The sequence below is a fragment of the Archangium sp. genome (genome assembly GCF_057119385.1).
In genome coordinates this window covers 1-57,671 of the sequence record NZ_DBNGVP010000088.1, presented here as the reverse complement: position 1 = coordinate 57,671, position 57,671 = coordinate 1, and the positions used below count along the sequence as shown (strand labels likewise).

22 protein-coding genes are annotated in these 57,671 nt (G+C 71.0%); 8 read left to right on the top strand and 14 right to left on the bottom strand.

The genetic code is table 11. The features are described from left to right. Positions 1-177: 177 nt before the first annotated feature. The 7 genes from AC16DP_RS21000 to AC16DP_RS20970 all read right to left on the bottom strand — a co-directional run bounded on the left by AC16DP_RS21000 (position 178) and on the right by AC16DP_RS20970 (position 8,466). Complete coding sequence (locus tag AC16DP_RS21000) at positions 178-2,067, bottom strand: sigma 54-interacting transcriptional regulator (protein WP_329729569.1); 1,890 nt, start codon at positions 2,065-2,067, stop codon at positions 178-180. An 18-nt stretch (positions 2,068-2,085) separates the two neighbouring features. Continuing rightward, a complete protein-coding gene (locus AC16DP_RS20995) occupies positions 2,086-3,060 on the bottom strand; it encodes a hypothetical protein (protein WP_329729570.1) in 975 nt (324 codons plus the stop codon). Further along, positions 3,057-4,871, bottom strand: coding sequence for a serine/threonine-protein kinase (locus AC16DP_RS20990; protein ID WP_329729571.1), 1,815 nt, complete (start codon positions 4,869-4,871; stop codon positions 3,057-3,059). The genes AC16DP_RS20995 and AC16DP_RS20990 overlap by 4 nt, the downstream gene beginning before the upstream one ends. A 124-nt stretch (positions 4,872-4,995) precedes the next feature. Beyond that, the gene (locus tag AC16DP_RS20985; protein WP_329729572.1) at positions 4,996-5,481 is read right to left on the bottom strand and encodes a hypothetical protein; all 486 of its coding nucleotides are present in this window, start codon (positions 5,479-5,481) and stop codon (positions 4,996-4,998) included. A gap of 512 nt (positions 5,482-5,993) precedes the next feature. After that, the gene (locus AC16DP_RS20980) at positions 5,994-7,775 is read right to left on the bottom strand and encodes a KGGVGR-motif variant AAA ATPase (RefSeq protein ID WP_329729573.1); all 1,782 of its coding nucleotides are present in this window, start codon (positions 7,773-7,775) and stop codon (positions 5,994-5,996) included. Next, positions 7,775-8,146: a hypothetical protein gene (locus AC16DP_RS20975; protein WP_329729574.1), complete on the bottom strand. Its 372-nt coding sequence runs from the start codon at positions 8,144-8,146 to the stop codon at positions 7,775-7,777. Before AC16DP_RS20975 ends, AC16DP_RS20980 begins: the two co-directional genes overlap by 1 nt. Beyond that, positions 8,143-8,466: a hypothetical protein gene (locus AC16DP_RS20970; protein ID WP_329729575.1), complete on the bottom strand. Its 324-nt coding sequence runs from the start codon at positions 8,464-8,466 to the stop codon at positions 8,143-8,145. Before AC16DP_RS20970 ends, AC16DP_RS20975 begins: the two co-directional genes overlap by 4 nt. A 92-nt stretch (positions 8,467-8,558) precedes the next feature. Between AC16DP_RS20970 and AC16DP_RS20965 the strand changes: the two genes are divergently transcribed. Beyond that, entirely contained in the window at positions 8,559-9,890 is a 1,332-nt protein-coding gene (locus tag AC16DP_RS20965; RefSeq protein ID WP_329729576.1) for a serine protease, read from the top strand. After that, positions 9,878-10,849 (top strand): FHA domain-containing protein, encoded by a 972-nt coding sequence (locus AC16DP_RS20960; protein ID WP_329729577.1) that lies wholly within the window; start codon positions 9,878-9,880, stop codon positions 10,847-10,849. Before AC16DP_RS20965 ends, AC16DP_RS20960 begins: the two co-directional genes overlap by 13 nt. Positions 10,850-10,852: 3 nt before the next feature. On the opposite strand, the gene AC16DP_RS20955 is transcribed toward AC16DP_RS20960, so the two are convergent. From AC16DP_RS20955 to AC16DP_RS20945, 3 genes are read right to left on the bottom strand one after another with little or no spacing between them, the layout of a single operon-like run. Further along, entirely contained in the window at positions 10,853-11,833 is a 981-nt protein-coding gene (locus AC16DP_RS20955; protein ID WP_329729578.1) for an aldo/keto reductase, read from the bottom strand. A 27-nt stretch (positions 11,834-11,860) separates the two neighbouring features. Further along, complete coding sequence (locus tag AC16DP_RS20950; RefSeq protein ID WP_329729579.1) at positions 11,861-12,871, bottom strand: M28 family peptidase; 1,011 nt, start codon at positions 12,869-12,871, stop codon at positions 11,861-11,863. After that, positions 12,868-13,407: a hypothetical protein gene (locus AC16DP_RS20945; protein WP_329729580.1), complete on the bottom strand. Its 540-nt coding sequence runs from the start codon at positions 13,405-13,407 to the stop codon at positions 12,868-12,870. The genes AC16DP_RS20950 and AC16DP_RS20945 overlap by 4 nt, the downstream gene beginning before the upstream one ends. Positions 13,408-13,632: 225 nt before the next feature. Between AC16DP_RS20945 and AC16DP_RS20940 the strand changes: the two genes are divergently transcribed. The 3 genes from AC16DP_RS20940 to AC16DP_RS20930 are packed head-to-tail and all read left to right on the top strand — an operon-like array spanning position 13,633 to position 48,609. Further along, positions 13,633-18,945: a non-ribosomal peptide synthetase gene (locus AC16DP_RS20940; RefSeq protein ID WP_329729581.1), complete on the top strand. Its 5,313-nt coding sequence runs from the start codon at positions 13,633-13,635 to the stop codon at positions 18,943-18,945. Continuing rightward, positions 18,938-30,262, top strand: a complete 11,325-nt coding sequence (locus AC16DP_RS20935) for a non-ribosomal peptide synthetase/type I polyketide synthase (protein ID WP_329729582.1) — start codon at positions 18,938-18,940, stop codon at positions 30,260-30,262. The genes AC16DP_RS20940 and AC16DP_RS20935 overlap by 8 nt, the downstream gene beginning before the upstream one ends. Next, entirely contained in the window at positions 30,259-48,609 is an 18,351-nt protein-coding gene (locus tag AC16DP_RS20930) for a non-ribosomal peptide synthase/polyketide synthase (RefSeq protein ID WP_329729583.1), read from the top strand. Before AC16DP_RS20935 ends, AC16DP_RS20930 begins: the two co-directional genes overlap by 4 nt. Here AC16DP_RS20930 and AC16DP_RS20925 read toward each other — a convergent pair. Continuing rightward, positions 48,580-49,515 carry an N-acetylmuramoyl-L-alanine amidase family protein gene (locus tag AC16DP_RS20925; protein ID WP_329729584.1) on the bottom strand — a complete coding sequence of 312 codons (936 nt, stop codon included), beginning with the start codon at positions 49,513-49,515 and terminating at the stop codon, positions 48,580-48,582. The genes AC16DP_RS20930 and AC16DP_RS20925 overlap by 30 nt on opposite strands. A 138-nt stretch (positions 49,516-49,653) precedes the next feature. After that, positions 49,654-52,122 carry an endopeptidase La gene (gene lon / locus AC16DP_RS20920; RefSeq protein ID WP_483956833.1) on the bottom strand — a complete coding sequence of 823 codons (2,469 nt, stop codon included), beginning with the start codon at positions 52,120-52,122 and terminating at the stop codon, positions 49,654-49,656. Positions 52,123-52,383: 261 nt separating this feature from the next. Between lon and AC16DP_RS20915 the strand changes: the two genes are divergently transcribed. The 3 genes from AC16DP_RS20915 to AC16DP_RS20905 all read left to right on the top strand — a co-directional run bounded on the left by AC16DP_RS20915 (position 52,384) and on the right by AC16DP_RS20905 (position 56,300). Next, positions 52,384-53,598: a vWA domain-containing protein gene (locus AC16DP_RS20915; RefSeq protein WP_329732491.1), complete on the top strand. Its 1,215-nt coding sequence runs from the start codon at positions 52,384-52,386 to the stop codon at positions 53,596-53,598. A 320-nt stretch (positions 53,599-53,918) separates the two neighbouring features. Next, complete coding sequence (locus tag AC16DP_RS20910; RefSeq protein ID WP_329732490.1) at positions 53,919-54,767, top strand: ImuA family protein; 849 nt, start codon at positions 53,919-53,921, stop codon at positions 54,765-54,767. Positions 54,768-54,788: 21 nt separating this feature from the next. Next, positions 54,789-56,300, top strand: coding sequence for a Y-family DNA polymerase (locus tag AC16DP_RS20905; RefSeq protein ID WP_329732489.1), 1,512 nt, complete (start codon positions 54,789-54,791; stop codon positions 56,298-56,300). A gap of 84 nt (positions 56,301-56,384) precedes the next feature. On the opposite strand, the gene AC16DP_RS20900 is transcribed toward AC16DP_RS20905, so the two are convergent. After that, the gene (locus AC16DP_RS20900) at positions 56,385-56,786 is read right to left on the bottom strand and encodes a hypothetical protein (RefSeq protein WP_329732488.1); all 402 of its coding nucleotides are present in this window, start codon (positions 56,784-56,786) and stop codon (positions 56,385-56,387) included. 73 nt (positions 56,787-56,859) lie between these two features. Beyond that, positions 56,860-57,441 (bottom strand): hypothetical protein, encoded by a 582-nt coding sequence (locus AC16DP_RS20895; RefSeq protein WP_329732487.1) that lies wholly within the window; start codon positions 57,439-57,441, stop codon positions 56,860-56,862. Between the last annotated feature and the right edge of the window lie 230 nt (positions 57,442-57,671).

Genomic DNA, 57,671 nt, shown 5'->3' with positions numbered 1-57,671 from the left:
GGGCGGTCCGGGCCAGAGGTTGATCGCCGCGCGAGCAGGCAAGCCCTGTCGCGCAGAGACACACGAAAAGGAAACGCAAGGGTTCTCCTCTGGCGATGACCGGCCAGATGCCGGATGCAGGAGGAGGCTAGAAGTCCCGAGGTTCCTTGGCAATAGAACCGCGCCGGCGCCCCGTGACTACAGCAGCTCGTCGCCGTCCTCGCCGGGAGGCAGCGGCCCGCCGTTCTTCTCCGCCTCCAGCTTCTCGAAGTGGCGGAAGATCGTTCGCGGATCCACTCCCAGATCCTTCGCCGTCTTCGTCTTGTTGCGGTTGTTCCGCTCGTAGACCTCCTGGATGTACTGCTTCTGCCAGCGCTCCCGCGCCTCCGACAGCGGCAGCACCGGCTCCAGGCTCTCCGGCCTCAAATCCAGGTCATCCGGCCCCAGCAACGGCTTGTCCGCCAGCACCACCGCCTTCTTGATGCGGTTCTCCAACTCGCGGATGTTGCCCGGCCAGCCGTACTTCTTCATCGCCACCGTCGCCGACGGCGAGAAACCCTTCGCCTTCGAGTTGAACTCCTTCGCGTACTTCTGCAGGAAGTACTTCCCCAGCACGAACAGGTCCTCGCCCCGCTCGCGCAGCGGCGGCAGCTTCAGCGTCACCACGTTCAGCCGGTAGTACAGGTCCTCGCGGAAGGTGCCCTTGCGCACCTCCTCCTCGAGCACCCGGTTCGTCGCCGCCACCACCCGGATGTCCACCGGCTCGCCCCGGTGATCTCCCACCTTGTAGACCACCTTCTCCTGCAACGCCCGCAGCAGCTTCACCTGCAGCTGCAACGGCATCTCGCCAATCTCGTCCAGGAAGAGCGTGCCGCCGATGGCCGCCTGGAACTTGCCCACCCTCGTGTTCACCGCCCCCGTGAAGGCGCCTCGCACGTGGCCGAACAGCTCGCTCTCCAGCAGGTTCTCCGGAATCGCCCCGCAGTTGATGGTGATGAACGGTCCCTTGCTCCGCGGCGAGTGCCGGTGGATCTCCCGGGCGATCAGCTCCTTGCCCGTGCCCGTCTCGCCCGTGATCAGCACCGAGATGTCCGTGGGCGCGATCTTGTCGATGCGCCGGTACACGTCCAGCATCCCCTGGCACGCACCCACGATCTCCCCGTAGTGCGTGTCGTCCAGCCGCTTGCGCAGCTCGGTGTTGTCCAGCTTCAGGTCATTCACCAGCAGCGCGTTCTGGATGAGCAACAGCGCCTGCGCCGCGAAGATGGTGAGCATGTCCAGGCTCTTGGGCTCGAACCGGTTCACCAACCGGTCGTTGCCCACGTACAGCACCCCGAACAGCTCGTCGTTGCGCACCAGCGGCACGCACATCACCGACAGCAGCTTCAGGTTCACCACCGACTTGCTGCTCTTGAACTCGGGATCATCCAGCGCGTCGCTCAAGATGAGCGCCTTGCGCGTACGCACCACCTTCTCGATGATCGAATCCGACACCCGCGCCGTCGCGTCCTCGATGTTCTCCCGCGACAGGTTGCGCGCCACCTTCACGGCCAGCTCGCCGTTCTCCCGCAGGATGAGGAAGCCCTTGTCCGCCCGCGTCACCTCGATGGCCTCGTCCAGCACGCTCTCCAGCAGCTCGTCCCGGCTGGAGCTGCCCAGCAGCCGATCGCTGAACGCCGTGAGCCGGCGCAGCAGCACCAGCTCGCGGCCCACCACCCCCGGCATGTCCCGGGTGTGCGAGTCCGGATCCGACGTCGGCTCGTGCGTCACCGCGAGCGCCGGGGCCGGAGGCGGCTTCGTCACGGCGTCCTCGCGCGCGAAGACGAGCTCCGTGGCGCCCACGCGGATGACGTCGTCCGTGGCCAGCACGTGGTTGTCCCGCTTCTTGCCGTTCACCTGGAACGACGCCCCCAGGCTCCCCAGCTGGTAGCGCGTTCCATCGAAGAGCACGTGCAACGCACTGTCCGGCACCGACGGATCCTCCAGCTGCACGTCATTGTCGGCCGAGCGGCCGATGCTGGTGATGCGCTTGTGGAGGGGGACCGTGCGGACCTTCCCCTCGGGGCTGCGGACGGTGAGGCTGGCCATGTCGAAGCGTTCCTGGTCCTAGAAGGTGAGGGTGAATCCGGCCATCGCGCCGCCGGTGGTGGGGGAGAGGTGCAGGCTCGCCCGGGGTGCCGCCGGGTCGGGCTCGGTGGGCGCGGGCGTGGACGGCAGGGTCTCGATGCTCGTGCGCACCACCTGATCCTGGTGGTGCAGGAGCGCGTCCAGCACCCCCGCCGCGTAGACGGCGTAGAAGCCCCCGGCCGAGCCCCACTTGAGCCACGTCCAGGTCTCGGCCTCCTTCCGGCGCGCGGTGGGAATGAAGCTCACGGTGACCTTGATGGGCCCTCGCACGTCGTCCACCGTGAAGTCCTCCGTCTCGATGAGCGAGTCGTACGCGAAGAAGGAGATGATGCTGGTGATGGCGAGCACTCCCTGCGAGGCCGCGAAGAGCGTCCCCAGGCCGTTGCGCCCCTGCTGGAACTGCCCCGCTCCAAAGGGCACGAAGTTCACCAGGAAGCTGCGTGACTCCACCTGCCGCACCGTCACCTGCCTCGACAGCACCTCCAGGCGCCGCCGCCGCTCCTCGGCCGCCACGCGCTCCCGCTCCCGGCGCTCGGCCTCCGTGCGCTCCCGCTCCACACGCAGCCGCCGCTCCTGCCGCACCAGCTCCAGCTCCGCCGACATCTGCTCGCGGATGCCGTCCAGGTGCTCCACCGCCGGCGGCGGCACCGAGAAGGGATCCAGGTTGAAGTCCGGCTCCAACCGCAACAGCGCGCGGAAGTGGCGCGCCGAGTCCTCCGTCCGGTTGAGGTTGAAGGCGCTCAGCGCGGCCAGCTTGTGCAGCTCCGCCAGATCCTTGTCCGCCAGCCGGCCCCGGTCGATGCGCATGCCCGCACGCTCCAGCACCTCGGCGTAACGGCCGTACTCGTAGGTGGCGCGCAGTGTCACCACCTCCGCGTCCACCGGCTCCTCGGCGAACACGGCGGCGGGGGCCAGCAGTCCCACCAGCAGCAGGAGTCGGAGGCAGCGGCTCATTCGGCGACGAGCGCCCCGCGCAAGGTGGTGGACTTGCCGGGCTCCAGGTTCGCCACGCGCTTCTCGGTGAGGTACCCGTTGTGGCTCACCTCGTACTCCACCCGGTGCTGGAAGCTCGCCGGGCCCCTCGGCGATTGGATCTCGAAGGGGCGCTCCTGGGACTCGCGCACGGTGCGCACCTCGCCGCCCACGCGCACCACCGCGTCCGCTGGCTCATAGACGAAGGACAGCCGCGAGCTCTTCAGCAGGGCCCGCAGGCGGAAGACGTTCTCCACTCCCGGCCGTACCTCGATCGTCTCCCGCGCGTCCTCGCAGTAGTCGCAGGTGATGGTGACCGTGTGCTGGCCGGGCGTCAGCTCCACCATGTGCCGCGCGAGCGGTTGGCCGCTGCGCGCTCCCTCGTCCACCTGGATGTAGCCGTAGGGCCGCACGAGGATGGACACGGATTCCGGCACGGCCCGGACGGGCTCGCGGGGCGTGGGCTCGGCGCGCGGGACGGGCGCCTTCTCGGGGAGGGGCCGCGGGGACTCCGGCGTGACCGAGGCCTGCCGCTGGGGCGGCGCGGGCGGGGCCGGCTTCTTCACGGGGGCGGGGGCCGGCGCCGGGGGAGGCGTCACCCGTGCGGAGGACGTGACCGCGGGCGCGGCCTCCGGAGCGCGCCGCTGGAAGAAGAAGTGGACGCCCACGCCGAGCACCGAGGCCGCCAGCAGGCCCGCGCCCAGCTTCAGCCCCCGGGCCCTCCACTGCTTCACGCGGCGCTCCCGCTCCAACCCCTGCAGCAGCCCGAGCGCCCGCGCGTTGGTGGCGTCCAGCGCGAGCACCTGGTTGAGGCACGCCAGCGCCCGGGGCGTGCGCTTGTCCGCGAGCAGCCGCTCGCCCCGCTCCAGCAGCGTGGCGATGAGCCTCGGCCGCATCAGCTTCTGGTACGAGGGCGGATCCGCGAAGAAGGACGCCAGCTCCTCGCCCACGCGCGCGAAGCCGAGCCCCGCCAGGTAGTCCCCGAGCGCGTCGCGCAGCTTGCCCGCGTTCGGATAGCGCCGCGCTGGATCCCTCGCGAGGCACGTGGCGCAGATCTCCGCCAGCTCGTCCGAGAGCGTGGGCACCCGCTGGCGCGGATCCTCATAGGCCCCGTCCAGAATCCGCTTGAGCGTGGCCGTGGCGTTGGCGGCCGTGAAGGGCAGCCGGCCCACGATGAGCGAGTAGAGGATGGTGCCCATCGAGAAGATGTCCGCCTCGGCACCGGCCTCCTGGCCCTCGATGATCTCCGGTGCCATGTGGGCCGGCGAGCCCACCAGCGCGCCCGTGACCGTCATCCGATCCTCGATGTCGAGCAGCCTGGCGATCCCGAAGTCCATCAGCTTCAGGACGCCGTCCTCGCGGACCATCACGTTCTCGGGCTTCAAGTCCCGGTGGATGACGCCAGCCTCGTGCGCGTGCGCCAGCGCGGCGGCGATCTCGTGGATGATCATCGCCGCCAGCTCGGGCAGCTCCAGCCGGCCCAGCTCGTCCACGCACTCCTTGAGGGTGCGGCCGCGCACGTACTCGGTGACGAGGAAGGCGTCCTGCGCGCCCTCGGCCGAGAAGTCGAACACCTCGAGGATGTTGGGGTGGTGCAGCCGCGCCACCGCCTTGGCCTCGCGCGCCAGACGCCTGCGCGACTCGGACTTGTTGGCCAGGTGCGGGTGCAGCACCTTCACCGCCACCTCGCGATCCAACGCCGTGTCCAACCCCTTGTACACGACGCTCATGCCCCCGGAGCCGAGCTCCTCGAGGATGCGGTACCGCCCGATGTTGCGGCCGATGTGCGTCATGGGTGCCGAGTCTCAGTCTTCCAAGCCGATGCCCATTCGGACGCGAGTGTCAGGGGGGCGGGCGTGGGTATGACAGCGACGTCGGGGTTGGATTCTAGGAGCCGCCCCGCTGGGGTGCAAAGCGTCAATCGCGCTTGAGGCGGCGGCGCGCGGCGAGCCGGTCCAACAGGGCGTGCAGGAGCGGCTCGGCCTGGCGGGGCAGCTGGCGGTCCGTGGGCGAGCTCACCGGGAGGGAGCGGGCGAGCCGGTACAGCTCCACCAGCCGCTCGCGGAACAGCTCGTTCTCCGGGTGCGCCTGGAGGGCGCGGCGGTAGGCGGCCGCGGCACCTACATAGTCCCCGAGGAAGAAGAGCCGCTCGCCCTCGGAGGCGGGGGTGGAGGGGCCCTGGGGGACGGCGTCGGGGCGGGCACTGGCCCGCAGGGCCTGGAGCGCCTGCAGCTCCTCGGGTTGGAGCATCTCGCGCAGGTTGGCCAGCTTGAGCCCGAGCGCCTCGTCCTCGGGGAAGGCCCGACAGAGCGTCTCGTAGAGGCCCACGGCCTCGTTCAGCTCTCCGCGGCGCAGGGCGCGTTCGGCATGTGCGACCATTTCGGCGCGGGCTTCAGGCTTCATCTGAGGTGCAAGGTTACCGTACGGAGCGCGGAAGTCACCCGAGGACTCTGGGGCCTGCTCTGAATGTAGGATGGGTGTTCACCCTGAGTCCAAACTCCGGTTGCTCGCTCGCTCCAAGGGCGGGAACTCCGGGGAGGGGCGCGGTCCGAAGGCCCTCGTAGCCGAAGCGCTGTTATCGCCGGGGCTCTTTATCCCCGGCTTCTACCGTTTGGGACCGCCGATCATCTCGGTAGACCGGACTATCTCATCGTCTTCCTCACTGCCGGGAAGACGTCGGGCGCTCGTGGGGTCATTACCGCTTTCGCTCGGACCCTAGTCTCTGAACCTTGCCGACCCCTTGGGACACGGACACCATTGCCCCGCCATGTCGGCCTTGGCTGCCGGTTGCCCGTCTCCGGGGGTTCCGGCAATTCACCCGATTCTCGTTTGCTGCTCACGCAGCAACGGGCCTGGAAAAGAACAAGCTGGCCTTCGGACCGCGTTCCCAAGTTAGGGGCCGGGCTTCGGGAGTGTCAAGCCGGCTCCTGGGTGGCCACCACCTCACGCTTGATGACATCGAGCACGGGAACGTAGCTGCCGGACCCGGGCTCGAACTGGTGGACGGTGACGCTCTTGTACACCGAGGGAGGCAACAGGCGGCCCAGCTCGATGAGGAGCGCCACCGGTGCGCTCGTCACGACGTGGAGCGGCGCGGAGGGGTGCTGTTCCCGCAGGTGCAGGAGCGCGGCCCTGAGCTCCTCGACGACCGCTGCTCCGGCGCCAGGTGGCAGGGGGCGTCGCTGTATTGGCTGGAGGTGGTAGATGCTCGCATTGACGCGGAGGCCGAGCTGGGAGAGTGACGCTTTTGAAATTGGCGTCATGCCCTCGATGGCCAGCAGCACAGCCTGTCCCGAGTACGCCTGCACTCGCTCCAGCGGATGGAAGTAGGGCCCGGTGGCCTCTGGGGCGGACATTCCCACTCCCGAGAACGGAACCCAGGCGTGGATGCGCGGGTCGAGTTGGTGAAGCTGGATGGGACGGGTCCGGGCGAGGTCGTCCAGGCATCTTCCGAGGAACACGGCTGCGGGATAGGGCATCGTCGCGAAGACGTGCAGCGTCCCCTGGATGGTCTGCGTCGCACGCTCGACCCCCTGCTCCATCTCGCGCAGGGCCCATTCCCAGGCCATCCTGTTGATGGGGATGTCTCGCAGCTCGGTGGGCCCGCGCGCCGGGAGCTGCTCGGGAACCTTCACCACGTGCTCCAAGTCCAGCACGATGGAGAGCGCGGACGGGTTCTCGAAGTTCACCAACAGACCGCCATCCATCCGGATGGGCTTCACCGTGCTCCGGATGCGCTCCTGCCACCCTTCCAGCCGCTCTCCGAGGACGCAGTCGAGAAACCGCTCATATCCCTCTGCGAGGGAGCCCAGTGTCGCCGGCCTTTCCTCCTCGACGGCAATCTTCTCGCCGTAGGCGTAGTACCCCCGATATGGGATTCGGACCGCATCGAAGTAGGCCGAGAAGTCGAGCGTGCCCGGCCCGTAAGCGGCTTCGAACAGCGAGGCGAAGCGTCGGGCGGCCTCCCCGCTCCACTTGCGATTCAATCGCTCTTCACCCTCGTCGACCCGGCTGAGGAGCGGAAACAGGGCCAGGGGCCTGGACGCACCGATGCTTCTCTTCAACTGTACCGCCTGTCGCCCGAGCTCTGTCACTCCGTGCAGGGACTGCTCGTTGAGCGTGAAGGCCAGGACCAGCTTGTCCGCCAGGATGACGGTGGAGACGCTCCCCAGGTCCGAGATGCCCGTGCGCGAATCGAGGAGGACGTAGTCGTAGCGAGCCCTCCACTCCTCCGCGAGTTGCGTGAAGACCTCCTGGGATTCCTCATAGAGCCGGTCCCAGGGATAGTCGTGTACGCGGCTGGCGTAGTCCTTGTCGAAGAGACCTGCGCTCCAGAAGTCCAGACTGGCGGCTCGGGAACGGGTGGGTGACCTGACAGGGATGGAGTATCCGAACCTGCCGGAGTCCAGGAGGGAGGCAATGGCTTTCTGGAGGGAGTCCTTCCGAGTCGAGAAGAGGTCCGAGAGCTCGCAGAAGAAGTCGATGGTCCCGAGTTGCCCCGCGCCAGGCTGCTGACGCAGCCGGCGGGTTCGGGGAAACGAGGACAGGAAGTAGCGATGAAGCCCAGGTGCTTCGAGGTCGAAGTCGACGACCAGGACGCGTCGGCCTCGATGCGCGAGGAGCGTGGCCACGTTGGCGAGCGCCATCGAACGCCCCACGCCTCCCTTGTACGAGTAGAACGAGATGATTTCGCCCATCAGTGGCGTGCCTCGGACTCGACGGCCATGTATCTCGGGAATCCCACCGTTGAAGTCGAGGGACGCTGATTCGTGCGGACGCTGGAGACGTGCTCGCGGAGGAGCGCGACCATGTTCTCCAGCGACAGCGCGTCTCCCAAGCGCTCGCGAATGTCCCCGACTCCCGGCCTGAGGCGCGTGGCGAGAAAGACCCTGTACTGCTTCAAGACTTCGGCGTGGGTCACCCGAGGCGTCGCCAGCTCCGCCCGGAGGAGCAACAGCAGGAGCACCAGCGGCTCCAGTGCGTCGATTCCGCCCCATCCCTCCGGATTGTCGAGGATGGAGTCGAGCTTCTCGTCGAGCCGGCGGAGGATGCGTTCTTGCGAGGTCATAGCGTTGCCCACTCGTCGGGTTCGACCGGCCGGACCGTATGGGCCTCGGAGTGGTGGAAGTACGTCTCCAGATAGGTCTCCTGGGGAAACCCGTCCGGACCCGTCAACACGTCCACGTGGTTTTCCGTCACGGCCACCGTCACGTGGTACATCCAGCGGCGGGAGGGTCCCTTCGGTTGGATGTAGAGGGCGTTCTCCGCCACGATGATGCGTGCGTGCGCGGTGTGATCGATCTCCCGAGCCGTTGGAAGAATGCTCTGCGCAGCTTTGGCGCACTCGGAGGACTCGGCTGGATGGCGCTGGAGGACAGCTTCGACCAAGCCTCGTTGGCGCGTGCTCCAGTAGATCATCGCCGCGAATATAACACCGGGTGCTCCCGGGGCCCTACGTATACGTATAGTGTGTGCCCCGCATGTTGACGATCCTCCTCCTCGCCGCGCTGGCCCAGGCTCCGGTCCCGGCCGCGGATGACCTCCCCGGAGACGAGCCGGACGCGGACACCCCGGCCGTCGTTCCTCCGCTGCCCGTGGCCTCGCTGCCCCCCGCCACCCATGAGCTCTTCGAGCGCCTCAAGGGCCGCGTCGCCCAGGTGCGCATCATCGAGCGGCGCAGTGGCACCCGGTCATCCATCGGCTCGGCGTTCTTCGTGAGCACCGAGGGACACGCCCTCACCAACTACCACGTCATCTCCGACATCGTTCACCACCCGGAGGACTACACCGCCGAGCTCGTGCGCGAGGGCAAGGACTCCGAGGCCATTCCCGTCCGTGTGGTGGACGTGGACGTCGTGCACGACCTCGCCGTCATCCGGCAGGACGCGCCGGTGAAGGAATGGTTCGAGCTGGCCCCCAAGGAGCCTCCCCAGGGCACCCGCCTGTACGCCATGGGCAACCCGCATGACCTGGGCACCACCATCGTCGAGGGCACCTACAACGGCCTCGTGCAGGACGCGCTCTACGACAAGGTGCACTTCAGCGGCGCCATCAATCCCGGCATGAGCGGCGGGCCCACCGTCACTGGCGATGGCCGTGTCGTGGGCGTCAACGTGTCCACCATGGGCAACCAGCTCGGCTTCCTCGTGCCCGTGGCCCATGCCCGTGCCCTCGTGGAGCGCGCCCGCGAGGTGAAGGAGAGCAGCCCCTCGGCGCTCCTGGCCGTGGTCGGCTCGCAGCTCCTGGACAACCAGCAGCGCATCACCGAGCGCCTCCTGGCCGCGCCCCTCCCGACCCAGCAGCTCGGCGAGTACCACGTGCCCGGCCGCTGGCTGCCCTTCCTCAAGTGCTGGGGCGACACCCCCCACGAGCCGGAGAACCCGTACACCGTCACCAACTACCAGTGCTCCTCCGAGGAGGACATCTACCTGAGCGGCGAGCACCGCACCGGTGTGGTGGCCTATGACCATGCCTATGTGTCGAGCGACAAGCTCGGGGCCCTGCGCTTCTCCGCGCTCTACGAGGCCACCTTCAGCAATGACCCGGGCGGCGTGGACGCCACCAAGGACGACGTGACGAACTTCCGCTGCCGCGTGGAGTTCGTGAAGGTCGGCGGCGTCCCCACGCGCACCGCCCTGTGTCTGCGCGCCTACAAGAAGTTCCCCGGCCTGTATGACCTGGCGCTCCGGGCCGCGACGACCAACGCGAGCACCTCGGGTGTGCAGACGAGCCTCACCCTGGCGGGGTTCTCCGCCGACAACGCGCGCGCCCTCGCTCGCCGCTACCTGGAGGCGCTCGCGTGGACGAAGTGATCTTCCTGGAGGTGCTCGAGGCGGACGAGGTCCACGCCCGGCACCGGCTGGACCGCTTCCCCGTCACCGTGGGGCGCGGCTACTCCAACGACGTCATCCTCGATGATCCCAAGGTGTCCGCCTCGCACCTGCGGATCGAACGCACCGAGGACGGACGGCTGGTGCTGCGCGACACGGGCAGCACCAATGGCACGTTCCGCGTGGAGCCCTGGGCGCGGCTGGCGGAGCTGGAGCTCGCGGACGACGCGCGCGTGGCCGTGGGCGACACCGTGCTGCGCTTCCGCGGCCGGGCCCACGTGGTGGAGGACACGCGCGTCACCGCCATCCCCGTGGCGCCCCAGGTCCGTCCCTTCGAGCGGCCCTTCGCCTTCCCCGCGATGCTGGCGGTGACGGTGCTCACCTTCCTCCTGCGCGAGTACCTGACGAACTACCAGAAGACGGACTGGGGCTCGCTGGCCCTGGCCGTCGTCGCGCCCGTGTTCGTGTGCTTCGTCTGGTCGGGCCTCTGGTCCGTCGCCAGCAAGGTGGCGCGGCGCGTGTTCCACTTCGGCGCTCACGGCACCATCGGGAGCTTCGGGCTGCTCGGGCTGCTGGTGATTCCGCTGCTGATGGGCGTCATCACCTACAGCCTGGGGCTGGGCGCGTGGGTCCGGTGGGTGTCCCTGGCCGGGTACCTGGCCTGGGTGGGCTTCATCCTCTTCTGGCACCTGCGCTACGTGACGCGCACGGAGCCCCGGCGGCTCATCCAGGTGCTGGGCGTCATCCTCGTGTGCTTCGGTGCGCTCACCCAGGCGGATTCGCTGCTGGGCGAGGAGGATTTCACCTCCTCGGTCGACTTCGATCGCACGCTGCTGCCACCCGCCTTCCAACTGGTGCCCTCCAAGCCGGTGGACTCCTTCTTCGAGGGCACGCAGAAGCTGCAGGAGGACGTGGACGCGCTCGCGAAGGAGAAGCCCTGAGCGCTACATCCCGCGCACGGCGTGCGGCTGGTAGGGCGCCTCGAGCGCCTTCACCTCGTCCGCGCCGAGCGTCACGTCCACCGAGCGGATGGCCGCCTCCAGGTGCTCCATCTTCGTGGCGCCGATGATGGGCGCCACCACCGCCGGCTTGGAGTGCAGCCACGCCAGGGACACCTCGGCGGGCGTGTTGCCCCGGGCCGCCGCCACCTTCTTCACCGCCTCCACCACGTCCCAGTCGTGCGGATTGTCATACAGCGCCGACGCGAACGCGTCCGAGCCCGCTCGCGTCGTGGACTGCTTGTCATCCAGTGACTTGCGCGTGCCCGCCAGCAGCCCCCGCGCCAGCGGCGACCACGGAATCACCCCGATGCCCTCCGCCTCGCACAGGGGCATCATCTCCCGCTCCTCCTCGCGGTAGACGAGGTTGTAGTGGTTCTGCATCGACACGAAGCGCGCCCAGCCGTTGCGCTCCGACAGGCTCAGCGCCTTCGCGAACCTCCACGCCGCCGACGAGCTCGCGCCGATGTACCGGACCTTTCCCTGCCTCACCAGCTGATCCAACGCCGCCAGCGTCTCCTCCAGCGGTGTCTCCGGATCCATCCGGTGGATCTGGTACAGATCGATCGTCTCCACCCCGAGCCGCTTCAGGCTCGCCTCGCAGGACTGCACCACGTTCTTGCGCGACAGGCCTCCCATGTTGGGCCCGTCCGTCATGGGGAAGTACACCTTGGTGGCGAGCACCACCTCCTCCATCCGCGCGTACTTGCGCAGCGCGCGGCCGGTGACCTCCTCGCTCACCCCGAGCGAGTACATGTTCGCCGTGTCGAAGAAGTTGATGCCGGCTTCCACCGCGCGCTGGAAGAAGGGCTGCGAGGCCGCTTCGTCCAGCACCCACGGGCGCCAGCTGGGAGTGCCATAGCTCATGCACCCCAGACAGATGCGCGACACCTTCAGACCGGTATGACCCAGGTTGGCGTATTTCATGCCCTCACCCTGCCATACCGGCGCGGCTCATGGCAGCGGACCTTCCGCCCAGTAGGCGATTCCCGCCGCGGACAGCCGGGTGACTCCCGCGAGGAACTCGTAGTCCAGCGTCGAGGGCACGTCCGTGTCGCGGTGGTAGTTGTTGTTGCGGAAGTTGGCGGTGTCCGTGAGGAAGAGCGCGCTGTGCCCCGCGAGCCAGAAGGGGGCGTGATCGCTGCGCATGAGGTTGCCCGAGAAGGGACCCGAGCCGTCGATCGGCGACGTCGCGCCCCGGAGCGGCACGAAGTCCAGCCGGCTCCCCAGCGCGTACAGCTCCTCCAGCCGGGGACGCGACTGCTCGTTGGAGATGGCGGCGATGAAGTCCCCCGTGTTGGGAATGGGGAAGCCGGGCAGTGCCTGCTGCGCTCCCGGGCGCGCGTCCTTGTAGCCGATGCAGTCGAAGACGATGGAGGCGACGATCTCCTCTCCCGGCAGCTCGCGCACGAAGCGCGTGCTGCCCACCAGGCCGAGCTCCTCCAGGTCGAAGCCCACGAAGCGGATGGTGCGCGCGAAGCGCTTGCCCGCCGCCAGCCGCGCCATCTCCAGCATGGCCGCCACGCCCGAGCTGTTGTCGTCCGCGCCCGCGTGGAACGAGTCGTAGTGGGCCCCCACCACCACCACCTCGTCGGGGTGCGTGCTGCCCTTCAGCTCGGCGATGACGTTGGACGTCGGCCAGGCCGGGCCTTCCATCTCCTGCTCGATGACCGTGTAGCCGAGGGACTCGAAGCGAGCGCGCACGAACTGGCGGGCCTTCTCGCGGGTGAGGTGGCACACCGGCTGGTGCTCCAGGTTGATCTGCTCCAGGTCGAAGGCACCGCAGTCGAGTGGCGTGTCCTCGAGGTGGGCGGCCGCCAGGGCCTCCACGTCCGATTTCAGCCGGGCCTGTTCCGCACCCGCGCCGAAGTCTCCCGCCCGGAGGAGGGCGGGCTCCTCGACGGGGGCGCGCGAGGCACAGGCATTCACGGCGAGCAGCAGCAGGACGGCGCGCAAGGCTCTCATAGCATCACCCCCACCTGGAGCAGACCGAGTTGCAGGCGCAGCATGGAGCCGGGCTGGCGTGAGAGCAGGGTGCCCCACTGGAGCTCCAGGGCGCTGGCGGTGAAGCGGCCGAAGGCGAAGCGCAGCGGCGCGGCGTGGATGGCCGCGTAGGCGGGCCCGAAGAGCCCGGTCCGGGTGTCGGGGTAGTCCGGGGGGAAACCCGTGTTGGCCGGGGCCACGACGCGCATCCAGCTCAGGCCCAGCTCCGGGCCCACCGCCGGCCGCCACACCCCCATGTTCGCGGTGAACTGGGCGCGAGCGTAGACCTCGAGCGGCGGATTGCTCCCGTTCGCACTGAAGCTCCAGCGTACGCCGCCTCCCAGCCGCCAGTTGTCCGTCTCGTAGGCATAGGCGGCCTCGAGACCCGGGCGGTAGGGCAGGGCGAGGGACATCCCACTCGAGGAGAACAGGTTCCCCCCGAGCGACAGCTCATGTCCGGCGGCCGAGGCCATTCCCGGAAGGAGCGCGGTGGCAAGCATCATCATCCAATGGCGCATGGGCGCCGCACTCTAGCTCCTCTCCCAGTCAATAAGCGCGTGCCCGCAGTCCCAGCGGGCTGGCGGCCCACACCAGGAGTCTTGGAGCCCCGAGGGTCGAACGCTTAAGGTGGCGGCCGAGAAACAGGGGGCAGGAAGAGCTCGTCGGAACCGCTCGGCCCCTGACGGCCGTGTTGTCTCCGCGCCGGGTTCCTCATGCCCTCCGAGCCCCGCTCGTGAGGTCCCATGCCGCTGTTGTCGCGAGAGAATCCCGCGCGCGCCGTGTCCCTGCCCGATGGCACCACCTTCGTGGATGTGCTCCGCGAGCGGGCCCTCCTCCAGCCCGACGCCCGGGTCTTCACCTTCCTCGACGAGGCGGGGGAGTCCTCCGTCACCTACCGCGAGCTGGACGAGGGCGCCCGCGCCGTCGCCGCCACCCTGCACCAGCACCTCGCTCCCGGTGATCGGGCGCTCCTGCTCTACCCGCCGGGCCGTGAGTACGTGCTGGGCTTCCTCGGGTGCCTCTACGCCGGGGTGATCGCCGTCCCCGCGTATCCGCCCGATCCCTCCCGTCTCGCCCGCACCCTGCCCAGGCTCCAGTCCCTCGTGGCCGACTGCCAGGCCACCGCCGCGCTCACCACCTCCGGGCTGCTCGACATGGCCGGCGTCGTCACCGAGGACGCTCCCGGACTCCGCGCGCTGCGCTGGCTCGCCACCGATGCGCTCGCGCCCGGCGCCTCCCACGCGTGGTCCGCTCCCGCGCTGTCCTCCGATGACCTGGCCTTCCTCCAGTACACCTCCGGCTCCACCGGCACGCCCAAGGGCGTGATGCTCAGCCACCGCAACCTGCTGCACAACTCGGGGTTGATCGCGCTCGGCTTCGACGCCTCGCCCCAGCCCGTGGGCGTCATCTGGCTGCCGCCGTACCACGACATGGGGCTCATCGGCGGCATCCTCCAGCCCCTCTACCGCGATATCCCCACCGTGCTGATGTCGCCGCTCTTCTTCCTCCAGCGCCCCCTGAACTGGCTGGAGGCCATCTCCCGGCACGGCGGCACCGTCAGCGGCGGCCCCAACTTCGCCTACGAGCTGTGCGTCCGGAAGACGACCCCCGAGCAGCGCGCCGCGTTGGATCTGCGCGGTTGGGAAGTGGCCTTCTGCGGCGCCGAGCCCATCCGCCCGGAGACGCTGGACCGGTTCGCCGAGGCGTTCGCTCCCGCCGGCTTCCGGCGCGAGGCCTTCCATCCCTGCTACGGGCTCGCCGAGGGCACGCTCATCGTCAGCGGTGGGCGCAAGGCCACGCCGCCCGTGGTGCGCCGTCTGGAGCACTCCGGACGCCAGGGCGCGTCCATGGTCGGCTGTGGCGCCTCCCTGGGAGATCAGACGGTGCGCATCGTGGATCCCGAGACGTGCGAGCCGTGCGCCCCCGGCCACGTGGGGGAGATCTGGGTCCGCGGTGCCAGCGTGGCCCGTGGCTACTGGGAGCGCTCCGATGACACCGCCCGCGTCTTCCAGGCGCGTCTCGCGGGCTCCGGTGAGGGGCCGTACCTGCGCACCGGGGACCTCGGCGTGCTTGAGGGTGATGAGCTGTTCGTCACCGGCCGGCGCAAGGATCTCCTCATCATCCGCGGGCGCAACCACTACCCGCAGGACCTCGAGCTCACCGTGGAGCGGTGCGACCCGGGGCTGCGTCCAGGTTGTGGGGCCGCCTTCTCCGTGGACTCCGGGGGCGAGGAGCGGCTGGTCATCGTCCAGGAGTTCGCCGACCGCTCCGGCGGCGACCTGGAGATCCGCACCCGCGACGTCATCGCCCGCATCCGCCAGGCCGTGGCCGAGGAGCATGAGCTCGGCGTGCATGCCGTGGTGCTGCTCGTGCCCGGGAGCATCCCCAAGACGTCGAGCGGGAAGATCCAGCGGCATGCCTGCCGCACCGCGTTCCTCCGGGGCTCCCTGGAGGCCGTGGGCTCCTGGCGCGAGGGCTCCGCTGGGGCTCACGTGGCGGCGGCGCTCGTGGATGGGGCGGAGGAGTCCGCGCCCCCCTTGTCCGCGGGCGTGGAGGCGCTGCTGCCCTGGCTCTCCGCCCGCCTGTCGCGGGAGCTGCGGATTCCGGCCGGCGAGCTGCGGCTGGATGAGCCCCTCACGCGCTATGGGCTCGACTCGCTGCGCGCCATGGAGGTGCGCGGCTCGCTCGAGCTGACGTTCGGCGTGTCCCTGCCCGTCACCAGCCTGCTGCGCGGGCCCAGCGTGCGGGAGCTGGCCGAGAGCCTCATGGCCCGTCCCACGCCCGAGGCCGAGGCACCGCTCGCGCCCCAGGCCCTCGACGCGGCTCCGCCCCTCTCCGACGGTCAGCGCGCGCTGTGGTTCCTGCAGCGCATGTCTCCGGAGAGCACCGCGTACCACGTGGTCCGCGCGGCGCGGATCCGCTCGCGCCTCGATGTGGCCGCGTTGGAGCGGGCCTTCCTGTGTCTCGTGGCGCGCCATCCGTCGCTGCGCGCCGTGTTCCCCGAGGAGAATGGTGCCCCCGTTCCGCGCTTCCTGGAGCCCTCGGGCCCCATCCTCCACGTGGAGGACGCCACCGGCTGGAGCGAGGCCCGGTTGCGAACGCGGCTCGACGCCGAGGCCCACCGGCCCTTCGAGCTGGAGCACGGTCCCCTCATGCGCGTCCTGCTCTTCACCCGGGGCCCGGACGAGCACGTGCTGCTGCTCTCGCTCCACCACCTCATCACCGACTTCTGGTCCCTGGGCGTCATGGTGGAGGAGCTGGGCGCGCTCTACACGGCGGAGACGGGGGGCCTCGCGGGCGTGCTGCCGGCCCTGTCTCCGAGCCCCGTGGAAGCCACCCGCGCGCTCTCGGCCCGGATCGCGGGCCCTCGGGGCGAGGTGCTTCGCTCCTTCTGGAAGCAGCGGCTCGGCGGGGAGCTGCCCCTGCTCGCGCTGCCCACGGATCGTTCCCGGCCCCGGCTCCAGTCCTTCCGCGGTGACACGCTCCCGTTCCACGTGGGGCCCGAGCTCACCCGGCGCGTGAATGCGCTCGCGCGCGAGAGCGGGGCCACGCCGTACATGGTGCTGCTCGCCGCCTTCTTCACCTTCCTGCGCCGCTACACCGGCCAGGAGGACCTCGTCGTGGGCTCGCCCACCGCGGGCCGCACCCGGCCGGAGCTGAGCCGGCTCGTGGGCTACCTCGTCAACCCCGTGGCCCTGCGCGCCAGCATTCCCCCGGGCACCACCTTCCGCGAGCTGCTCGCCCAGACCCGGAGCACGGTGCTCGAGGCGCTGGAGCACCAGGACATGCCCTTCCCCCGCCTGGTGGAGGAGCTCCATCTCTCGCGCGAGCCGGGGCACTCGCCCGTCTTCCAGGCCATGTTCGTCCTGCAACGCGGCCACCTGCCTGGAGAGGGCACCTCGCTGACCTCCTTCGCGCTGGGCGATCCGGGCGCGCGCATGAGCCTGGGGGCCCTGGAGATCGAGTCCCTGCCGCTCACTCGCCGGGGATCGGCGTTCGATCTCACCCTGATGATGGCCGAGACGGAGAGCGGGTTGGGTGGCTCGCTGGAGTACTGCACGGACCTCTTCGAGGCCGCCACGGCCGGGCGCATGGCGCGGCACTTCGTGTCGCTGCTGGCGGAACTGGTGGAAGCGCCCGGGCGCCGGGTGGAGGAGGTGGAACTGCTGAATGGGGAGGAGCGGGCCCGGGTGATGGAGGCGTGGAGCCGGGGGCCGCGCGTGGACGTGCCCGTGGAGGGGCTGGCGCAGCTGCTGGAGACACAGGCGGCGCGCGCGCCCGAGGCGGTGGCGGTGGAGGGAGACGGGCAGCGGCTGAGCTACCGGGAGCTGGAGGCGCGGGCGAGGCGGCTCGGCGCCCGGCTGCGGCGCGAGGGCGTGGGGCCGGAGGTGCGCGTGGGCGTGCTGCTGGAGAAGAGCGTGGAGGCGGTGGTGGCCTTCTGGGGCGTGCAGAAGGCGGGAGGCGTGTACGTGCCGCTGGAGGCGGTGCAACCCCGGGAGCGGCTGGAGTGGATGGCGCGGGACGCGGGCGTGCGCGTGGTGGTGACGCGGCGCGAGCTGGAGGAGCGGTGCGCTCCGCCCGAGGGCGCGCGGGTGGTGCGGCTGGAGGAGACGGGCGAGGAGGCGTTGCTTCCGCTGGAGAGCGGCGTGCGGGCCGGCAACGTGGCGTACATCCTCTACACCTCGGGCAGCACGGGGCGGCCCAAGGGCGTCGAGGTGACGCACGCGGGGCTGTGTGACCTGGCGTACGCGCGGGCGCTGTCGTTGGGGCTCGGGACGGACACCCGGGTGTTGCAGCTCGCGTCGCTGGGCTTCGATTCCTCCGTCTGGGAGTACCTGCTGACGCTGTCGGTGGGCGGGACGCTGTACGTGCCCGAGGGAGGACGGGTGCCCCTGGGCGAGGAGCTGCGGCGGGTGCTGGTGGAGGGCGCGGCGACGATGGTGACGCTGCCTCCGTCCGTGCTGGCGCTGCTGCCGGACGAGGGCCTGGAGCACCTGCGGGTGGTGATGTCCGTGGGCGAGGCCTGCCCGCCCGCGTTGGTGGAGAAGTGGGGGAGGGGACGGCGCTTCCTCAACGGGTACGGGCCCACGGAGGTGTCGGTGGCCGTCTCGTGGGCGGAGTGCGTGCCCGGAGAGGGCCGGCCTTCCATCGGCGCGCCGCTGGGCAACGTGGAGGCGTACGTGCTGGATGGAGCGCTGCGGCCCGTTCCTCCCGGCGTGGCGGGAGAGCTGTACCTGGGCGGCCCCGGCGTGGCGCGAGGCTACGTGGGGCGGCCGGACCTGACCGCCGAGCGCTTCGTGCCCCACCCCTTCGGCCGCGAGGGCGGTGAGCGGCTGTTCCGCACGGGAGACGTGGTCCGGTGGAGGGTGGATGGGCGGCTCGACTACGTGGGCCGCGTGGATGCGCAGGTGAAGGTGAACGGCGTCCGCGTGGAGCCGGGCGAGGTGGAGGCCGCGCTGCGCGAGCTGGGAGGCGCGAAGCAGGCCCACGTGAAGGCGTGGAAGAGTCCCTCGGGCGAGGCCCGGCTGGTGGGCTACGTGGTGCCCGGGGAGTCCACCCTCCGCGAGACCCGTGAGCTGCGCGCGCTGCTGCGCCAGCGTCTGCCCGAGTCCCTGGTGCCCTCGGCCTTCGTCTTCCTGGAGGCCCTGCCCCTGTCCCCCAGCGGCAAGGTGGACGGCCGGGCCCTTCCTCCTCCCGAGCCCCCCGCGCGCTCCGCCTCCTTCGTTCCTCCCCGCGGCCCGCTCGAGGTGTCCATCGCGCGCTGCTGGGCCCAGGCGCTCGGGCGCGAGGCCGTGGGCCTGCATGATCATTTCTTCGATGAGCTCGGCGGCAGCTCGCTCACCGTCGTCAGGGCCTGCGCCCTGCTGCGCGAGGAGCTGCGGCGCGATGTGCCCATCGTCCACCTCTTCGAGCACCCCACGGTCCACGGGCTCGCCAGACGGCTGGAGCAGGCCGTGAGCACCGAGACTCGCAACACCAATCATCAGGATCGCGCGGAGGCGCGCCGGCAGGTCCTCCAGCGCCGCAACCCCCGAGGAAATCGTGGCAATGGCTGAGAACGACATCGCGATCATCGGCATGGCGGGGCGCTTCCCCGGCGCCGCCGACATCCACGCCTTCTGGCGGAACCTGCGCGAGGGCGTCGAGTCCATCTCCCGCTTCCAGGCGGAGGAGCTGGAGTCCTCTCCGCTCGTCCCCGAGGCGCTGCGCGCGCACCCGGACTTCGTGCGCGCCGGTGGCGTGCTCGAGGGCGCGGACCTGTTCGATCACGGCTTCTTCGACATCGCCCCCCGCGAGGCGCTGTGGATGGATCCCCAGCAGCGCGTGTTCCTGGAGTGCGCCTGGGCCGCGCTCGAGGACGCGGCGTATGATCCGGAGCGCTTCCCCGGGAAGATCTCCCTCTACGCGGGCGCCGGCCAGTCCGGCCACGTGCTCTCCCTGCTGGGCCACGTGAAGAAGGAGCCGGCCTCGCTCTTCGAGGCGCTCGGCACCACCAACGCGGAGAACGTTGCCACCAAGGCGTCCTTCAAGCTCCGGCTGCGCGGCGAGAGTCTGGCGCTCTACACCGCGTGCTCCACGGGCCTCGTCGCCGTCCACATGGCCTGCCAGAGCCTCCTGCTGCGCCAGTCCGACATCGCCCTGGCCGGCGCGGTCCGCATCTCGCTCCCGCAGCGCACCGGCTACCTCTACCAGGACGGGATGATCTTCTCGCCCGACGGGCACTGCCGCGCCTTCGACGCGCGCGCCCGGGGCACCGTGAGTGGCAATGGCGTGGGAGTGGTCGTCCTCAAGCCGCTCGCCGACGCGCTGCGGGACGGCGATCACGTCTATGCCGTCATCAAGGGCTCGGCCATCAACAACGACGGCCACCAGAAGGTGGGCTACACCGCGCCCAGCGTCGAGGGTCAGGCGGAGGCCATCTCCGAGGCCCTCGCCTACGCGGGCGTCGGGGCGAACGACATCGGCTACGTGGAGGCCCACGGTACCGGCACGCCCCTCGGGGATCCGATCGAGGTGTCCGCGCTCACGCGCGCCTTCCGCCGCGACACGGACGAACGCGGCTTCTGCGCGCTCGGCTCGGTGAAGACCAACATCGGCCACCTGGACACCGCCGCGGGCATCGCCGGCCTGCTCAAGGCCACCCTGGCGCTGCACCACGAGGAGATTCCCCCCAGCCTCCACTTCGAGCGCCCCAACCCGGCCATCGACTTCGCCGGCAGCCCCTTCTTCGTCGCCTCCGAGCGCCGGCCCTGGGCTCGCGGCGAGACGCCCCGGCTCGCGGGTGTCAGCTCCTTCGGCATCGGCGGCACCAACGCGCACGCCATCCTCGGCGAGGCCCCCATCACCGCGAGCCGTCCCAGTGCCCGGCCCCGCCAGCTCGTCACGCTCTCCGCGCGCACCCCGACCGCACTGGAGGCCATGACGCAGGAGCTCGCCTCCTGGTTGGAGGCCCGCCCGGGCGTGGACCTGGCCGACCTCGCCTTCACCCGGAACGTGGGACGCAAGGCCTTCGAGCACCGGCGCACGCTCGTCGCGGCGGATGTCCCTTCGCTGCTCGCCCGGTTGAAGACGCCTCCCGCGGCCCAGGCGATCGCCAGCCTGGAGGCGGCCCGTGAGCAGCGCGTGGCCTTCCTCTTCCCAGGCCAGGGCGCGCAGTCCGTGGGCATGGCCCGCGAGCTGTACGACGCCGAGCCCGGTTTCCGCGAGCACGTGGACGCCTGCCTCGCGCTGCTCACCCCGCGCCTGGGCCGGCCCCCGCGCCCGCTGCTGTACCCGGCCCCCGCGCAGGAGGCCGAGGCCCGTGAGGCGCTCGCGGATCCCCGCTACGCGCTGCCCCTCCTCTTCACCGTGGAGTACGCGCTCGCCCGGCTGTGGATGGACTGGGGCGTGGAGCCGCATGCCCTGTTCGGCCACAGCTACGGCGAGTACGTGGCCGCGTGCCTCGCGGGCGTGCTGACGCTGGAGGACGCGCTGGCGCTCGCGGTGGTGCGGGGCCAGTTGATGGCGCGCATGCCTGCTGGAGCCATGACCGCCGCGGGCTGCTCCGAGGCCGAGCTCCAACCCCTGCTCACCGGGGCGCTGTCGCTCGCGTCGATCAACGGCGCCAGCCGCTGTGTCGTCTCCGGCCCCGTGGACGAGGTGGAGCGGCTCGAGCAGGAGCTCGCGCGCCGTGGCGTGGGCTCGCTGCGGCTGCCCGCGCGGCAGGCCTTCCACTCGGCGGACGTGGAGCCCCTGCGCGAGGAGCTCCAGCGCACCGTCGCGGGACTGCGGCTGTCCGCGCCCCAGCGGCCCTATGTCTCCAGCCTCACCGGTACGTGGATCCGCCCCGAGGAGGCCACGGATCCGTCCTACTGGGCCCGGCAGATGCGTCAGCCCGTGCGCTTCGCCGCGGGCCTGGACACCCTCCAGCGGGACGGGTGCGCCGTCTTCCTGGAGGTGGGGCCCGATCAGGCGCTCACCACGCTGGCCCGCATGCACCTGCGCGGCTCGGAGCCGGTGCGCGTGGTGCCTTCGCTGCCTCGCGCGGGCGTCTCCGCGTCCGATCACGCCGCACTGCTGGAGGCGGTGGGCGCGCTGTGGCGGGCCGGGCTGGAGGTGAGCTGGGAGCGCTTCTATGCCCATGAGCAGCGCCAGCGTTTGTCCCTGCCCTCGTATCCCTTCGAGCGCCAGCCCTTCCGGCTCGAGCCCCGCTGGATGGAAATGGACGCGGCTCCGGCTCCGGCTCCTGTCGCAGCCAGGGCGCCCGTGGTGGTTGCGGCTCCCGTGGCGGCTCCGACTGGCAAGGAAGGCCCCCGCAGCGACGTCGAGCGGCAGGTGATGGCCATCTGGCGCGAGCGGCTCGGTGTCGAGGACTTCGGCATCCACGACAACTTCCTGGAGCTGGGCGGCAACTCGCTGATGGCGGCGCAGATGCTCACGCGCCTGCGCGAGTCCTTCCCCGTGCAGATTCCCCTGAGCGACCTCTTCGAGGCCCCCACCGTGGCGGGCGTCGCCGGGCGCATCGAGGCCCGCCTGAAGGAGGTGGAGGGCTCGGGGACCGGTGTTCCGCTGCCCAGGCTCGTGCCCGTGGCGCGCGATGGCGAGCTGCCACTGTCCTTCGTGCAGGAGCGCGTGTGCGCGCTCGAGCGCTTCACGCCCGGCAACCCGGCGCTCCACATGTCCGTGGCCCTCCGGTTGACGGGCTCGCTGGACGTGGGCGTGCTGGAGCGGAGCGTCGCGGAGATCGTCCGCCGCCACGAGGTCCTCCGCGTCACCTACGCTTCCGTGGACGGCCGGTTCGTTCCCCGTGTGCACTCCGAGATGAAGACGCCGCTCCAGGTGCTCGTCCTGGAGGGCTCCCGCGAGGAGCGTGAGGCAGAGGCCTTGAGGCTCGCCCAGGCGGACATCGAGCGGCCCTTCTCCCTGGAGCAGGGTCCCGTCCTCCGCGCCTCCCTGGCTCGTATCGCCGAGGACTCGCACCTGCTGTTCGTCACCGTGCACCACGTCATCTCGGACACGCTGTCCATGGTGGCGATCGCCCGCGAGCTGGCGGTGAACTACGAGGCCTTCCTCCAGGGCCGCCCCTCTCCGCTCCCCGCGCTCTCCGTGCAGTACATGGACTTCGCGGCCTGGCAGCGGCGCGCGCTGGAGTCCGGCGCCTTCTCGTCCCAGGTGGCCTATTGGCGCGAGCGCATGGCCGCTCCTCCCGGCCCGCTGGTGCTTCCCACGGATCGTCCGCGTGGGGCCTCGCGCTCGCTCCGCAGCGCCCGCTGCTTCTTCAGCCTGTCCCGCCGGCTCTCCGATGCCATCCTGGCGCTCGGCCAGCGCGAGGGCGTCACCTCCTTCATGATCCTCCTCGCCGGTTACAAGGCGCTGCTGGCCCGCTACGCCGGCCAGGAGGACATCGTCGTGGGCACGCCCATCGGCAACCGCTCCCGTGGCGAGCTGGAGCCGCTGATCGGCTACGTGGCCCACGCCGTCCCGCTGCGCACCGACCTCTCGGGCGATCCCACCTTCCGCGAGCTGCTCGGCCGCGTGCGCGACACGACGCTCGGCGCCAACGCGAACCCGGACGTCCCCTATGAGCACCTCATGCGCGAGCTCGAGCCCAAGAAGGATCCGGGCACCGCGCGGCTGTTCGACGCGCTCCTCGTGGTGCACCACGCGGGTTTCGGCTCTCACCTGGAGCTGCCCGGCCTCCGGATGGAGCACGTGCCGGTGGAGGCGCCCACGCAGTTCGGCTCGCTGCTCTCCAGCCACAGCATCGCCCTGGGAGAGACGGCGCACGGTTTCTCCGGTGACATGGAGTACGCCACCGAGCTCTTCGACGCGGCCACCATCGAGCGGATGATCGGCCACTTCGAGGCGCTCCTCGAGTCGGCCGTGGCGGACCCCGGCCTGCGCCTCTCCGAGCTGCCCCTGGAGACCCGCGAGGAGCGGAGTCAGCGCGAGGCCCTCGCGGCCCCGGCTCCGCGTAGGGAGATCGTCTCGATTGCGCCGCTGCTGGAGGCCCAGGCCTCGCGGGCTCCGGATGCACCGGCCGTGGTCGCCGGAGCGCGGAGCCTCTCCTGGGGTGAGCTGCGCGAGCGGGCGCGGCGTCTGGCCTCGGTGCTGGTGCACAGGGGCGTGGGGCCGGAGCAGCTCGTGGCCGTGTGCCTGGAGCCGTCTCCCGAGCGCCTCGTGGCGCAGTGGGCCGTGCTGGAGGCCGGTGGAGCCTGGGTGCTCGTGCCGCCGTCGCGGCTGCGGGAACTGGCCTCGCTCGCTCTCGAGGGTTCACCGGTGCCGCTGCTGCTCACGGACTCACGGCTGCGCACCAGCGTCCCGTTGGATGCTTCGCGGGTGTTGCACGTGGACGCGCCCCTGGAGGAGGTGCCCGCGCTGGAGCACCGCGCCACTCCGGCCGGTGCGGAGGCCATGGTCTGTCTCGAGGCGCTGGGAGCCTCCGAGGCCACGCCGCGGCGGGCCATCCACACGCCCCGGACGGTGGCGCACCTGTTCCACGCGCTCGACCAGGGCATCGGAGGAACTTCCGGAGGCGCATGGCTGTGGGCCGAGGAAGCCGCGGGGCAGGGGAGCGGACTGGAAGTGCTGTGGGCCCTGTGCCGGGGCCTGCGCGTCGTCCTGCCGCGTGAGCCCGCGAGCGCCCGGTTCGTGGTGGGCCGCGACTCCTCGCCCCGCCGCCCGCTGGCCTTCAGCCTCTCGTACTTCGCCAATGACGAGGACGCGCTCGGCCGGCGCAAGTACCAGCTCCTGCTGGAGGGCGCGCGCTTCGCCGACTCGCACGGCTTCTCCGCCATCTGGACGCCCGAGCGCCACTTCCACTCGTTCGGTGGCCTCTACCCGAGCCCCGCCATCACCGGCGCGGGCATCGCCACCCTCACCGAGCACGTGGGCATCCGCGCCGGCAGCGTGGTGCTCCCCCTGCACGATCCCCTCCAGGTGGCCGAGGAGTGGTCGATGATCGACAACCTCTCCGGTGGCCGGGTGGGGGTGTCGTTCGCCTCGGGGTGGCACGCGAATGACTTCGTCTTCGCCCCGGACCACTACGCGCGCCGCAAGGAGATCATGCACCGTGGCATCGAGACGGTGCGGCACCTGTGGCGGGGCGGGACGGTGCGCCGCCGCAACGGGGATGGCAAGGAGGTGGAGATCGCCATCCGCCCGAAGCCGGTGCAGGCCGAGCTGCCCTTCTGGCTCACGGCCGCCGGCAGCCCGGAGACCTTCCGGCTCGCGGGCGAGCTGGGCGCCCACGTGCTCACCAACCTGATGGGCCAGCAGCTCGACTCGCTGGCCGAGAAGGTGGCGCTCTACCGCGAGACGTGGCGGCGGCATGGCCATCCGGGCCGGGGCCACGTGAGCCTGATGATGCACGCCTTCCTCGGCACGGATGTCTCCGCGGTGCGCCGCACCGTGCGCGAGCCGTTGATGCGCTACTTCCGCGGCTCGGTGGACATCTCCAGTGGCTTCATCGCCAGCCAGGGCCTCAACGTGGACCCGCGGAGCCTCTCGCCCCGCGACATGGAGGCGATGCTGGAGCACGGCTTCGAGCGCCACCTGGAGGACGGCGGGCTCTTCGGGACGCCCGAGTCCTGTGAGGCCATGGTCGAGCGCGTGCGGCGGCTGGACGTGGACGAGGTGGCCTGTCTGGTGGACTTCGGCACCAGCCTGGAGGAGACGATGACCAGCCTCCAGCACCTGGACACCCTGCGGCGGCGCTCGCAGCCGGAAGGGACCGGGGCCGTGCCGTCCGTGTTGGAGGAGAGCAGCTCGGAGGTGGAGTCGGTGCTCGCGCTGGTGCGCGAGACGGGCGCCACGCACCTGCACTGCACGCCCTCGCTGGCCCGCGCGCTCGCCGCGCTCCCGCGAGTCTCCGAGGAGCTCCGCTCCGTGCGGCGGCTGTTCGTCGAGGGCGCGGCTCCGGAGCTGGCCGCCTCGCTCGCTCGCGCGGCCGGCGTGGAGGTGCTGCGCCGCGAGGAGTCCTTCGGGCCCGCGGCGTGGGTGCCCGTGCGCGCGGAGGAGAAGGGGACCCCTGTCTTCCTGCCTCCCGCTCATCTGCACGTTCAGGTGCTGGACTCCCGGGGCATGCCCGTTCCCGTGGGCGTCCCCGGCGTGCTCGCCATCGCGGGCGAGGGCGTCCCGCGCGGCTTCTGGAAGGAGCCTCCGCTGGAGCCGGGAGCACGGCTGCTCCCCACGGGCCACCGCGCCCGGCGCAGGGCCGATGGCTCCGTGGAACTGCTCGCGGGGAGTGCTCCGGCGGTCCGCCGTCCGGCGCCTTCGCCCGTCCAGGCTCCGCGCCCGAAGGTGGCTCGTCCCGAGGGCCCGCCCGCCATCGCCCGCGTGCCGCGCGATCGGCCGCTGCCCCTCAGCTTCTCCCAGCAGCGGCTGTGGTACCTGGATCAGCTCGAGCCGGGGAACGTGGCCTACAACAACCCGTCCGCGCTGCGCCTCAGTGGGCCCTTGAACGCCGCCGCACTGGAGCGCGCCCTCAACGAGGTGGTTCGCCGTCACGAGGCGCTCCGGACCACCTTCGCCCTGGAGGACTCCGGCCCCGTGCAGCGCATCGCTGGGTCCCTGTCCGTGCCCCTGCCGGTGGCGCGGCTGGGGGCCCAGGGAGACCGTGACGCGGCGATCCTCGAGTGGGCCCGTGAAGAGGCCCGGCGGCCTTTTGATCTCGCGGCCGGTCCGCTGATTCGCGCGGCGCTGCTGCGCGTCGAGGACACGGAGCACGTGCTGCTCGTCACCCCGCACCACATCGTCTCCGATGGCTGGTCCGCGGGCGTGATGTTGAAGGAGCTGGCGGTCCTGTACGCTGCCTTCGTCTCGGGGGCCGCCTCGCCGCTGCCGGAGCTGCCCGTGCAGTACGTGGATTACGCCGCGTGGCAGCATGCGTGGCTGCGCGGCCCCACGCTGCAGAAGGAGCTGTCCTGGTGGAAGCAGACCCTGGCCGACGTGCCGGTGCTGCGGCTCTCCACCGACAAGCCCCGGCCGGCGGTGCAGTCCTACCGGGGCGCGCAGCACCGCTTCACCGTGCCCCGGAGCGTGGCCGATGCGCTGGGGACGATCGCGAAGCGCGAGGGCGCCACGCCCTTCATGGTGCTCATGGCCGCCTACCAGTTGCTCCTGTCCCGCTACAGCGGCCAGGACGACTTCGCGGTGGGCACCGCCGTGGCGGGCCGCAGCCGCCCCGAGCTCGAGCCGCTCGTGGGCTGCTTCATCAACTCGCTGCCCCTGCGCGCCGATCTCTCCGGGGATCCGTCCTTCGTGGAGCTGCTCGGCCGCGTCCGCCGCACCGCCCTGGATGGCTTCGCCCACCAGGAGGTCCCCTTCGAGAAGCTGGTCGACGCGCTGCACGTCTCGCGTGACCTGGGCCACTCGCCCATCTTCCAGACGCTGCTGGTGCTCCACAACGTCCCCATGCCCACCGTGCGGCTCGCGGGCCTCACCCTGAGCGGCATGGACCTCCACGTGGGCGCCGCCAAGTTGGATCTCGCGCTGGAGCTGCGCGAGACGCCGGACGGCCTGTGGGGCGGCCTCGAGTACAACACCGATCTCTTCGACGCGGAGACCATCGCCCGCCTGGGCGGCCACTTCGTGCGCCTGCTCGAGGGCATCGCCGCGGCTCCGGAGCAGCGGCTCTCCGCGCTGACGCTCCTGTCCGAAGCGGAGCGCCGTCAGCTCCTGGTGGAGTGGAATCCGCCTCACGTGCCCGCGTCTTCCGCCACCGTGCTCGAGCTCTTCGAGGCCCAGGTGGCTCGGACTCCGGACGCGCCCGCCGTGGCCGATGCCGGAGAGGTGCTCTCGTACCGCGAGCTGGCCGCGCGGGCCTGGCGCATCGCCTCACTGCTGCGGCGGCAGGGCGTGGGCCCCGAGCGCGTGGTGGCCCTCGGCCTGGAGCGCCCCACGGACGTCGTGTCCTCCATCCTGGGCACGCTCGCGGCCGGAGGCGCCTGGCTCCCGTTGGACCTGTCGAGCCCGCCGGAGCGGTTGCGGCTCGTGCTCGAGGACGCCGGGGCGCGCGTGGTGCTCACCCGGGAGGCCATGAGCGGCCGATTCGCGGGAGAGGGAAGGACCGTGCTCGCCGTGGAGTCCGCGGCGTCCGAGCCTTCCGTGCCTCCCACGTCGCGCCCCGAGCCCCATCACGCGGCCTACGTGCTCTTCACCTCCGGCTCCACGGGCAAGCCCAAGGGCGTGGTGGTGGAGCACCGCCAGCTCGCGCATGCCACCCGGGCCCGCTTCGAGGTGTATGGGACTCCGGGCGTCTGCGTCCCGCTGTCGCCGTTCACCTTCGATGCCTCGCTCGCCGGCCTGTTCTGGACGCTGCTCCACGGCGGCACGCTGCGCTTCCCGGACTCCGGCGTGATGGATGATCCGCGCGAGCTGGCCGCCTCGCTCGCGCGGCACGGTGTCACGCACCTCATCGGCGTGCCGGTGCTGTACGCGCAGATCCTCGCGGCGGCTCCGGCCGGTGGGCTCTCCAGCCTGCGGGCCGTGACCGTTGGCGGCGAGGCGTGCCCGCGTGAGCTGGTCCGCGCTCATCATGAGGCGCTGCCCGATACGGCCCTCTTCAACGAGTACGGCCCCACCGAGGCCACCATCTGGAGCACCGTGCACAAGGTGGTGCCCGCGGACCTGGGACCCGTGCCCATCGGCCGGGCCATCCCAGGTGCCCGGGCGTACGTGCTCGACGAGCGCCTCCAGCCCGTCCCCGTGGGCGTGCCGGGCGAGCTGTACGTGGGCGGCGCGGGCGTGGCGCGTGGCTATCTCCACCGGCCCGAGCTCACCTCCGAGCGTTTCGTCGCGGATCCGTTCGACACCACCCCCGGCGCGCGGCTGTACCGCACGGGCGATCGCGTGCGCTGGCGGAAGGACGGGGTGCTCGAGTTCCTCGGCCGACAGGATGGACAGGTGAAGGTGCGGGGCTTCCGCATCGAGACGGGCGAGGTGGAAGCGGCGCTCGCCGCCCACGCCGGACTGCGCGAGGTAGCGGTGGCCGCTCGCGAGGACGGGCGGGGGGGCCGGCGGCTCGTGGGCTACGTCGTGCCGCACCAGCGCCCAGGCCCGACACCGGACGCCCTGCGCGCCTTCCTGCGCGAGCGGCTCCCCGAGTACATGGTGCCCTCCGCCTTCGTGGAGCGCGAGGCCCTGCCGCGCACGCGCAATGGCAAGGTGGACATCGGTGCCCTGCCAGCTCCGGAGCTCCAGACGGCCGTGCGGAGCGCCGCGTACGTGGCACCGCGCAACGAGCTGGAGACGCAGCTCGCGCGCATCTGGTGCGAGGTGCTCGGCGTGGAGCGGGTGGGCGTGGACGACAACTTCTTCGAGCTGGGCGGGGACTCCATCCTCAGCATCCAGATCGTCACCCGGGCGGGCCGGGCCGGCATCGAGCTGTCGCCGCGCCAGGTGTTCCAGAACCCCACGGTGGCCCGGCTCGCGGCGGTGGCGAACACGCGGCTCGCCGTGCAGGCCGAGCAGGGACCCGTCACCGGACCGGTGGCGCTGAGCCCCATCCAGCGCTGGTTCTTCGCGCAGTCTCCGGCGGAGCCCCACCACTGGAACATGTCGCTCTTCCTGGAGGTGCGCACGGCCCTGGACGCGGCGTTGCTGGAGCGCACGCTGGGAATCGTGGCCGAGCACCACGATGCGCTGCGGCTGCGCTTCGCTCGCACGGAGACGGGCTGGCGGCAGGTGTGCGCGCCCCCGGGCGAGCCCGTGCGAGTGGAGCGCGTGGACCTGTCCGGCGTGGCTCCCGAGGCGCGGACCGCGGAGCTGGAGCGGCGGGCCACGGAGGCGCAGGGCTCGCTCCGGTTGGAGGAGGGGCCGCTGCTCCGGGCCGTGCTGTTCGACCTCGGAGCGGGACAGCCCGGGCGGCTGTTGCTCGTGCTGCACCACCTGGTGGTGGATGGTGTCTCCTGGCGCATCCTCCTGGAGGACCTGCTGGGCACGTACCAGCGGCTCGCGGCGGGCGCTCCGGTGGCCCTGCCTCCGAAGACCACTTCCTTCCAGGCGTGGGCCAACGGCCTCTCCGAGCACGCGCGCTCGGGCAAGCTGGACGCCGAGCGATCCTGGTGGCTGGCGCGTCCCTGGACTCGCGTGACGCGGCTGCCGGTGGACTCGCCAGGAGGGGAGAACCTGGAGGGCTCGGCCCGGAGCGTGAACCTGTCCCTCACCGCCGAGGAGACCCGCGCGCTGCTGCAGGACGTGCCGAAGGCGTACCACACGCAGATCAACGACGCGCTCCTCACGGCGCTGGCGAGGACGGTGGGCCGCTGGTCCGGCAACCCGCTGGTGCTGGTGGACGTGGAGGGCCACGGGCGCGAGGAGCTGCTCGCGGGCCTGGATGTCTCGCGCACGGTGGGCTGGTTCACCACGTTCTTCCCGGCGCTGCTGGAGGCCCGGGAGGCCGCGGGCCCCGGTGAAGTGCTGCGGGACGTGAAGGAGTCGCTGCGCGCCGTGCCTTCCAAGGGCATGGGCTACGGGCTGCTGCGCCACCTGAACGAGGACGCCGGGCTGGCGGGGCTCCCGTCCGCCGAACTGAGCTTCAACTACCTCGGACAGGTGGATGGGGCGCTGAACGGCAACGGGATGCTCGCGCTCGCGCCCGAGGGCATGGGCCCGCAGCGAGGGCCTCGCACCCGCAGGCCGTACCTGCTCGACGTGGTGGGCGCCGTGGTGGGCGGCCGCCTCCAGATGACGTGGACGTATGGGGAGTCGATTCACCGCCGGGAGACCGTCGAGAAGCTCGCGGCGGACTTCCTGGAGCGGCTGCGCGAGCTGATCGCGCACTGCCAGTCCCCCGAGGCCGGAGGCCACACGCCCTCCGACTTCCCGATGGCCAAGGTGAAGCAGTCCCAGCTCGACAAGCTTTCCGCACGGTTCGGCAAGAAGACCCCATGAGCGACAACATCGAGAACCTGTACCCGCTCTCCCCGTTGCAGCAGGGGATGCTCTTCCACGTCCTGCAGGAGCAGGGCTCGGGCCTGTACTTCAACCAGCTCTCCTGCGAGCTGCGTGGCGCGCTGAATCTCCCGGCCTTCACCGAGGCCTGGCGGCGGGCGGTGGCGGCGTTCTCCATCCTCCGCACGGCCATCGTCTGGGAGGACGTCGACGAGCCCCTCCAGGTGGTGCTCAACGAGGTGGAGCTGCCGCTCGAGCAGGAGGACTGGCGAGGGACTCCGGCGGCGGCGCAGGAGGCGCGCTTCACCGCGTGGCTGGAGGCGGATCGCCGCCGGGGCGTGGACCTCGGCACGCCGCCGCTGCTGCGCCTGTCGCTGCTGCGCACCGGGGACGCGGCGTACCGCTTCGTCTTCAGCCACCACCACATCCTGCTGGACGGGTGGTCCGTTCCGCTCCTCATCAAGCAGGTCTTCGTCCTCTACGAGAGCCTCGTCCGGGGCTTCACGCCGCGCGTGGAGCAGTCGCGGCCCTACGGCGATTACATCGAGTGGATTCAGGAGCGCGGGCTGGAGGAGTCCGAGCGCTTCTGGCGCCGCTCGCTCGCGGGCTTCTCCGAGCCCACCGCACTGGGGCGGGGCTTCCCGGGCCTGGACGGCTCGCCGGTGTCCGGCCGCGCCTCCCGGAGGATCCACCTCTCCGCCGCCACCACCGAGGCGCTGAATGCGCTGGCGCGCCAGCAGGGGCTCACGCTCAACACCGTGGTGCAGGGCGCGTGGGCGTTGCTGCTCGGCCACCATGCGGGGACCAAGGACGTCGTCTTCGGCACCACCGTCTCGGGCCGCCCGCCGGAGCTGTCCGGCGTGGAGGGCATGGTGGGCCTCTTCATCAACACGCTTCCGGTGCGCGTGCGCCTGCCCGCGGACGAGCCGGTCGTCACCTGGTTGAAGAATCTCCAGGCGTGGCTGCTGGAGATGCGGCAGCACGAGCACTCGCCGCTGGTGAAGGTGCAGCGCTGGAGTGACGTCCCACCGGGCACACCGCTCTTCGAGAGCCTGCTCGTCTTCGAGAACTACCCGGTGGACGCGGCGCTCACCGCGTCGTTGCCCTCGCTGGAGGTGCGGGACGTGCGCGCCGTCGAGGCGGACCACCATCCGCTGACGCTCACCGCCGTGCCGGGGCGTGAGCTGCGGCTGGAGCTCGCTCACGAGTGCGCGCGCTTCGACGCGGCCCACATCGAGCGGATGCTGGGGCAGCTCCGTCACCTGCTCGAGTCCATGGCCACCTGGCCCGAGCGGCCCCTGGCCGGGCTCCCGCTGCTCTCCGAGCGGGAGCGGCACCAGCTCCTGGTGGAGTGGAACGACACGCGGGCCGACTACCCTCGCGGGCGCTGCATCCACCAACTCGTCGAGGCCCAGGTCGAGCGGACGCCGGACGCGGTGGCGGTGGAGTTCGAGGGACAGCGGCTCACGTACCGGGAGCTGGACCGGCGCGCCAACCAGCTCGCCCATGCGCTGCGCGAGCGCGGCGTGGGCCCCGAGACGCGGGTGGGCCTGTGCGTGGAGCGCTCGCTGGAGATGGCGGTGGGGCTGCTCGGCATCCTCAAGGCCGGCGGTGCCTACGTGCCGTTGGATCCCGGCTATCCCCCCGCGCGGCTGGCCTTCATGCTGGAGGACTCCGCGCCCGCGGTGCTGCTCACCCAGCGGTACCTGGTGGAGCGGCTCGAGCCGAAGGGCACGCCGGTGCTCTGTCTGGACTCGGAGGGGCCGCAGCTCTCGCGCCTGAGCGCGGACGCGCCGGACGCGGGCGTGCACCCCGGCAACGCGGCCTACGTCATCTACACCTCCGGCTCCACCGGCCAGCCCAAGGGTGCCGTCATCACGCACCGCGCGCTGGGCAACCACATGGCGTGGATCCTCTCCGCGTTCGGTCTCGGGCCGGCGGATCGGGTGCTGCAGAAGACGCCGCTCAGCTTCGATGCCTCCGTCTGGGAGTGCTGGGCCCCGCTCATGTCCGGCGGACGGCTGGTCATCGCCGCTCCCGACGCACACCGGGACGGCGTCGCGCTCCTGGAGGCGGTGACGCGCGGGCAGGTGACGGTGCTCCAGCTCGTTCCGTCGCTGCTGCGGGTGCTGCTGGAGGCGGAGGGGCTGTCGCGGGCCACGAGCCTGCGCTGGCTCTTCTGCGGCGGCGAGGCGCTGCCCGTCGAGCTGGAGCACCGGCTGCGCGCGCAACTGCCCTCGGCCACCCTGGTCAACCTGTACGGCCCCACCGAGGCCACCATCGACGCCACCTTCGCGCGTTGCCCGTCCCCCGGCTCGGGGCCGACGGTCCCTATCGGCCGCCCCATCGCCAACACGCAGCTGTACCTGCTGGACGCATCGCTCCAGCCGGTGCCGGTGGGCGTGCCGGGCGAGCTGTTCCTCGGCGGCGAGGGGCTGGCGCGCGGCTATCTGCGCCGGCCGGAGCTGACGGCGGAGCGCTTCATTCCCCATCCCTTCAGTGGCTCGCCCGGCGCGCGGCTGTACCGGACGGGGGACCTGGCCCGCTACCTGCCGGACGGGAGCGTGGAGTTCCTGGGGCGGCGGGACGCGCAGGTGAAGGTGCGCGGCTTCCGTGTGGAGCTGGGCGAGGTGGAAGCGGCGCTGGCGAAGCACCCGGCGGTGCGCGAGGCGGTGGTGGTGGTCCGCGAGGACAACCCCGGCGTCCGGCGGCTGGTGGCGTACGTGACGGGCGAGCCTCGAGCGCCAGGCGCGGACGCGCTGCGTGCCTTCCTCGAGCGGGAGCTGCCCGCGCACATGGTCCCCGCGGCCTTCGTGGCGCTGGAGGCCCTGCCGCTCTCGCCCAACGGCAAGGTGGATCGCAAGGCGCTGCCGGCCCCGGACGCCACGCCCGCGGAGCAGGCCCGGGCCTTCGTCGCCCCTCGCGGCGAGGTGGAGCGGAAGCTGGCGGAGCTCTGGGCGCAGGTGCTCGGGCACGAGCGGGTGGGCATCCACGATGACTTCTTCGAGCTGGGCGGTGACTCCATCCTCGCCATCCAGATCATCTCCCGGGCCGCGCAGGCGGGAGTCCACATCACCGCGAAGCAGCTCTTCTCGCACAAGACGATCGCCCGGCTCGCGGCGGTGGCCGGCTCGGCGCCCGGAGTCACCGCCGAGCAGTCGCTGGTGACGGGGCCGGTGGTGTCCACGCCCATCCAGCGCTGGTTCTTCGAGCAGGAGCGGGTGAATCCGCACCACTACAACCAGGCACTGCTCTTCGCGTTGCGCGAGCCGTGGGACGTGGCGCTGCTCGAGCAGGCGCTCCAGCACCTGAGCCAGCACCACGACGTGCTGCGCCTGCGCTTCTCCCGGAATGGCGAGGGGTGGAGCCAGGAGCACGTGGGCTCCGTAGGGCGCTTCCCGCTGGAGCGCGTGGACCTCTCCGGCGTGGCGCCAGGCGGACGCCGGGAAGCCCTGGAGGCCCATGCCGCGAGGACGCAGGCCGCTCTGAATCTCCAGGAGGGGACGCTCGCGCGCGCGGTGCTGTACGACCTCGGCGCGGGGGAGCCGAGGCGGTTGTTGCTCGTCATCCACCACCTCGTGGTGGACGGCGTCTCGTGGCGGGTGCTGCTGACGGACCTCGTCACGGCGGGTGCCCAGCTCCAGGCGGGCGGGCCGGTGCGGCTGCCGCCGAAGACCACGTCCTTCCAGCAATGGGCGGAGCGGCTGGAGGCGTATGCCCAGACGCCGGCCATGCGCGAGGAGGCGGAGTACTGGTTGGGCCTGCCCTGGGAGCGTGTCTCGCGCCTGCCGATGGAGTTTCCCGGAGCGCTGCCCGGCGGTGAGGACACCGAGGGCTCCGCGCGCATGGTGCGGGTGGAGCTGGAGGCGGAGGAGACGCGGTTGCTCCTCCAGGAAGTGCCGCGGGCGTCGCGTGCGCGCGTGGAGGAGGTGCTGCTGGCGGCGCTGGTGGAGTCCTTCCGGCGCTGGACGGGCGTGCCGTGCCTGCAGGTGGACCTGGAGGGACACGGGCGCGAGGACGTGCTCGAGGGCGTGGACCTGTCACGCACGGTGGGCTGGTTCACCAGCCTGTACCCGGTGCTGCTCGAGGCGGGGGAGGGCCAGACGCTCGAGTCGGGGCTGCGAGCCGTCAAGGAGACCCTCCGCCGCATTCCGCGCCGGGGCCTGGGCTTCGGCGTGCTGCGCTACCTGTCGAAGGACGAGGCGCTGGCCGCCCGCCTGCGTGCGCTCCCGGCCGCGGAGGTGTCCTTCAACTACCTGGGGCAGCTCGACCACGTGCTGCCGCCGGAGTCGCCGCTCGCGCTGACCTCCGAGTCCGTGGGACCCACGCAGGACCCGAGGGACCGCCGCTCGCACCGGATCGGCGTGAATGCCCTCGTGTCCGGAGGCCGCCTCCAGGTGTCCTGGGCCTACGGCGAGCACCTCTACCGGAAGGAGACACTGGAGTCCCTGGCGCGTGGTTTCCTGGACGCCCTGCGCACCCTCCTCGCGCGCTGCACCACCGGGGACGAGGCGAGCCTCCTCACGCCGGCCGACTTCCCGCTGGCGCGGCTCGGGCAGACGCAGCTGGATGGGCTGGTGGAGCGTGTGGCCCGGGGCGGCGCGCGTGGCCGGAATCTCGAGGACCTGTACCCGCTCTCCCCGTTGCAGCAGGGCATGCTCTTCCACGTCCTGCGCGAGCAGGGTGGTGGCCTGTACTTCAACCAGCTCGTCTGCGAGCTGCGCGGCGTGTTGGACCTCTCCGCCTTCACGCGAGCCTGGCGGCAGGTGGGGGAGGCGCACTCCATCCTCCGGACGGCCATCGTCTGGGAGGGAGTCGACGAGCCCCTGCAGGTGGTGCTCCGCGAGGCGGAACTGCCGCTCGTCCAGGAGGACTGGCGTGAGGTGCCGGTCTCCGAGCAGGAGTCACGCTTCGCCACGTGGCTGGAGGCGGATCGCCGCCGGAGCTTCGAGCTGTCCTCGCCGCCCTTGAGCCGCCTGGCCCTGCTGCGCACCGGGGACGCGGTGTACCGTTTCGTCTTCAGTCACCACCACCTGTTGCTGGATGGGTGGTCCGTTCCCCTGCTGATCAAGCAGGTCTTCGGCCTCTACGAGCAGCTCTCCCGGGGGCAGGCGCCGAGGCTGGAGCAGACGCGGCCCTACGGCGATTACATCGCCTGGATCCAGTCGCGGAACCTGGAGGAGTCCGAGCGCTTCTGGCGCCGCTCGCTCGCGGGCTTCTCCGAGCCCACCGAGCCAGGCCGGGGCACCGCGAGCCAGGAAGTGCCCGGAGCCGTCCGGGCCACGCGGCAGCTCCACCTGTCCGCCGCCACCACCGAGGCGCTGAACGCATTCGCGCGCCAGCAGGGCCTCACGCTCAACACCGTGGTGCAGGGCGCGTGGGCGCTGCTGCTCGGCCACCATGCGGGGACGAAGGACGTCGTCTTCGGCACCACCGTGTCCGGCCGCCCGCCGGAGCTGCCCGGAGTGGAGGGCATGGTGGGCCTCTTCATCAACACGCTGCCGGTGCGCGTGCGCCTGACGCGGGACGAGCCGCTCATCCCTTGGCTCCAGCGGCTCCAGGCGTGGCTGCTGGAGATGCGGCAGCACGAGCACTCGCCGCTGGTGAAGGTGCAGCGCTGGAGCGAGGTGCCCGCGGGGACGCCGCTCTTCGAGAGCCTGGTGATCTTCGAGAACTATCCGGTGGACGCGGCGCTCACGGCGTCGCTGCCCTCGCTGGAGGTGCGCGATGTCCGCTCGCTGGAGTCGGATCACCACCCGTTGACGCTCATCGCATCGCCCGCGCGGGAGATGCCGCTTCACCTGGCCTACGACGCGGCGCGATTCGACGCGGCGCATGCCGGACGGATCCTGGAGCAGCTGCGCCACCTGTTGGAGTCCATGGTGGCCCGGCCCGGTCAGCGGCTGGGCGAGTTGTCTCCAGTGGACGCGTCCGAGCGGCACCGGCTGCTGCGGGAGTGGAGTGGGGTGGGCGTGCCCGCGGCGGAGACCGGCCTGCTGCACCGGCGCTTCGAGGAGCGGGCGGCGGCGGCCCCGGAGGCGGAGGCGATCGTCTTCGGGAAGGAGCGGCTCACCTACGGAGAGCTGGACGCGCGGGCCAACCAACTCGCGCACCACCTGCGTGGGCTCGGCGTGAGGGCGGAGTTCCGGGTGGTGCTGTGCCTGGAGCGCTCTCCGGAGCTGATCATCGCCATGCTGGGCGTGCTCAAGGCGGGCGGGGCGTACGTGCCGGTGGATCCGGCGTGGCCGGCGGCGCGGCTCCGCTCCCTGCTGGAGGACAGTGGCGCATCCGGGGTGATTGCCCAGGAGCGCACGGCCTCGTGGCTGGAGGGGCAGGGCGCGTGGCGGGTGCTGCTGGACGCGGAGGCGGAGCGTGAGACGCTCGCACGCGCGCCGAGGACGTCTCCCGGGGTGGAGGTGCGTCCGGAGCAGCTCGCCTATGTCATCTATACGTCGGGCTCGACGGGCAGGCCGAAGGGCGTGCTGGTGGAGCATCGGGGCGCGAGCAACACCGTGAGGGCCTCGCGAGAGGCGTGGGCCATCGGGCCGGGCAAGCGGGTATTGCAGTTCGCCTCGGCGAGCTTCGACGTGTCCGTGTTCGAGATCTTCGGCGCGCTGAGCGATGGCGCGGCGCTGGTCATGGCTTCGCGCGAGGCGTTGATGCCGGGCGCGGAGCTGTTGCGCGTGTTGCGCGAGGAGCGGGTGACCACGGCCGTGCTCACGCCCTCGGTGCTGGAGGCCACGCCCGTCGAGGCGCTGCCCGCCCTGGAGTCGGTGATGGTGGCGGGCGAGGCCTGTGGCCCGAGGTTGCCGAGGCGCTGGGGCGCGGGGCGGCTCTTCGTCAACGCGTACGGCCCCACGGAGGTCTCCATCTACGCGACGCTGGCGAAGTGCTCGCCGGACGCGGCGGTGGTGCCGATTGGAGGGCCGCTCGCGGGGGCGAGTGCCTACGTGCTCGACGCGGAGCTGCACCCGGTGGCGGTGGGCGTGCGGGGAGAGCTGTACGTGGGCGGGGAGGGCGTGACGCGGGGTTACCTCGGGCGCCCGGAGCTGACGGCCGAGCGCTTCATTCCGGACCCGTTCCATGGCGCTCCCGGTGCGCGCATGTACCGGACGGGAGACGTCGTCCGGTGGCTGCCGGACGGGCAGCTCGAGTTCCTCGGGCGTGCCGACGAGCAGGTGAAGCTGCGAGGGTTCCGCATCGAACTGGGAGAAATCGAAGCCGCTCTGGGCGAGGAGCCCTCGGTGAGCGAGGCAGTGGTGGTCCTCCGCAAGCGAGCCGGGGGAGATCCGTGGCTCGTGGCCTACGTCGTGCCAAATACCCCTCGCCCTCCGGGAGAGGGACGGGGTGAGGGTGCCACGGATCCCGGGTTGGATCCCTCCCATCTGCGAGCCCAACTCCGTCAACGCCTGCCCGAGTACATGGTGCCCGCGGTCTTCGTGCCACTCCATGCACTGCCGCGCACCACGAGCGGCAAGGTGGACCGCAAGGCACTCCCCGCGCCGGAGGCGCGAGAGAATCCCACCACCCACGAACCGCCGCGCACGCCGGAGGAGCGCGTGTTGGCGGAGGCCTGGGCGCAGGTGCTCGGGCACGAGCGGGTGGGCATCCACGATGACTTCTTCGAGCTGGGGGGCGACTCCGTCCTCGCCATCCGGATCATCTCCCGGGCGGCGCAGGCGGGAGTCCACATCACCGCGAAGCAGCTCTTCTCCCACCCGACGATCGCCCGACTCGCCGCACTGTCGGGCCCGGCGTCCAGCCAGTCCCCGGAGCCGGTGGCGCGAGCGCGTGCCCCGGAGGGCAGGGACCATTTCACTCCGTCCGACTTCCCGCTCGTGAAGCTCGGCGAGCAGGAGCTGGATGCGCTGGTGGAGCGGGTGTCGCGGGGCGATGCGTCGCGCCGCCGGAACATCGAGGATCTGTACCCCCTCTCTCCGCTGCAGAAGGGGTTGCTCTTCCACGTGCTGCACGCGTCCAGCGCGGACATGTACCTCAACCAGCTCTCCTGGGAGCTGGAGGGCCCGCTGGATGTCAAAGCGGTGGCTCGCGCATGGCAGGAGACGGTGGACCGCCATGCCAGCCTGCGCACGGGTTTCCTCTGGGAGGGCCTGGAGGAGCCGCTACAGGTGGTGATGCGGCATGCGCAACTGCCCCTCCGCACGGAGGACTGGTGTGAGGTGCCGCCCTCGGAGTTCGAGGCGCGGTTCACGGCGTGGATCGCCGAGGATCGGCGTCAGGGCTTCGAGCTGGAGCGGGCCCCGCTGCTGAGGCTCGCGCTGCTGCGAGTTGGCGAGCGGGCCTGGAGGATCGTCTTCAGCTACTCGCATCTGGTGCTGGATGGCTGGTCCATGCCGCTGCTGCTGGGCGAGGTCTTCACCCGCTACGGGGCGCTGGCGCTCGGCGGCACGCGGAGCTGGCCCGAGGCGCCCGCGTATCGCGACTTCATCGCCTGGTTGCAGCGTCAGGAGCTGGATGCCGCCCGGGAGTTCTGGCGTGAGTCACTCGCGGGCTTCACATCGCCCACGCAGGTGGGAGTGGATCGCGGCCCCGTGCCGGGCGGAGTCCCCGTGCGCCGGGAGCGGAGGGTCCGCCTGACGTCCGAGCAGGTCGCCGCGCTCCAGGAACTCTCGCGCCGCCAGAAGGTGACCCTGAGCACGTGCCTCATGGGGGCCTGGGCGCTGCTGCTGCGCCACCACGCGGGCGAGGACGACGTGGTGTTCGGCAACACGGTCTCGGGCCGTCCGGCGACGCTGCCGGGTGTGGAGGAGACGATCGGGATGTTCATCAACACGCTGCCGGTGCGCGCGCGTGTTGTCCGAGGCAAGCCCGTGGGCGAGTGGCTGCGGGAGCTGCAGGGCTGGCTGCTGGAGATGCGTCAGCACGACTACAGCCCGCTGGTGGAGGTGCGGCGCTGGAGCGAGGTGCCGTCCGGGACGCCGCTCTTCGAGTCGCTGGTGGTGGTGGAGAACCTGCGGGTGGACGAGGCGCTGGAGGGCGGGTTCGGGAAGGGGACGGGGCTGGAGGTCCGTGAGGTGCGCAGCTTCGAGCTCGACAGCTTCCCGCTGGTGCTGATCGCGAATCCCCACCAGGGGCTGGAGCTGCACCTCTACCACGACGAGAGCCGCATCGACGGGGCGGACGCGCAGCGGTTGTTGGAGCATTTCCAGCGTCTGCTGGGCCAGCTGGTGGAGTCGGCGGAGCGCCCGGTGGAGGAACTGTCGCCGCTGGGCGAGGAGGAGCGCCAGCGGGTGCTCCGCGAGTGGAACGCCACGGCGGTGGCGCGCGAGGGCACGACCGGGCTGGCGGCGCTGCTGGAGGCGCAGGTTGCGCGCACGCCGGAGGCACCGGCGGTGGTGATGGGGCCAGTGGGGCTCACCTTCCGCGAGCTGGACGCGCGGGCCAACCAGGTGGCGCACCGGCTGCGGCGGATGGGCGTGGGCCCGGACGTGCGGGTGGGGCTGTGCGTGGAGCGCTCGGTGGAGCTGGTGGTGGGGCTGTGGGGCATCCTGAAGGCCGGTGGTGCGTACGTGCCGTTGGATCCGGGGTACCCGGCCGAGCGGCTGCGCTACATGCTGGAGGACTCGGGAGCGGGCGTGGTGGTGACGGCGGGAGCGGCGGTGGATGGGCTGACGGGACCCGGGCAGCGGCTGCTGCGGCTGGACGCCGAGGCGGAGTCCCTGCACGGGGAGCCGGAGACCCCGGTGCCGGGAGGCGCGGGGCCGGAGCATCTGGCGTACGCCATCTACACCTCGGGCAGCACGGGCCGGCCGAAGGCGGTGATGGTGCGGCAGGGGGCGGTGGCGAACCTCGTCGAGGCACTGCACGGTGCGGTGTACGCGGGGCTGGAGCCGGGGCGGCGGGTGAGTGTCAACGGCTCGGTGTCCTTCGACACCTCGGTGAAGCAGCTCTTCCAGGTGCTGCGCGGGCACACGCTGGTCGTGACACCGGAGTCCGTGCGCTTCGACGGTGAGGCGCTGCGCGCCTGGCTGGAGCGGCAGGAGGTGGACGTTTTCGACTGCACGCCCTCGCAGCTCCAGGTGTTGCTGGAGACGGGCTGGTTGGAGGAGACCCCGCGTCCCATCACGCTGCTGGTGGGTGGCGAGGCCATCCCCGAGACGCTGTGGCGGCGGTTGGCGGCCTCGCGCACGGTGCGGACGTTCAACGTGTACGGCCCCACCGAGTGCACGGTGGACGCGACGGTGTGCCCCGTGACGGCGGAGTACGGACGCCCCGTGCTCGGCCGGCCCATCGAGAACGTGCGGCTGTACGTGCTGGATCGCGACGGACAACCGGTGGGCGTGGGAGTCCCGGGCGAGCTGTACATCGGCGGAGCGGGACTGGCGCGCGGGTACCTCGGGCGGCCGGACGCGACGGCCGAGCGCTTCGTGCCAGATGCTTTCAGCGAGGAGCCCGGCGCGAGGCTGTACCGGACGGGAGATCGAGCGCGCTGGCTGTCGAACGGAACGGTGGAGTTCCTCGGGCGGGTGGACTTCCAGGTGAAGCTGCGAGGCCACCGGATCGAGCTGGGCGAGGTGGAAGCGGCGCTGCGCGAGCAGCCCGAGGTACGCGAAGCCGTGGCCGCCGTGCGCGAGTACGCACCCGGAGACCAGCGCCTCGTGGCCTACGTCGTGCCCATTTCCCCTCTCCCGCCGGGAGAGGGACGGGGTGAGGGTGTCACGGCTCCCGGGTTGGCTCCCTCCGAGCTGCGCGCCCGTCTGCGCCAGCGCCTGCCGGAGCCAATGATCCCCGCGGCCATCGTCGAGCTGTCCGCCATCCCGCTCACGCCGAGCGGCAAGGTGGATCGCAAGGCGCTGCCGATGCCAGGAGCCACACAGGCGGCGGGCTTCATCGAGCCGCGTACGGACACGGAGCGGAAGCTGGCGGAGCTGTGGTCGCGCACGTTGGGCGTGGAGCGCGTGGGGGTCACGGACTCCTTCTTCGAGCTGGGTGGGCACTCGCTGCTGGCCACGCAGCTGGTGTCGCGGGTGCGAGGCACCTTCGGGGTGGAGCTGCCGCTGCGAGCCGTCTTCGAGGCGCCCACGCTGGAGGGGCTCGCCCGCCGGGTGGAGGAGACGCCGCGGATTCGCACGCCGCTGGTCCGGGGGGTGGACACGGACGAGCCGCCGCCGCTCAGCTTCGCCCAGCAGCGGCTGTGGTTCATGGATCAGCTCCAGTCGGAGAGCACGGCGTACAACGTGCCCTATGCGCTGCGGCTGGAGGGCCGGTTGGAGCGGGAGGCGCTGGAGCGCGCGCTGGAGGAGGTGGTGCGCCGGCACGAGGTGCTCCGGGCCTCCTTCAAGAGCCGGGAGGGCGAGCCGGTGATGCACATCGCGGGGCTTACGCGGCCCTCGTTGTCGCCGGTGGATCTGTCGGAGATGGACGCGGGGCAGCAGCGCGGGGCGGTGGAGTGGCTCGTCTCCGAGGAATCGTCCCGGCCCTTCGAGCTGTCGCGGGCCCCCCTGCTGCGTGCGACGCTGCTGCGGCTGGGCGAGCGGGAGCACGTGCTGCTGCTGACGGTGCATCACATCGTCTTCGACGGCTGGTCTGCGGGCATCCTCTTCCGGGAGCTGGCGGCGCTGTACGACGCCTTCAGCCGTGGGACGCCGAGCCCGTTGCCGGAGCTGCCGCTGCGGTACGCGGACTACGCGAGGTGGCAGCGGGGGTGGTTGAAGGGCGAGGTGCTGGAGAAGCAGCTCGCGTACTGGAGGCAGCGGCTGACGGGCAGTCCGCCGGTGTTGGAGCTGCCGCTGGACAAGCCGCGTCCGGCCCAGAGGTCCCCGCGAGCGGGCCGGGTGCCGGTGGTGCTGGCGCGCGAGCCGAGCGAGGCGCTGGAGGCGCTGGCACAGCGCGAGGGGAGCAGCCTGTTCATGGTGCTGCTGGCGGGCTTCCAGGCGCTGTTGGCGCGCTGGACGGGCCAGGAGGACGTGGTGGTGGGCTCGCCGGTGGCGGGGCGCACGCGAGCGGAGGTGGAGGGGCTGATCGGCCTGTTCGTCAACACGCTGGTGTTGCGCACGGACGTGAGTGGAGCGCCGACGTTCCGGGAGCTGCTGGCACGGGTGCGCGAGGTGGCGCTGGGGGCATACGCGCACCAGGACGTGCCCTTCGAGAAGCTGGTGGAGGAGCTGAAGCCGGAGCGGGAGTCGGGGCACTCGCCCCTCTTCCAGGTGCTGCTCGTCCTGGAGAACCTCCCGGCGCGCGAGGTGGTGCTGCCGGAGCTGAAGCTGTCGCCGGTGGATCAGGAGGCCCTGGAGGCGAAGCTCGATCTGACGTTGGGTTTCACGCGCACGCCGGAGGGGCTGCGGGGCCTCTTCCTGTACGACGAGGCGCTCTTCGAGCCGGAGACGATCCAGCGTCTGGCGAGGTACCTGGAGACACTGCTGGTGGCGGTGGCGAGGGCGCCGGACCGGCGGGTGGTGGACGTGGAACTGCTGGTGGGGGAGGAGCGGGCCCGGGTGCTGGAGCAGTGGAGCCGGGGGCCGCGCGTGGAGGGGGCGATGGAGGGCCTGTCACGGGTGCTGGAGCTCCAGGCGGCGAGCACGCCCGATGCGCTGGCGGTGGAAGGAAACGGGCAGAGGCTGAGCTACCGGGAGCTGGAGGCGAGGGCCCGGAGTCTGGCGCACCGGCTGCGGCGCGAGGGCGTGGGGCCAGAAGTGCGCGTGGGCGTGTTGTTGGAGAAGAGCGTGGAGGCGGTGGTGGCCTTCTGGGGCATCCAGAAGGCGGGGGGCGTGTACGTGCCGCTGGAGGCGGTGCTGCCGGCGGAGCGGCTGGAGTGGATGGCGAGGGACGCGGGCGTGCGCGCGGTGGTGACGCTGCGAGGCCTGGAGGCGCGGTGCCGGTTGCCCGAGGCCGTGTCCGTGGTGCGGCTGGAAGAGCTGCAAGTGCGGGAGGAGGCGGCGGGCGCGCTGGAGTCGGGAGTCGAGCCGGGAAATGCCTGCTACATCCTCTACACCTCGGGAAGCACGGGGCGGCCCAAGGGCGTGGTGGTGACGCACGAGGGCGCGTGCGATCTGGTGCGTGGCAAGGCGGGGGCGTTCGGGGTGGGAGCGGAGAGCCGGGTGATGCAGCTCGCGTCGCTGGGCTTCGATGCCTCCATCTGGGAGTACCTGCTGACGGTGTCGGTGGGCGGGACGCTGTACGTGCCGGCGGGTGGGAGGGTGCCGCTGGGCGAGGAGCTGCGGCGCGAGCTGGTGGAGGGGAAGGTGACGGTGGTGACGTTGCCGCCGTCGGTGCTGGCGCTGTTGCCGGACGAGGAGCTGGAGCACCTGCGGGTGGTGAAGTCCGTGGGCGAGGCCTGTCCGGCCGAGCTGGTGGAGCGGTGGGCTCCGGGGCGGCGCTTCGTCAACGGGTACGGGCCCACGGAGGTGACGGTGTGCGCCACGTGGGAGGAGTGCGAGGTGGGCGGGGGTCGGCCGGGCATTGGCGGGCCGCTGGGCAACGTGCGCGCCTACGTGCTGGATGGAGGGATGCGGCCGGTGCCTCCAGGAGTGGCGGGGGAGCTGTTCCTGGGAGGCCCGGGGCTGGCGCGGGGCTACGTGGGGAGGCCGGAGCTGACGGCGGAGCGCTTCGTTCCGGATGCACTCAGTGGTGATCCGGGAGCGCGGCTGTACCGCACGGGGGACGTGGTGCGGTGGAGGGCGGACGGGCGGCTGGACTTCCTGGGACGTGTGGACGCGCAGGTGAAGGTGAACGGCGTCCGGATCGAGCCGGGCGAGGTGGAGGCGGCGCTGCGGGAGCTGGCGGGCGCGAAGCAGGCGCACGTGAAGGTGTGGAAGGGCCCCTCGGGCCAGTCGCGGCTGGTGGCATACGTAGTGCCCACCTCCCCTCGCCCTCCGGGAGAGGGACGGGGTGAGGGTACCGGGTCCCCCGGGTTGAGCCTCGAGGCTGTGCGTACCCGGCTGAAGCAGCGGCTGCCGGAGTACATGGTGCCCTCGGCGCTCGTGGTGCTGGAGGCGCTGCCACTCACGTCCAGCGGCAAGGTGGATGGGCGAGCGCTGCCCGCTCCGGAGGAGGTCCGCCCGGAGGGCAGGCGTTCCATCGCGCCGAGGAATGAGCTGGAGCGCGCGCTGGCGCACCTCTGGGAGGAGTTGCTCGGGGTGGAGCCGGTGGGAGTGACGGACAGCTTCTTCGATCTGGGCGGGCACTCGCTGCTGGCGACGCAGCTGGTGTCGCGGGTGCGCAAGGAGCTCGGGGTGGAGGTGCCGCTGCAGGCCGTCTTCGATGCACCGACACTCGAGGCCCTGGCCGCGCACATCACCTCGGTGGGTGGGGCGGCGGCCGAGGCGGCGCCCCTGGTCCGGGCCGTGGACACGGATGGACCGCCGCCGCTCAGCTTCGCCCAGCAGCGGCTGTGGTTCCTGGAGCAGCTCCAGCCGGGGAACACGGCGTACAACATCCCCGTCGCGCTGCGGCTGGAGGGCCCGCTCGACACGGCGGCGCTGGAGCGCGCGCTGGAGGAGGTGGTGCGCCGGCACGAAGTGCTCCAGGCCTCGATCGAGAGCCGGGGAGGCGAGCCGGTGCTGCACCTCACCGGGCCCGTGCGGCTGCCGCTGGCGCCGGTGGACCTGTCGGCGCTGGAGAAGGACGCGCGGAGCGAAGCGGTGGAGCGGCTCGCCTCGGAGGAGTCGGGGCGGCCCTTCGAGCTCTCCCGGGGCCCGCTGTTGCGCGCGACGCTGCTGCGGCTGGGGGAGCGGGAGCACGTGCTGCTGCTGACGGTGCACCACATCGTCTTCGACGGCTGGTCGGCGGGAATCCTCTTCCGGGAGCTGGCGGCGCTGTACGACGCCTTCTGCCGTGGGGCGCCGAGCCCGTTGCCGGAGCTACCGCTGCGGTACTCGGACCATGCGCGCTGGCAGAGGGAGTGGCTGAAGGGCGAGGTGCTGGAGGAGCAGCTCGCGTATTGGAGGAGGCGGCTGGCGGGCAGTCCGCCGGTGTTGGAGCTGCCGTTGGACAGGCCGCGTCCGGCGCGGAGGTCCAGGCGTGCGGGCCAGGTGCCGGTGGTGCTGTCGCGCGGACTGAGTGAGGCGCTGGAGGCGCTGGCGCAGCGCGAGGGGTGCAGCCTGTTCATGGTGCTGCTGGCGGGCTTCCAGGCGCTGCTGGCGCGCTGGAGTGGCCAGGAGGACGTGGTGGTGGGCACGCCGGTAGCGGGGCGCACGCGGGTGGAGGTGGAGGGGTTGATCGGCCTCTTCGTCAACACGCTGGTGCTGCGCACGGACGTGAGCGGGGCGCCCTCGTTCCGGGAGCTGCTGGCACGGGTGCGCGAGGTGGCGCTGGGGGCATACGCGCACCAGGACGTGCCCTTCGAGAAGCTGGTGGAGGAGCTGAAGCCGGAGCGGGAGCTGCGGCATTCGCCCCTCTTCCAGGTGATGTTCGTGCTCCAGAACACGCCGGGCCACGAGGTCTCGCTGCGGGAGCTGAAGCTGTCGCCGGTGGAGCGGGAGGGCCCCGCGGCGAAGCTCGACTTGACGTTGGGCTTCACACCGGCGCCGGAGGGGCTGAGGGGCGCGTTCTCCTATGACACCTCGCTCTTCGAGCCGGAGACGATCCAACGGCTGGCGAGGCACCTGGAGACGTTGCTGTCGGTGGTGGCGAGGGCGCCGGAGCAGCGGGTGGTGGACGTGGAGCTGCTGGTGGGGGAGGAGCGGGCCCGGGTGCTGGAGGAGTGGAGCAGGGGGCCGCGGGTGGAGGGGGCGGTGGAGGGACTGGGCCGGGTGCTGGAGCTGCGGGCGGCGAGCACGCCCGAGGCGCTGGCGTTGGAGGGCCGCGGGCAGAGGCTGAGCTACCGGGAGCTGGAGGCGAGGGCCCGGAGTCTGGCGCACCGGCTGAGGCGCGAGGGCGTGGGGCCGGAGGTGAGGGTGGGCGTGCTGATGGAGAAGAGCGTGGAGGCGGTGGTGGCCTTCTGGGGCGTGCAGTTGGCGGGGGGCGTGTACGTGCCACTGGAGGCGGTGCTGCCGGCGGAGCGGCTGGAGTGGATGGCGCGGGACGCGGGCGTGCGCGCGGTGGTGACGAAGCGTGGGTGGGAGGACAGGAGCCGGCTGCCGGAAGGAGTCCCGGTGGTGGTGCTGGAGGAGGTGGGAGGGGAGACGGGCCCGCTGGAGAGCGGCGTGCGGGCCGGCAACGCGGCCTATGTCCTCTACACCTCGGGGAGCACGGGACGGCCCAAGGGCGTGGTGGTGACGCACGAGGGCGCATGCGATCTCGTCCTGGGGAAGGCGCGGGCCTATGGGGTGGGAGCGGAGAGCCGGGTGATGCAGCTGGCGTCGCTGGGCTTCGATGCCTCCATCTGGGAGTACCTGCTGACGGTGACGGCGGGAGGGGCGCTGTACGTGCCGGCGGGCGGGAGGGTACCGCTGGGGGAGGAGCTGCGGCGCGAGCTGGTGGAGGGGAAGGTGACGGTGCTGACGCTGCCGCCGTCGGTGCTGGCGCTGTTGCCGGACGAGGGGCTGGAGCACCTGCGGGTGGTGATGGTGGCGGGCGAGGCCTGTCCGGCGGAGCTGGTGGAGCGGTGGGGCAGGAGCCGGCGCCTCGTCAACGGCTATGGCCCCACGGAGGTGTCGGTGCTCGCCACGTGGGAGGAGTGCGAGCCGGGAGAGGCGCGTCCGCCCATCGGAGGGCCGCTGGCCAACACGCAGGCGTACGTGCTGGACAGGGCGATGAGGCCAGTGCCCCCGGGAGTGGCGGGAGAGCTGTACCTGGGAGGCCCGGGGCTGGCGCGGGGCTACGTGGGGAGGCCGGAGCTGACGGCGGAGCGCTTCGTGCCCAACCCCTTTGGCCGCGAGCCGGGCGAGCGCCTGTACCGCACGGGGGACGTGGTGAGGTGGAGGGCGGACGGGCGCTTGGACTTCCTGGGCCGGGTGGACGCGCAGGTGAAGGTGAACGGCGTGCGGGTGGAGCCGGGAGAAGTGGAGGCGGTGCTGAGGGAGCGGGCGGACGTGAAGCAGGCGCACGTGAGGGCGTGGAAGAGCCCCTCGGGCGAATCACGGCTGGTGGCGTACGTGGTGCCCACGGTGGTGCCCGAGTCCCCCACCGTGCCCACATCCCCTCGCCCTCCGGGAGAGGGACGGGGTGAGGGTGCCGGGCGCCTCGGGTTGAACCTCGAGGCTGTGCGTACCTGGCTGAAGCGGCGGTTGCCGGAGTACATGGTGCCCTCGGCGTTCGTGGTGCTGGAGGCGCTGCCGCTGACGTCGAGTGGCAAGGTGGATGGGCGAGCCCTGCCGGCGCCCGGGGAAGCGCGCCAGGGGAGCCGGGCCTCCGTGCCGCCGAGGGACGATCTCGAGCGGGAGCTGGCGAGCGTCTGGGAAGAGGTGCTCGGCGTAGCGCCCGTGGGAGTGACGGACAGCTTCTTCGAGCTGGGCGGCCAGTCGCTGCTGGCGGTGCGGCTGGTAGCGAAGCTCCGCGAGCGGCTGGGACGCACGGTGCCGCTGGCGGCGCTCTTCGAGGGGCCCACGATCGAGGAGCTCGCGGTCCGGCTGCGAGCGGGGACGCTGGCCTCGGTCCAGGGCAACCGGGTGACGCTGCAACCCGAGGGTACGGGCACGCCGGTCTTCTGGGTGCACCCGGTGGGAGGCAACGTGCTGTGCTACGCGGAGCTCGCAAGACGCCTGGGCACGGGACGTCCCTTCCATGCGTTGCAGGCCACGGGGCTGGAGGGGAGCGAGGCGCCCCTGACGCGCGTGGAGGACATGGCTCGCCGGTACGTGGAGCAGGTGCGCGCGGTCCAGGCCGAGGGGCCGTACCTGCTCGGAGGCTGGTCGCTGGGCGGGACGGTGGCCTACGAGATGGCGAGGGAGCTGCGGCGCCAGGGGCAGGAGGTGGTGCTGCTGGTGCTGCTCGACAGCTTCGCCCCCGCGGGGCAGCCGACGCCGGAGCCGGACCCGGCCACGCTGCTGGTGGGCTTCGCGGCGGACCTGGCAAGGAGCGCCGGGCGCGACCTGTCCCTCTCCCCCGAGTCCCTCGCGGGCCTGCCCCCCGAGGATCAACTCCGCACCCTCTGGACACATGCGCGCGAGGCGGGGCTGTTGCCACCCGGAACGGGCCTGGAGGAGCTGCGGGTGCTGTTGGAGGTGGCCCGGGCGAACCTGCGCGCCGTGGCCCACTACAGCCCCGAGCCCTACGAGGGTCGCACGCTGCTGCTCCGGGCGCGTGACGCGCGGAAGGGCGTCGAGGTGGACGCCACGCATGGCTGGGGCCGGCTCGCGGCCTCCAGTCTCACGGTGGAGGACATCCCGGGCGACCACTACGGCATCCTCCGGGCGCCGCACGTGCGCGAGCTGGCGGAGCGGCTCACGCGTTGGCTGGCGGAGGCGGAGCGGGCGGAGTCAGGGCACGGGGAGCGTGGCACGGGTTGAGACCTGGGGCGCGGGCGGGGCACCCGGGGGTGGGGCGAAGGCATCCACCAGCCCCTGGGTCACCGCCGCGGCGAAGGCCTCCAGGGTGCGCACCTCGCGCCAGCGGGCCACCTCCTCGAGGTCCAGCGCGTGGTGCGTCTCGATGATGACCGAGGGCATGGGCGGCTTGCGCAGCACGAAGATGCGCTGTCCCGGCAGGTGCCGGCTCACGAAGGTCCCTGGCTGCTCGGAGTCGGGGGCGTAGAGGCCCACGTAGTCCTCGCCGCCGTAGGGCAGGAAGCCCGCGTCGCCCATGCGCCGGGCCAGTGCCCGGGCCAGCGCGAGCCGCTGGGAGAGCAGGGGCTCGGCGATGTCGTCGGCGTAGAGCACGCTGTACCCGGGGGCCGTGTCGTTCCTCAGGCACACCTGCTCCAGGGAGCTCTGCCACCAGTGCGCCTCCCCGCGGGCGTCCGAGTGGATGCTCACGAAGAGCTGTGCCCGCCAGCGCTCGGCCTCCTCGAGCCGGGTCGGGTACGTGGGCCGCTGCCCGGCCTTCCGGCTCACCTTCACCAGGAAGTGCCCGGTGGCCTCCAGCCGCTTCGCGAGATCCTCGGCCACCCGGAGCGTGTGGACCTCCTCCGGCTCGCAGACGACGGAGGTGTTGCCCTCGTTCCCGGGCGCGCCGTGCCCCGCGTCCAGGTAGATGCGCTTCTTCCCGAAGCCCCTGGGGAATTCCACCTGAGCCACCGTGAGCGGGGCGCTCGCGGCGGGCCAGCGGGGTGGGGCCTCCGGCACCGGGACGGGCGCGGCGCTCGCGGCGGGGGCGGGGGTGATCTCGGGCGGAGGGGGCGCGGCTCGGGCCTGCTCCTCGCATCCGGCGGACAGGCCCAGGAGCAGCAGCAGCGGCCAGGTGGGGCTCTTCGACATGTCTCCTCGGACCCCGGCCGACTGTCCGGCGTTCCAGGGAGCATACACGGGGGCCGGAGACCCCCACGAACGACAACGGGCAGGCCCCCTGTCCGGAGACCTGCCCGCCATCGACTTCAAGAGTGGCTCAGGGCCGCGTCAAGCGCGGACCTCGGGAGCCGGCTCCGCCTGGGGCGGCACCGACTTCTCACCCTCGGTGACCCCCTTCTTGAAAGGGGAGGTCTCCAGCGCGGCCTCCAGGACCTCGTCCATGCGGGTGGCGAAGATGAACTCGATGTCGTTCCTCGCCTGATCCGGCACGTCCTGCAGATCCTTGCGGCAGCGCTCCGGGAGGATGACGCGCTTGATGCCGGCGCGGTGAGCCGCGAGCACCTTCTCCTTGATGCCGCCCACCGGCAGCACCAGGCCACGCAGCGTGGCCTCGCCCGTCATCGCCGTGTCGCCGCGCACCCGGATGCCCGTGAGCAGGCTGGTGAGCGCGGTGAGGATCGTCACGCCGGCCGAGGGACCATCCTTGGGGATGGAGCCCGCGGGGAAGTGCAGGTGCAGGTCCGTCTTCTCGAGGAAGTTCGGGTTGATGCCCAGCACCTCCGCCTTGCTGCGCAGGTAGCTCAGCGCGGCCGTGGCGCTCTCCTTCATCACGTCGCCCAGCTGGCCGGTGAGCGTCATGCCGCCCTTGCCCGCCATCTTGGTGGCCTCGATGAAGAGCAGGTCTCCACCGGCCGCCGTCCAGGCCAGACCCGTGGACACGCCCGGCACCTCGGTGCGCTCGGCGACCTCGGAGTAGAACATCTCGGGCCCCAGGATCTCCTTCACCCGGTTTCCATCGATGTTCTGCTTGTCCATCTTCCCGCCGGCCACCTCCACCGCCACGGCGCGGCAGATGTCCGCGATGCGCCGCTCGAGGTTACGCACACCGGCCTCCCGCGTGTACGCGGTCGTCAGCGTGAGCAGGGCCTCATCGGTGATGGAGATGTGGTCCGAGTTGAGCCCGTGCTCCTTGAGCTGCTTGGGCACCAGGTGGATGCGCGCGATGCTCTGCTTCTCCTCGAACGTGTAGCCGGACAGCTCGATGATCTCCATGCGGTCACGGAGCGGGCCAGGGATCGGATCCAGCTGGTTCGCCGTGGCGATGAAGAGCACCTTGGACAGGTCGAACGCCACGTCCAGGTAGTGGTCGCTGAACGTGTTGTTCTGCTCCGGGTCCAGCACCTCGAGAAGGGCCGCGCTCGGGTCGCCGCGGAAGTCCGCGCCGAGCTTGTCGATCTCATCGAGCATCATCACCGGGTTCTTGGTCCCGGCCTTCTTCATGCTCTGGATGAACCGGCCCGGCAGCGCGCCGACGTAGGTACGCCGGTGGCCACGGATCTCCGCCTCGTCACGCACGCCGCCGAGCGACAGGCGCACGAACTTGCGGCCCACCGCCTTGGCGATGCTCTGACCCAGCGACGTCTTACCGACACCCGGCGGCCCCACCAGGCAGAGGATGGGCCCACGCATGTCGTTCTTGAGCTTGCGCACCGCGAGGTACTCCAAGATGCGCTTCTTCACCTTCTTGATGCCGTAGTGGTCCTTGTCCAGCGTCTGCCGGGCGTTCTCGATGTCGAGGTTGTCCTCGCTGAGCTTGGCCCAGGGCAGGTCGGCGATCCAATCCAGGTAGGTACGCGCGACGGTGTACTCGCTGGAGGCCGCCGGAATCGTCTTCAGGCGGTTGAGCTCCTTGTTGGCCACCTTCTCCACCTCGGGCGGCAGGCCGGCCTTCTTCAGGCGCTCCTGCAGCTCGTCGAGCTCCTCCTCCTCCTCGCCCATCTCGCCGAGCTCTTCCTTGATCGCCTTGAGCTGCTGGCGCAGGTAGTACTCGCGCTGGGTCTTCGACATCTCGCCCTTCACGGCGGAGTCGATCTTGTTGGAGAGCTTGAGGATCTCGCGCTTGCGGTTGAGCAGCTCGAGCACGAGCTTCATCCGGGCCTTGAGGTCCACCGTCTCGAGGACGGCCTGCTTCTCCTCGATGGGCACGTCCACGTTGGCGGCGATGAGGTCCGCCAGGTGGCCGGGGTGGGTGATGGACTCGACCAGCTCGGTGGCCGCGGCGGGCAGCTCGGGCATCAGCTCGATGACCTCGCGCGCCAGCTTCTTGAGGTTGATGCCCAGGGCCTCCACCTCGACGTTCTCGGCCGAGGTGCGATCCTCCACGGCCTCCACGCGGGCCTTGAGGTAGGGGGCCTCCTGGACCAGGTCCATGACGCGGAAGCGCGCCAGACCCTGGACGACGAGCGAGTAGTTGTCCTCGCCCATCTTGAGGAGCTTCACGATGCGGGCCACGGTGCCCATCGTGTAGAGGTCGGACGCGCCCGGGTCCTCCTCCTCGGCGCGGCGCTGGGTGACGACGCCGATCACCTGGTCGTCACGCACCGCGTCCTTGATGAGGGCGATCGTCTTCTGCCGCCCCACCGCGAGCGGCAGCACGCCGCCCGGAAAGAACACCGAATTGCGCAGGGGGAGGATCGGCAGGACCTGGGGAATGTCCTCCTTGTTGATCATCCCTGGAGGCGCCATCGCAGCCGGCATGGCCGCAGCGCCGGAACCCTTCTTCTTGTCGTCGGACATGTAGTCGATGCCTCGGTTTCCAGCCCGGCCGGACAGCTTCCGAGCCGGTAGAACAGCTGGGTTGTCGATCTTCTGTGAGAGTTGACTCAACGTAGCAACCAAAACGCACATGGCAAACGTGGCCTGCGTTTTTCGTGTAGGTCGTCGGATCCCGGACGGTTGCTCGCACATCCCCCCGGATGTGGGGCATGTTCGGGGACCCCCCTTTGTCCATGGCCCGGGCGCGCGCTACACCCGGCCGCGTTCCCAGGAGATCCCCCCATGATGCAGTCCATCCGAACGAGCGCGCTGTTGGCCACCGCCCTGTGGGGTGTGGCGTGTACGTCCCCCGTGGAGGAGCCCGGCTCCACGTTGCCGGGCCGGTGCCAGGCGGACGCCCCGCTGATCTCGGCCCAGAAGACGGATCTGCTCTTCGTCATCGACAACTCGGGATCGATGGACGAGGAGCAGAAGGCCATTGCCTCCGAGCTGCCCGCGTTCCTGGCGGAGCTCCAGCGGGGGAGCGGCGTGGAGCAGGACTTCCGCGTGGGCGTCATCACGACGTCGGTCTACCTGCACGCGTTCTATGATAACCGCGAGCAGTTGGCGGATTTTCCCGATCAGGCGGGGCGGCTGAGGCCGGTCCCTGACGAGCGGGAGCAGCCCACGGCCGAGCGCTACCTGGACGAGGGGGATCCGGACCTCCTGGCGAAGTTCAGCCGCCTGGTGAAGGTGGGGACGAGGGGCAGCGGGCAGGAGACGCCCTTCGAGGCGGTGCGGTTGGCGGTGACGCCGCCCCTGTCGACGATGCCGGTGGGCGAGGGAGGTAACGGAGGCTTCCTGCGGGACGGGGCGCGGCTGCTGGTGGTGGTGGTGTCGGACGAGGAGGACTGCAGCTCGACGGAGCGGCCGCCGCCGGTGATTCTGACGGAGGAAACGACGCGGGATCTGTGCAGCGAGCAGTCGGATCGGCTGACGCCGGTGCGGGAGTACGCGCGGATCTTCCGGAACCTGGAGGATGGGCTGGGGTCCACGCGCGAGGTGCTGTGGGCGACGATTGGCCCGGTGGGGCTGACGGACAAGGCGGTGGGGACGGTGTTGGATCGGACGCCGACGGGGACGTTCGTGCGCAACGTGGATTGCCCGACGTCGTACGGGCCGGGATTCCGGCAGCGGGAGATGGCGGCGCAGTTCGATACAGGGCTGAAGAACCTGGACTCCATCTGCCGGGCGGACTTCCGGGAGACGCTGGTGTCGATCGCGACGTTGGCGAGGACGTCGCAGAGCATCGAGGTGGTGAACCTGCCGGACGCGAGGCTGGCGCAGGTGAGGGTGACGAGGGAGGACGGGACGGTGCAGACGTGCAGCGTGGCGGGGGGAGACCTGACGTACGAGCCATCTGCGGGGGGGAGGGCGGCGCGGCTGTACTTCCAGTCCTCGTGCCCGAGGAAGCCGACGGATCAGAAGCTGGAAGTCAAACTGCTCTGCGCGAACTGAGCCCCTCCAACTGAGCCGCTCCACCAGAGCCCCACCACCAGAGCCCCACCACCAGAGCCTCTCCACCCAGAGAAACCACCCCTCTCCCCTCGGGAGAGGGACGGGGTGAGGGTACCTGGACCGCGAGTTGAGCCCGTGTAAACCCCCTCTCCCTCTGGGAGAGGGTTGGGGTGAGGGTCTGTCGCCTCGCCTGCGCACCCACCCCGAAAACCGTGAAAAAGAACGCGCCTGGCTGATCACCAGGCGACATTTCCTGGCGCATGTCAGCCCGGACGGCATACTGAACCCAATTTCAGGTCCAGTGTGGGACGGGGGACGTGATGAGTGCGACGGCCGAGAAGGTATCGGTGACGGTGGAGGCGTTGAGGGAGCAGATCCGCCGGTTGCAGGCGGCGCCGAGGAAGTACCTGGCGGCGCTGAGGACGGGGGTGGAGGCCTTTGACGAGCTGCTGCCGGGGGGAGGGCTGCCGTTGGGGCAGGTGGTGGAGCTGTGGGGTGAGGCGGCGTCGGGGAGGACGAGCCTGGCGTTGAGGGCGGTGGCGTCGGCGCACCGGGAAGGGCGGCTGTGCGCGTACGTGGACGGCTCTGGAGAGCTCTACCCGCCGGCGGCGGTGGCGGCGGGGGTGGATCCTGCCCGGCTGCTGATCGTGCGGCCGAAGACGGCGGAGCAGCTGGCGTGGTCGGCGGTGCAGCTGGTGAGGAGTGGGGCATTCGCGTGCGTGGTGTTGGACCTGACGCGAGGCCCGAAGGGAGCGGGCGGAGTGCGCCTGTCCCCGGCGGAGGGAAAGCGGCTGATGGACGCGGCGGTGAGGGGAGGGAGCCTGCTGCTGCTGCTGACGGCGCCGGAGGCCCCGGGGGACGGGATGATGAGGCTGCGGACGGAGGCGCGAGACGGCGAGGGCCTGTCGGTGGAGGTGGTGCGAAGCCGGCAGGGAGGAATCGGCTCGAGGACGGTGGTGCCGTGGAAGGCGCTCTATCCGGAGCTGGAGGGAGTGGAGGCGCCGTGGGGAGCGGAGCTGCCGCCCGCGGAGGACGTGACGGTGCCGGAGCTCCCGAGGGAGCGGCCCCCGTCGGAGGGACACCGGGGAATCCTGTGGCAGCGCCCGGGCCGTGACACGCCGATGCCGTCGTTGCGCGCGAGCCTGGACGCGGGCACGGCGCTGCACTGAGGCGAGGGGAGGGGAACGGAGATGCGGCTGGGGTATCTGCACTTTTCGCGCTTCCCGGTGCAGCGCAAGGTGATCGAGCTGCCGGAGCTCACGGGCAGGCCGTTCGTGCTGGTGGAGGAGGTGCGAGGCCAGCAGCGGGTGGCGTGCGCGTCCACGAGTGCGCTGAAGGCGGGGGTGAAGCAAGGGATGACGCTGACGGCGGCGACGGCGCTGGAGCCGGAGCTGAGACATTTCCCGTACCGGCCGGAGGAGGAGCGGCGGGCGCTGGTGGGCATTGGCGAGATGCTGATGGGACTGGCGCCGGGCTTCCAGCTATCGGAGCCGGACGGGCTGTGGTTCGACGCGAGCGCGGCGCACCTGGCGAAGGGGGAGGAGGGGCTGTGCGCGAAGGTGCTGGCGCAGTGCTCGGAGCTGGGGTGGAGGGGGAGGGTGGTGGTGGCTTCGGAGAAGTTCACCGCGAGGGCGCTGGCGAGGCACGGGGCGCCGCGGATGAGCGTGGTGCCGGAAGGAGAGAGCGCGCGGGCGCTGGCGCCGCTGCCCCTGAGTGCACTGGAGGGCCCGGAGCAGACGGCGTTCGCGGCGCTTGGGCTGACGACGCTGGGCGAGGTGGCGGGGCTGCCGGTGGGGGCGGTAACGGCGCGAGGCGGCGCGGCGGGGATGAGGGCGCACGCGCGCTGCCGGGGAGGAGATGAGACCCCGTTCATCGCGGAGGTGCTGGAGGAGGTGTTGGAGGAGCAGCTGACGCTGGAGTGGCCGGCCGAGTCGCTGGAGCCGCTGCAGTTCGCGCTGAAGACGGTGCTGGACCGGCTGTGCGGGCGGCTGGGAGGCCGGAAGCGGGCGGCGGTGCGGATGAACCTGACGTTGAAGCTGGACCCGTCGGGACAGGCGGTGGTGCCGCTGACGCTGGCGAGGCCGACGGCTCAGGCGAAGATGCTGCTGGAACTGACGCGGCACCGGCTGTCGGACGTGCGGCTCGAGGGACCGGTGGCGGGGCTGATCCTCCGGGTGGAGGAGGATTGCGAGGACCGGGGCCAGCAACTGGCACTGGGGGACGCGCCCGAGGGAGACGCGGCACTGGAGGTGGTGCTCTCGCGGCTGGCGACGGCGCTGGGCGAGGACGCGCTCTTCATGGCGGCGCTGGAGGACACGCACCGGCCCGAGGATGCGTACGAGACGAAGACCTTCCGGCCACCGCCCATGAGGCGCGGACTGGAGGGGGAGTTGCTGCAGCCCGTGGAGGCGGCGGAGCCGGTGCCCGAGTTCATGCGGGAGCGGCCCTCGCGGATGCTGGGGACGCCGGCCACGATCGACGTGGAGATGACGGCCTCGGGCGAGCTGCTGGCGGCGAGGCTGGGAGGGCGGCGGCGCCGGGTGATGGCGCTGGTGGGCCCGGAGCGGCTGAGCGGGGATTGGTGGGACGCGAGGCCGTACAGCCGGGACTACTACCGGGTGCACTTCGAGGGACTGGGCCCGGCGTGGGTATTCCGGGACGCGCGAGACGGCCGCTTCTACCTCCAGGGCCTGTTCGATTGACCCTGTGTATGCCCCCTCTCCCTCTGGGAGAGGGCTGGGGTGAGGGTGTATGGCTTCAATCTGGCCCCAGGTGTGTCCGCGTGATCATTCACGCCTGAGAATGACTCCCTCATCGCTGATGGCGTAGCTCGCACCGGCATCGACAGGGCTTGGCTCGAGGCCGCAGCGTTCATCTTCTTTGGGCGTGAAGTGAACGAACGTGACTCGTTCGCCGCGCTTGATCCATGCGTCGTAGTTCTCGATCTGCTGCAGGCAGTGAACCAGCGCGTCCTTGTTCTTGGGGGGTCCCCATCCTGTCGGCCGGAAATCATCCATCGCAATCTGGAGTGCTTTGAGCTGTGGCCCGGTGACGGTGGCCGCGTCTTTGCCCCATTCTGGAAACTGGATGCGCTCAGCGATTTCGTGAGGCGCAACAGATGCCTTCCGATGGATGTGAATGCACCCGGGAAGAGCAATCATCAGGATTCCCAGGCTGATTCGCTTCATCCATCCTCCTGTGGGTTGCTGGTGCGGCATCTGAGCGCTGACAGGTCGGTTCAATATGTATGACATGAGGTTTTTATTGGCCGCGGATATCGTCCGTCACCTGTTTGATGGGGGCGAATTTTCCGTCTTGAAGTTGGAAGACCGTCCGATCTTGAAAGTCATACAAATAGACCTCACAGATGTGGTTGAACATCACCCGGAAGTAGAAGCGTTGACGTCGCGCTTGTAGATCTTCCGGAGAGAACCGCGAGGCCGATGGGTGGCTATGGTAATCAGCGTAGATTTGTCCTCCCGGCGCCTCGGAGTCACTGACCTTGTTCGGGACAAAGCAGGCTTTTCTTCCACCCGGTAGTTCAAGTGGCGGACCGAGCGAGGAGGGATAGCTTGCAAAGAATCTTGTATCTCCAGGACGCTGGTAGATGGCTCCACAATACTCCTGTCCACCACGTTGGTGGCCGGCTTGGGCACCAGGCATGTCTCGGACTTTTTCACAAAGCTGCGGAGCGAGCGTCTCCAGATTGTCGGTGGGGCCGAGCATGGGGCCCATGAAGATGATGTTGCCATCCGGGTCGCGCCAGAATTTTGGCTGTCCGCCAGTAGCACACCCCAGGATGCCCCCTGAAGCGACTAGCATCGCGAGATAACGCGGCATCATTTCTTCGTACCGCCTTTCAAGCTGTGACCGTCATGATCATCCGCCCGAGTATACCATGCGGTAGGCTGGCGACGGCGTTGGGCGAGGACGCGCTCTTCCTGGCGGTGCGTATTCCGGCGATGTGGAACACTCGTTCCGGACGAAGTGGAACGCCTGTTCCGGAGCAAGCGGAACAGTCGGAGCGTCAGCGACGCTGGCCGGGGTTCACTTCGCCCCCTTCTTGGACCGGG

Excerpts from the sequence above, each read along its gene's own strand:
- AC16DP_RS21000 (WP_329729569.1), bottom strand. The coding sequence starts at position 2,067 with ATGGCCAGCCTCACCGTCCGCAGCCCCGAGGGGAAGGTCCGCACGGTC.
- AC16DP_RS20995 (WP_329729570.1), bottom strand. The coding sequence starts at position 3,060 with ATGAGCCGCTGCCTCCGACTCCTGCTGCTGGTGGGACTGCTGGCCCCC.
- AC16DP_RS20990 (WP_329729571.1), bottom strand. The coding sequence starts at position 4,871 with ATGACGCACATCGGCCGCAACATCGGGCGGTACCGCATCCTCGAGGAG.
- AC16DP_RS20985 (WP_329729572.1), bottom strand. The coding sequence starts at position 5,481 with ATGAAGCCTGAAGCCCGCGCCGAAATGGTCGCACATGCCGAACGCGCC.
- AC16DP_RS20980 (WP_329729573.1), bottom strand. The coding sequence starts at position 7,775 with ATGGGCGAAATCATCTCGTTCTACTCGTACAAGGGAGGCGTGGGGCGT.
- AC16DP_RS20975 (WP_329729574.1), bottom strand. The coding sequence starts at position 8,146 with ATGACCTCGCAAGAACGCATCCTCCGCCGGCTCGACGAGAAGCTCGAC.
- AC16DP_RS20965 (WP_329729576.1), top strand. The coding sequence starts at position 8,559 with ATGTTGACGATCCTCCTCCTCGCCGCGCTGGCCCAGGCTCCGGTCCCG.
- AC16DP_RS20955 (WP_329729578.1), bottom strand. The coding sequence starts at position 11,833 with ATGAAATACGCCAACCTGGGTCATACCGGTCTGAAGGTGTCGCGCATC.
- AC16DP_RS20950 (WP_329729579.1), bottom strand. The coding sequence starts at position 12,871 with ATGAGAGCCTTGCGCGCCGTCCTGCTGCTGCTCGCCGTGAATGCCTGT.
- AC16DP_RS20945 (WP_329729580.1), bottom strand. The coding sequence starts at position 13,407 with ATGCGCCATTGGATGATGATGCTTGCCACCGCGCTCCTTCCGGGAATG.
- AC16DP_RS20940 (WP_329729581.1), top strand. The coding sequence starts at position 13,633 with ATGCCGCTGTTGTCGCGAGAGAATCCCGCGCGCGCCGTGTCCCTGCCC.
- AC16DP_RS20935 (WP_329729582.1), top strand. The coding sequence starts at position 18,938 with ATGGCTGAGAACGACATCGCGATCATCGGCATGGCGGGGCGCTTCCCC.
- AC16DP_RS20930 (WP_329729583.1), top strand. The coding sequence starts at position 30,259 with ATGAGCGACAACATCGAGAACCTGTACCCGCTCTCCCCGTTGCAGCAG.
- AC16DP_RS20925 (WP_329729584.1), bottom strand. The coding sequence starts at position 49,515 with ATGTCGAAGAGCCCCACCTGGCCGCTGCTGCTGCTCCTGGGCCTGTCC.
- lon (WP_483956833.1), bottom strand. The coding sequence starts at position 52,122 with ATGTCCGACGACAAGAAGAAGGGTTCCGGCGCTGCGGCCATGCCGGCT.
- AC16DP_RS20915 (WP_329732491.1), top strand. The coding sequence starts at position 52,384 with ATGATGCAGTCCATCCGAACGAGCGCGCTGTTGGCCACCGCCCTGTGG.
- AC16DP_RS20910 (WP_329732490.1), top strand. The coding sequence starts at position 53,919 with ATGAGTGCGACGGCCGAGAAGGTATCGGTGACGGTGGAGGCGTTGAGG.
- AC16DP_RS20905 (WP_329732489.1), top strand. The coding sequence starts at position 54,789 with ATGCGGCTGGGGTATCTGCACTTTTCGCGCTTCCCGGTGCAGCGCAAG.
- AC16DP_RS20900 (WP_329732488.1), bottom strand. The coding sequence starts at position 56,786 with ATGAAGCGAATCAGCCTGGGAATCCTGATGATTGCTCTTCCCGGGTGC.
- AC16DP_RS20895 (WP_329732487.1), bottom strand. The coding sequence starts at position 57,441 with ATGATGCCGCGTTATCTCGCGATGCTAGTCGCTTCAGGGGGCATCCTG.